A 51,227-nucleotide genomic window follows, 5' to 3' on the forward strand; every position below is an offset into this window, starting at 1 on the left:
ACCCCACCCGATGATCACCACACCCGGCCGCTACCACCACCGACACACCGAGCGAAACACCAGGTTCCACAACACCCTCTCAGGGTTCCCCTCACTCCCCGCTACCCAAGGCACCCGCTCCCCGATACGAAGCCAAAACACGCACGGAGAGGCTGGTCAAGGCATCTTCCCAGCCTTGACCAGCCTCTCCGCGCGTAGTCACGCTCAGGCTTCGGGGTGCCCGACCGCAACCTTCTCTTCCGGCCGAAGGCCGATCAACGAATATCATCCCGAGAAACAGACCGATACTTAACCAGCCATTTCCCGTCGACCCGAACCAACTGATCCTCACACAACGTACTGCAGTGAATCCGAGGCTCCCCACCCTTGCGAGTGGCAATAATCAACGCATAACACCGAGTCGACAACTCATCCTCAGAAGCCCCAGGGGAGACAGTCAACATCCCCAGCCAATGCCGCCGCAACTCGTGCACCTCAGCCAACTGCCGATGCGTAGCCGCCGAAGCCGCGGCGATCGCCGCCCGCCCCTTCACCGGCTCCGGCGCGGCATTAGCCGCAAAAACCCCATCCTCAGTAAAGGTCTCCGCCCACTCATCAGTAAGAGCCTGGTCAAGCAACTGCATCTGCCACGCGTAATACTGCTGGATCTCCTGATACAACTCGCCCGACACAGTCATGCCAGCTCCTCCGATCGAGAACCCTGAATATCGTCATGAGTCACCACACGACTCAAGACCTGCCACCCATCAACCCCACGCACCAACGTGTCCCGGCAAAAGGTGCTGCGCCACAACCGAGCCTCACCGCCAGCCGGAATCTCGGCGACCATCGCGTACAACTGAGTCCGTACCCGATCGGCCCCGTCCTCGCTGACCACCAGCATTCCGGTCCAATGCCGATGCTGAACGCCGCGTGAATCGACGTCAGCGGCCAGCTTCCGGGCCACCTTCAAAATCAGCTCCCGCCCCGAAGCCGGAGCCGGATTGGCGTTGTTCGCGATAGTGGCGTCCGAAGTGAACGTCCGCGCCCACGGTTCCACGTCGCCGTCGTCCATCAGCTGCATCTGCTTGGCGTAGAAAGCCTGCACCTCTTGGTACAGCTGCACTCCCACGGTTGTCGCCACCGTGTCCTCCTCGTCGGCCGCGTGTTGTCCGACAGTCGCGCGTCCGGCTCAAAGTCCCCTCGTGGACCACTCGCGCGGGACGGCCGACTGCCCGTCGAGCCGTTTTGGACCGGCCCGCTAGAGGCTGTGGCGAAGCAGTGCCGCAGGGAAGGGCGGGAATCGAGTGCGCGAGATCGAAGCGGACGTATGCGTGTCCGGTGGCGGGCCGGCGGGCCTGGTGCTGGCGCTGCTGCTCGCCCGGTCCGGAGTGGACGTCGTCGTCGCGGAGCGCAGCGCGTCGCTGGATCGCGAGTACCGCGGCGAGATCATTCAGCCCGGTGCGTTGCGCGCGCTCGACCAGCTCGGTGTCCTTGACGGCATCGGCGGCTACCCGATGCGTCATTTCCAGCTGATGCAAGGGGATCGCACGCTGCTGGACATCGACTACGCGACGCTTCCCGCGCCCTACGACCATTTGCTCAGCCTGCCGCAGCGGCTCCTGCTGGAGCGTCTGCTCGACGAATGCAAGGCGACGCCCGGCTTCCGTCTCCTCAGCGGCTGCTCGACCCGGGCGTTGCTGGAGGAGAACGGCGCGGTGACCGGGATCCGCTGCGGCTCCGGCGACGGCGAGACGCAGGTGCGCGCTCGCTGGGTGGTGGCCGCGGACGGCCGGTATTCGAAAACCCGTTCGCTGGCCGGGATCGGTTACGACAAGTTCGAGAAGTTCGAGCACGACGTCGTGTGGTTCAAGCTGATCGCCCCGGACCGGCGCACTGGCGCGGTTCGCATCCATCGCACCGCCACCGATCCGGTACTGGTGCACGATTCCTATCCGGACCGCGTCCAGATCGGCTGGACGCTGGCGAAGGGCAGCTACAAAACGGTGGCCGCCAAGGGAATCGAGTACGTCCGGGAGCAGCTGATCGCCGCTGTCCCGCAGCACGCGGACCTGATCCGCGACCAGGTGACCGCGCTGTCCGAACTGTCGCCGCTGGACGTGTTTTCCGGCCGCGCACAGGAATGGGTCCGGCCGGGGCTCGTGCTCATCGGCGACGCCGCGCACACGCACAGCCCGATCGGCGCGCAGGGCATCAACCTGGCCATCGCGGACGCCGTCGCGCTGCACCCGGAACTCGTCGCCGCCATCACCGCGGGCGACAACCAGCCGACCGCGCTCGCCGGCTTCGAGGCCGAGCGACGGGCGGCGGTGGACACCGTGTTCACGCTCCAGTCGAGGCAGAACAAGGGAATGCTGTCCTCCGGCCGGATCGTGGACGCCGTTCGGCCGGTGGTCGCGAAGCTGCTGCCGCGCACCCCGATCTTCCGCAAGATCCTCAATCTCGTCGCGTTCGGAGCTCGCCCGCGCGACGTGCGCGCGGACCTGTTCCGTGCGCCGAGCAACCCAGGAGGGACACGATGACCGAACAGAGCCGGGGCGTAGCGCTGGTCACCGGCGGCACCAGCGGGATCGGGCTCGCGGTGACCCGCTCGCTGGCGCGGCAGGGCTACCAGGTGTATTTCTGCGCCCGCACCCAGGGATCCGTCGACGAGACGGTGCGGGACCTGCGTGCCGAGGGACTGGACGTGGACGGCAGCACCTGCGACGTCCGGGAGAAGGACGACATCCAGACCCTCGTCGCGGCCGCGGTGGACCGTTACGGCCCGATCGACGTCCTGGTCAACAACGCCGGCCGCAGCGGCGGCGGGCAGACCGCGGAAATCCCGGACGAGCTGTGGTTCGACGTGATCAACACGAACCTCAACAGCGTGTTCCTGATGACCCGCGAGGTGCTGACCAAGGGCGGGATGCTGGCCAAGGACAAGGGCCGCGTCATCAACATCGCCTCCACCGCGGGCAAACAGGGTGTGGTGCTCGGCGCGCCGTACTCGGCTTCGAAGCACGGCGTCGTCGGGTTCACCAAGGCGCTCGGGTTCGAGCTGGGCAAAACCGGCGTCACGGTCAACGCGGTGTGTCCCGGTTACGTGGAAACCCCGATGGCGCAAGCGATCCGCGGCCGTTACGCGGAGGCTTGGGGAACCACCGAGGAAGCCGTGCTGGAGAAGTTCACCGCGAAGATCCCGCTCGGCCGGTACTCCACTCCGGAGGAGGTGGCGGGCCTCGTCGGCTACCTCGTCACCGACACCGCGGCGTCCATGACCGGGCAGGCGATCAACGTCTGCGGCGGGCTTGGCAACTACTGAGAGGACCGAGCACGTGGCTGCACCACTGCGGATCTACGAGACCGAACACAAGATCGACGTCGCCGCGCCCGCCTCGGCCGTTTACGCGCTGCTCGCCGACGTGACCCGCTGGCCGGTCTACTTCGGACCGACGGTCTGCGCGCGCCAGCTCGAACGCGACGGCACCAGCGAGCGAATCCGGTTGTGGGCCACCGCGAACGACGAGCCCAAGACCTGGACCTCGCGCCGCGACTTCGACGAGGACGGCCTGCGCATCGACTTCCGCCAGGAGGTTTCGCAGCATCCGGTCGCGTCGATGACCGGGGCGTGGAACATCCAGCCCGGCGGCCCGGACTCGTGCACCGTCATCCTGGAACACGCGTTCACCGCGGTGCGCGACCTGCCGGAGAACGTCGAGTGGGTGAGCAAGGCGGTCGACCGCAACAGCGAGCACGAGCTGGAGAACCTTCGCGGCATCGCGGAAGGCCTTGCCGAGACTGAAGAACTCACCACCGTTTTCGCCGACAGCGTCGAGATCAACGCGGACGCGGCGGCGGTGTATGAGTTTCTCTACCGGTCGGACCTCTGGCCGGAGCGGCTGCCGCAAGTCCAGCGGCTCGACCTCACCGAGGAGACCCCTGGGTTGCAGGTGATGGAGATGGACACCAAGACCGCGACCGGAGCCGTGCACACCACGAAATCGGTTCGCGTGTGCTTCGACGACGAGCACGCCATCGCGTACAAGCAGCAGGTGCTGCCCGCGCTGATGACCGTCCACAACGGACTCTGGACGATCGTGCCTCAGCCTGGCGGTGGCCTGCGTGCGACGTCTGAGCACACCGTGGTGATCAAGCGCGACGCGGTGGAGCAGATTCTCGGCGAGGGCAAGACTGTCGAGGACGCGAAGGCGTTCGTGCGCAATGCGTTGGGCACCAACAGCACCGCGACGCTGAACCTCGCCAAGGCCTGGGCGGAGGCACGCACCGATGGCTGACGGTGTCCTCCCGGTCGCTTCGCTGAATGACACCCCGCTCCTGCCGGACGCGCTGCGCATCCTCGCGGAGAACAGCCCGAACCAGGTCGCGGTACGGCTTGGCGAGACGGCCCTGACGTTCGTCCAACTCGACCGCGCCGCGTCCGGATTCGCTGCCGCACTGGCGGATCGGATCGGTACCGCCGGTTCGGTCGTCGCGATGTCCTCGGTGCTGCACCCGGAATTCGCGATCGCTTACTACGGCACCTTGCGCAGCGGAAACGTCGTGCTGCCGTTGAGCCCGCTGCTGCGGGAAGGCGATCTCGGCCGAGTGCTGACCGAGTCTGCGGCCGCGGCCGCAGTGCTGAACGACTCGATGACCGCCGCGGTCGCTCGTGCTTCAGCGACTCCGGAACACCTGCTGTGCTTCGGAAATCCGGAGCGCGCCAACTCGGTCGCCGCGCTGGCAGCTGGCCCGGTCGGCGCGGCGGTGGCACTGGAGCCGGACGCCGTCGCGTGCATCCACTTCACCAGCGGCACCACCGGACAGTCGAAGGGCGTGCGGCTCACCCACCGCAACATCGCGGTCAACGCGGTGCAGGTCGCCGAGGCGCATGGGGTGACCGGGACGTCGGTGACGTTCAACCACCTGCCGAGCTACCACCCGATGCACCTGAACTCCGCGCTGATCGCCGGAGCCACCCAGGTGCTCTGCCTGGTGCCGGACCCGGTCGCCACGATCGCTCTCGCGGCCGGGGTGACGCACTACTACTCGATGCCGTTCCGCCTGGCCCGGCTCGCCACCGACGCGCGGCTGGCGGGCCTGAAGCTGCCCGGTTGCGAGGTCATCCTGTCCGGCGGTTCGGCGCTGTCCCCAGTGCACGCGGAGACTCTCCGTGCGCAGTTCGGCATCCCGGTCGTGCAGGGTTACGGCCTCGCCGAAACCGCGCCGCTGGTGCTGTCCGACGGCCCGGCGGCACCACGTCCGGGTTCAGTCGGCCAGGTCGTGCGCGACACCGAGGTGCGCGTTGTCGATCTGACGACTCGGCAGCCACTCCCGGCCGGCGAACGCGGCGAGGTCGAGGTGCGCGGTCCGCAGGTGATGCGCGGCTACCTCGGCCGCCCGGACGGCGACGGCATCGGCGCGGACGGCTGGCTGCCGACCGGCGACGTCGGCTGCCTCGACGAGGACGGGTACCTGTTCCTGGTCGATCGCCTCAAGGACGTCTTCAAACGCGACAACTGGCTGATCTCGCCCACCGAAATCGAGGCCGAGCTGCTGCGGCACCCCGGCGTGGCCGACTGCGCGGTGGTCGACCAGCCTGACGAGTTCGCCGGCGCGGTGGCGGCCGCGCTGATCGTCCCGGCGGGCGACGAGTGGGTGCCGCGCGCGGGCGAGATCGCCGCGGAGATCAACGCCGCCCAGCCGTATTACAAACACGTCGAACACGTCGAGCTGACCAGGGCGATCCCGCGTTCGCCCAACGGCAAGCTCGTCCGCCGCGAGCTGCGCGAGGCGCTGTCCTCCGTGCGCGGCGCCCAGAATCCCGGAACCGCACTGCTAGGAGCCGATACCGTGGTCACGTTCATCAGCAAGTTCACCGTCAAGGGCGAGCCGGAAGAGTTCGAGAAGGTCTTCACCGAGCACGCGCAGTACATGGCCGAGCAGCCCGGGTTCGTCGCCTACCAGATGGTGCGGTCGCTGCGCGATCCCAAGGTGTATCTGAACATCGGCCAGTGGGTCGACGCGAACGCGCACAAGGCCGTCGTGACCAGCCCGGAGTTCCAGGCGCACGTGAAGAAGTTCGTCGAACTGGTGGACGTCGAAGCGGACCTGTACTCGACGGTCTCCGAGGCCTCGGCGTGAGCGATCTCGGTCTGGCCGGCCGCAGCGTCCTGGTGGTCGGTGCCACCAAGGGGCTGGGGCTGGCCATCGCCCGCAAGTTCTGCGCGAGCGGCGCGCACGTGCTGCTCGACTACGCCCACGACGACGAAGCCGCCAAAGCCGCGCTCGCGAGCCTCGAGGGCCTGCCCGGTTCGGCTTCCCTGATCCGCGCCGATCCGTCCACTGAGGACGGTGCGGCCCAGCTGGTCGCTGCCGTTTCGGCGGCCGGTCGTGGCTTGGACATCTTGGTGCACAACGCCGCGTCGTGGCATCCGATGCCTGCTGCCGGTGCTTCGGTCGCCGACCTGCACACCGATGTGGCCGCCGCGCTGGATCCGTTGCTGCGCTTGGTTCCCGCGCTTCTCGAACACCTTGCGCCGGGGAGTCGAGTGCTCGCCGTTTCCAGCTCTGGCGCGCAGCGGGTCATCCCGCGTTACGTCGCGCTGGGCGTCGCGAAGGCCGCGCTCGAATCCTTGGTGCGCTACCTGGCGGTCGAGCTGGCTCCGCGTGGCATCACAGTCAACGCCGTCACGACCGCGAAGCTGGACAAGGGCGAAGAGACCACACAGCCGGAAATGATGCAGGTGCTGGCGGCACGCACCCCGGCCGGTCGGCTGAGCACGCCCGCCGACGTCGCCGATGTGGTCGCGCTGCTGGGCGCGCCGGAAGCGAGCTGGATCCACGGACAGGTGATCACCGCCGACGGCGGGCTCGGCCTGCGGTCTTGAGTTAAGGAGAACTCCGTTGCAGCTGATTGACTTGTCCTCCCCGATCGACCCGGAGGGATGGGAGCCCGAGCCGCTGTCGCTGGTCACCATGTCCGCCCAGGACGGGGCCAAGCACCTGGTGTCGGAAATGCGCGAGCACTTCGGCATGGAGCTCGACCCGGAGGTGTTGCGCGACGCCGAATTCCTCACCAACGACACGGTGTCGCTGACCACGCACACCGGCACGCACATCGACGCGCCCGCCCACTACGGCGACGCCACGTCGTACGGCTCGGCTCCGCGCACGATCGACCAGATGCCGGTGGACTGGTTCCACCGCCCCGCCGTGGTCCTGGACTTCACCGGCCGCGCGCCGGGGGTCATCACGGCCGACGACGTGCGCGCCGAACTGTCCAGAGTGGACTATCAGCCGAAGGAGCTGGACATCGTCCTGCTCCACACCGGGGCCGACCAGCACGCCGGAACGCCGAAGTACTTCACCGAGTTCGTCGGCTTGGACCAGTCCGGGCTGGATCTGTTGCTGGACTTCGGGGTCCGGGTGATCGGCACGGACGCGTTCAGCCTCGACGCGCCGTTCACGCACATCATCGAGACCTACCAGCGGACCGGTGACAAGTCGGTGCTGTGGCCGGCGCACATGCGCGGACGCGACCGGGAGTACTGCCAGATCGAACGGCTGGCGAATCTCGCCGAACTGCCGCGGGCGCACGGTTTCACGCTTTCGTGCTTCCCGGTGAAGCTGGCTGGCGCCGGGGCCGGATGGGCTCGCGCGGTCGCTATCGTCGAGTAGCTTTTGGTCCGTGAAGGGCTCCTTGAGGGAATCAGATTCTCTCAAGGAGCCCTTCACTGCCTTCTAGCCAGCCCAGTCTGGTGTCTCCAGCAGCTCGATTACCGCACTGCTCCACGAGAATCCCGCGCCCACGCCCATCAGCAGACAGGTCTGTCCCGGCTTCAGTCCGCCGGTCGCCACCAGATGCTCCAGGCTGACGATGTGGTCGCCCGCCCCGAGATGGCCGATCTTGCTGTCGAAGTCCCATGTCGTGCGCTCCAGCGGAACGTCCATGTGCCGCAGGTAGTTCGACACCAGCCGCCGCCTCCCGAAGTGCGGCAGCACCAGGCGGTCCACATCGGACAGTTCCAGCTCGGCGTCGCTCAGCGCGCGCTTCAATGCCTCCCGCTGGCCGTCGAGAATGGCGGCGAGCGTCTGTGACATTCCGGCTTCGGCGACGTATGATCGTTTGTGGGCGTCCAGATCGACCAGCTGCCGAGTACACATCTCGACCTCACCGAACGCTGCCCCCGCGCGGTGCATGCCCTCCAGCTCCGGCCCGCCGACCACCGCCAGGCTGCGCAACCGCGCGAACCCGCCCGTGGTGGACAGCACCATCGCGGTCCCGCCGTCGGCATACGCCGTCCCCGGATCGCTGTGCCAGCGGTCGAAATCGGGTCCGTCAAAGCGATCCGCCGCGGTGATCAGCGCCGCCTGCCGCGCCGGGTCCGCTAGGAGGTAGCTGGCCGCGAGGTCGAGCGCCGCCATCCCGCCGTTGGAAACCTGCCGCACCTCGATCGCCGGACAGGTCCCGCCGACCGCCGCTCGCTGCACGTACGCGGCCGGCGACCACAGGTCGTACCCTTGATGGAACAACGTCGCGTGCAGCAACACCGCGATGTCGCCGCGCGCCACCCCCGACCGCGCGAGGGCGACCCGCGCGGCGCGTGCTGCCATCTCCGGCGGCGCGATCCCTTCGGGGGCGACGAGGACGGATTCCATCTCGCTTTTGCGCGCCGTCTCGGCCGAGCATTGCCCGCTCCGCACCGCTTCGGCGGTCGTCGTCGCCGATGGCAGCCAGCTCCCGAGCCCGGCGAGGTACAGCCCGTCGAATCTCATGGTCGCCACCCTTCCGGCGGACTCTCGACGGCCTGTGGGAACGGACTCGACCTGGAAGTCCAGCAGGGGTCGAGCAGCCGTCGACCGCCGTGCCCGACGATCCGGTTCCGGACGAAAGGGGTTCGTTTGATGACCGAGGTCGCATTGCTGTTCCCAGGCCAGGGCTCGCAGCACGTCCGCATGGCGGCTGGCCTCTACGGTCACGACGAGGTCTTTACTTTCGCGGTAGACGAGGTTTTCGCCGCTCTTGGCCCCGACGGATCCGCCATCCGCGCCGACTGGCTGACCGATTCGCCCGCTGTTCCGCTGGACCACGTCACCCGCTCGCAAATCCTGCTGTTCACCGTCGGCCATGCCTTGGGCCGGATGGTGCTTTCCTGGGGCGTGCAGCCAGCTGCCCTGCTAGGCCACAGCGTCGGCGAGGTCGCCGCGGCGACCCTGGCCGGTGTCTTCGAAGTCCCGGCCGCCGCGGAGCTGATGTGGCATCGGGTGCAGGAACTGGCTTCTGCGCCCGCGGGCGGAATGCTGGCCGTCGCTGCGACGATCGACGACGTCGCCGGAGTCCTGACCGACGAGGTAGTCATCGGTGCCATCAACGCTCCCCGGCAGCTGATCCTCTCCGCTCCGGAGGCGCCGTTGGCGGAGGCCGCGGCGAAGTTGCGTGCTGACGGACGCACCTGCCTCCGCGTCCCCGCGACTTCTGCCTTCCACAGTCCTGCTCTGGCTGAGGCGGCCGCGCGATGCCTCCCGTCGGTGGCTGCTGCGCAACCGTCGCCGCCGAAGATCCCGATGGTGTCGGGCTACACCGGCCGCCGCCTGACCGACACCGAGGCGACGGATCCTTCTTACTGGGCGTCCCACCCTGTCGAACCGGTGCGGTTCTGGCCCGCTTTGGGCACGTTGCTCGGGCCGGACTCGCCACTGCCGGTCGCCGATCGGCGGGTTTTGGTGGAGACGGGGCCCTCGCAACTGCTGGCGAAGGCCGCCCGCATCCACCCGAGAGTGCGGGCGGGGGAGGCTTCGGTGTTGGCGATGCTGCCTGCCCGGGCTGGTGGCCCGGATGCGGATCGCGCTGCGGTGGAGGCTTGCCAGGAGGCGTTGGGCGCGGCTGGGTGAGTGGTGCTGCGGGCGTCGTTTCGGGTTCGGCCTGGGTGCGGATCGTGCTGCGGTGATGACTTGCCGGGAGGCTCTGGTCGCGGTGGGGTGAGTGGTGCTGTGGGCGTCGTTTCGGGTTCGGCCTTGGGGCGGATCGTGCTGCGGTGGAGGTTTGCCGGGAGGCGTTGGGCGGGTGCTGCAGAGGTCGCTTCGGGCTCGGCCTTGGGAGCGGATCTCGCTGCGGTGATGACTTGCCAGGAGGCTCTGGTCGCGGCTGGGTGAGTCGTGTGGCGCTGCGCGTGTTCGCGGTGGTCGAGCTTGGCGGGCGGACCCGGATCGCGTTGTGGTGATGGCCTGTTGGCTGGCGTTGGCCGCGATTGGGTGAGCAGCCCGGTGCCGCAGGCGTCGGTTCCGGCCTGGGCGCGGATCTTCCTGCGGTGGCGGCTTGCCAGGTGGGGTTGGGCACCGCGGGTGTTGGCGGTTGTCGAGCTTGGCGGACGGCCGCCAATCACGCGGTGATGCCTTGCCAGGAAGCATGGCCGCGGCTGACTCGAGCGGCACCCTATGCCGTGGTGATCCGAGGCAGAAAGCACCGGCCGCCGTACCGGTGCCATGGCAGTCGATATCCCGGCGGCACCCTCTCGGCAAGTGAGCCCACCATCCGCGCATCTTCGAGGCGACCGGCGTGATCCACCCGGCCCCTCGCGACAGCCGTGTCACTCACCTGGGTGGTGCGGAGCGGGGTCGTCCGCGCCTGTTCTGGCTGAGTTGGGATCGACGTAGCGGGTCGTTCACTGTGCGGTGTTGTGCTGTCGAAAGGCTGCGGCCTCCTTCGGGCGCAGCGGTTTCCGACGCACGAGGCGGTGGTGACGCGAATGTGGCTGGTCGAATGTCCGTCGTTCTGGGACCAGGGATTGATCCGCCCGCTCGTCACCGAGCACGGCAAAGTCGTGCTGATGTGCGATTCCTGCACCGCGGTCTGGCGAACCCCGTCCGGCATTGAGGATTTCGACCACGTCGAGCCGGAAGCGCCCGAGTGGTCCATTGGCTCGGACACGCACGTTCGTCCCGGGACGACTCGCTGGGCCGAACTCGCCGACGTCACCTCCGCTGGCTGGGGCGACCTTCGGTGGCGCGAACTTCCCTGAACCGCCCGCTGTAGCAGGGCGACTGGTTGAAGCGGCGGCTCGAAACCAATTGCGGACTCCGCGCTGTCTCGCTGCGCCTTGATGTCCGGCTCGAGCCAGTCGCGTAGCCCGGTCCGTGCGCTTCTCAACTGCCCCTCGCCGTCGTCGGTAGTCAGTGTTACTATCTACCGGTACTCAGCATCACTGACTAGCTGAAGGGCGTTCGATGGGCAAGCAGGCGACGGAGATGCTCAAGGGGACCTTGGAGGGCATCGTCCTCGCGATTCTTGCCGGGCGGCCCGCCTACGGGTACGAGATCACCTCCTGGCTGCGCGAGCGGGGGTTCACCGATCTCGCCGAGGGCACCGTTTACGCGTTGCTCGTGCGGATCGAGCAGCGCGGGCTCGTCGACGTCGAGAAAGTGCCGTCCGAGAAAGGGCCGCCGCGGAAGGTTTATTCGTTGAACGCCCCGGGGAGGGCGAGTCTCGACGAGTTCTGGCGGAACTGGCGGTTTCTCTCGGACCGGCTCGAACAGCTGCGCAAGGAGGGAATCGATCATGGGGAATGAATCAAAAAGCAGGTATCTGCATTATCTGGAAGTGGTCACCGGACCGCTGGAGGACAAGAAGCGGTACCGGCGGTACAAGGCGCGCGTCGAGGAACTGCCGCCGGATTACCGGGCGGCGATCAAGGCGTTGCACCGGTATCTGCAGTACTTCGGGCCGGGGACGGCGGAGAGTCACCTGCGGATGCTGGACGATCTCATCGACCTGTTCGAGCAGAGTGCGGCGAACGGGACGAGCGTCCGAGGGATTGTCGGTGACGAGCCGGTCGAATTCGCGGAGGAGTTTCTCCGGAGTTATCCCGAGGGGAACTGGATTTCCCGGGAGCGGACGAAGCTGACCGAATCGATCGATCGCGCGGTCGGGGGTGCGCTGTGATGGCGCCGGCGATTCGGGTGCGGGGGCTGCAAAAGTCGTACGGGAAGCTGGAGGTGCTGCGGGGGGTCGATTTCGACGTGGAGCGGGGCAGTATTTTCGCGCTTCTCGGGTCGAACGGAGCGGGCAAGACCACGGTCGTGCGGATTTTGTCCACGCTGCTCAAGGCCGACGCGGGGGAAGCGGAGGTCAACGGGTTCGCGGTCGCCACGCAGGGGGCGGACGTGCGCGAGTCGATCAGCCTCACCGGGCAGTTCGCGGCGGTCGACGAAATCCTTACCGGGCGCGAGAATCTGGTGCTGGTCGCCAAGTTGCGGCATCTCAAGAACCCGGGCGAGATCGCGGACGGGCTGCTGGAGCGGTTCGCGTTGACTGAGGCCGGTGCGCGGAAGGTGTCGACGTATTCTGGGGGTATGCGTCGCCGTCTCGACATCGCGATGAGCCTGATCGGCGACCCGCAGGTCATTTTCCTCGACGAGCCGACGACCGGGCTCGATCCGCAGGCGCGCAACGACGTCTGGAAGGCGGTGGAGGAACTCGCCGAACAGGGGGCGACGGTGCTGCTCACCACCCAGTATCTGGACGAGGCCGAACATCTCGCCGACCGGATCGCGATCCTGCACGAGGGGCGGGTGCTCGTGAACGGCACGCTCGCCGAGCTCAAGCAGCTTCTTCCGCCGGCCAAGGTCGAGTACGTCGAGAAGCAGCCGACGCTGGAAGACGTCTTCTTTTCCCTCGTCGGCACCGGAAACAAAGGGGAAGGGCGATGAGCAACCACTTCGTCAGCGACAGTTCGGTCCTGTTAGGACGGTCGCTGCGGCACATCACCCGCAGCCTCGACACGATCATCACCACGACGGTCACGCCGATCATCATGCTGCTGCTCTTCACCTACGTCTTCGGCGGCGCGATCAACTCCGGCTCCGAGTCGTACGTGACCTACCTGCTGCCCGGGATCCTCCTGATCACCATCGCGTCCGGGATCGCCTACACCGCGTTCCGGCTCTTCCTGGACCTGAAGGGCGGCATCTTCGAGCGCTTCCAGTCGATGCCGATCGCACGCTCGGCGGTGCTGTGGGCACACGTGCTCACGTCGGTGATCGCGAACCTGATCTCGGTCGCCGTCGTGGTGCTCGTCGCGTTCGCGATGGGTTTCCGCACCAGCGCGGGACCGCTGGCGTGGCTCGCGGTGCTCGGCATCGTTGTTCTGTTCACCCTGGCGCTGACCTGGATCGCGGTGATCCCCGGCCTCACCGCGAAATCCGCGGACGGCGCGAGCGCGTTCTCCTACCCGCTCATCTTCCTGCCGTTCGTCAGCTCGGCCTTCGTGCCCACCAGCACGATGCCCGGCCCGGTGCGCGCGTTTGCCGAACACCAGCCGGTGACGTCGATCGTCAACACCATCCGGGACCTGTTCGCGGAGCGTCCGGTCGGAAGCGGTATCTGGACCGCGCTCGCGTGGTGCGTCGGGATTCTGGTGGTGGCGTACTTCTTCGCGAATGTGATTTACCGGCGCAAGATTTCCTGATTCACCCCAGCGGTCGCGGTCGCGGCTAGTTCGGTGGGGGCGTTGGTCGGCCACGCGGTGGTGCGGCGGATCGTGAGGGCAGGCTTGTTCGTTGACTTGATCTGTTGCCGCGAGTTTCTTGGCTCATCGCGATTGCCCGCAGTCGTGGGTGGTGCCTGATCGCCGGGCTGGTTTGATGTGCGGTGTTGCGGTTGGTCGGGCACGGCGCAGGTGGCCGGTTGGTAGCGGCGCTCAGGTGGCGGGGCGGCGCTGTGGTGACGGCGTACTTGCTCGCCGACGTTCAGTTATCGGTGGAAGGTCTCCTGATTCACCCCAGCCTCGCGGTGACGGTCTGCTGCGACCGGTTCGGTGTGCGTGTTCAGCGATGTTGTTGTGGTCGAGCACCACGCGAGCGTCCAGTAGGTAGCGGCGCTCGCGTGGTGTGCCAGAACCCTGGCGGCGGCCGGTTATCCCAGCGCCCACAGCCGTGCGTAGTGGCCCTCCGCCGCGACCAGTTCCGTGTGCGTGCCCTGTTCGACGATGCGGCCGTGGTCGAGCACCACGATCCGGTCCGCCTTCGCGGCGGTTGCCAGGCGGTGGGCGACCACGAAGGTGGTGCGACGGCGGGCGAGGTGTTCGGTGGCGCGCAGCACGGTGGCTTCGGTGGCTGGGTCCAGGGCCGCGGTGGCTTCGTCCAGCAGGAGAACGTCCGGGTCGACCAACTCGGCTCGGGCCAGCGCGACGAGTTGCCGCTGCCCAGCGGACAGCGAACGGCCGCGTTCGCCCACTGGTTGCCGGAAGCCGGCGGGCAGCGCGGCCACGCCGTCCAAAGCGCCGACCGAGCGTACGGCGGCTTCGACCTCCGCGTCGGTGGCTTCGGGGCGGCCGTATCGCACGTTGTCCGCGACGGTGCCGGAGAACAGATGCGCCTCCTGCGGCACCACGCCCATCCGGGCGCGCAGCGCGGGCAGGTCGTACTCGCGTACGTCGACCCCGTCGATCAACACCGCGCCGCCGGTCGCGTCGTAGTAGCGCGCGACGAGCTTCACCGCGGTGGACTTGCCCGCACCGGTCGCGCCGACCAGCGCGACGGTTTCGCCTGCCGCGACGTCGAGCGTCAGGTTCTCCAACGCGGGCTTTTCCGTGCCGGTGTAAGCGAAATCGACGTCCTTGAACCGCACCTCGCCGGCCAGGTGCGCGGGCAGTTCGACCGGCTTCTCGGCAGCGGGCACCGACGTCGGCGTGCGCAGCAGATCGCCGATGCGGCTCAGCCCGACGCGCGCCTGCTGGTAGCCGTCGAAGACCGACGACAGTTGCTGGATCGGCGAGAAGAACTGCTGCAGGTACAACAGGAATCCCAGCAGCACACCGGCTTCGAGCGTGCCGCCCGCGACGCGGTGTGCGCCGACGACCAGCACCGTGGTGGTCGCCAGATCCGACAGCAGCGAGACAAGCGGGAAGTACGTCGCGATGTACCGCTGCGCGCGCAGCCGCGACCGCCGGTAATCGTCACTGCGAGACGCGAACACGGCCGCCGAACGCTCTTCGCGCGTGTACGCCTGAGCAACGCGCAGACCGCTAACGTTCTCCTGCATGTCCGCGTTGACGACGCTCACCTTCTCGCGCGCCTCGGTGTACGCACGCGAAGCGACCCGACGGAACACGAACGTCGCTACGAGCAGGATCGGCAGCATGGCCAGCGCGTATACGGCCAGCGCGGCATCGGTGACCAGCAGCGCGACCGTGATGCCCACCAACGTCAGCGCGCTGACGACCGCGGTGGCCAGGCCGGTCTGCAGGAACGTGGACAACGCGTCGACGTCTGTGGTCATCCGGGTCATGATCTTCCCGGACAGTTCGCGCTCGTAATAGTCCAGCCCGAGCCGTTGCAGGTGTGCGTAACTGCGCACACGCAGCGAGTACAGCACCGTCTCGCCGACGCGCGCGGTGAGCCGCGTCTGCCAGCGCACCACGAACCAGTCGGCTGCCACGACGAGCACGCCGATCCCGGCCAGCAGCCACACCACGCTCGCCACGCCCGGCAACACGCCGTGGTCGACCCCGCGCTGATACAGCGCGGGCAGCGCGAGCGAGGCCAGCGCGTCGGCCGCGACCAGGCCGACCACCCCGGCGAGCGGCCACCGCACCGGACGCAGGATCCGGGACAGCCGGAAGCCGGGGTCCGGGGCTGTGACGTCCACATCGGACAGTCGCGGCCGGTCGGTCGCCGGCGGCAACCGGCGGACGCCTTCCAGCAGTTCCGGGGTCGGCGGCACGTCCGCGCCGCCGCTGCCGGCGAACCCGCTTCCGCCGCCTGGCGTCCCGCCGCGGGACTGCGCGGCCTCGGCGAGAGCGTCGACCTCGTCGCGTTCGTCGTGCGGCCACAGCACCGCGGTGGTGCCGTCCGCACCGGGCTCGAGGTTGTCGCAGCGGTGCGGTTTCTCGACGTCGTCGCCCGGCCCCGCGACCAGTTCGCGGAACAGGGCGCACCGCGCCAGCAGCTCCTCTTCGGTGCCGACGTCGACCACTCGGCCCTGATCCAGCACCGCGATCCGGTCAGCCAGTTGCAGGGTGGAGCGCCGGTGCGCGATCAGCAGCGTGGTGCGCTCGGCGGTGACCGCGCGCAGCGTGTCGTGGATCGCGGCTTCGGTGACGGTGTCGATCGCCGAGGTGGCGTCGTCCAGGATCAGCACGCGCGGGTCGGTGAGCAGCGCACGGGCGAGCCCGAGGCGTTGCCGCTGCCCGCCGGACAGCGTGAGCCCGCGCTCGCCGACCTCTGTGGCGTACCCCTCCGGCAGCGCGCGGATGAACTCGTCCGCCTCCGCCGCGCGGGCGGCCGCGAAGACCTCCTCGTCGCTCGCGTCCGGGCGGCCGTAAGCGATGTTGTCGCGCACCGACGTGGAGAACAGGAACGCTTCCTCGAAGACCACGCCGATCGCCTGCCGCAGGTCTTTCAGCGGCACGTCGCGCACGTCCAGCCCGCCGACCCGCACCGAACCCGAGTGCACGTCGTAAAACCGGGGCAGCAGCATGGAAATCGTGGACTTGCCCGACCCCGCCGTGCCCACCAGCGCGAGCGTTTCGCCGGGGCGCGCTTCCAGCGTGAGCCCGTCGAGCACCGGATCGCTGCGGGTGTAGCCGAACTTCACGTCGTCCAGTTCCACGCCCAGCGTGCCGGGCGGCAACGGCCGCGCGTCGGGGCTGTCGGCGACCTCCGGCTGCGCGTCGATCAGCTCGTACACCCGCTCCGCGCCAGCGCGCGTGAGCTGCGCCTGCACGACCAGGCCGGACAGGAACCGCGCCGGGCCGATCAACGCCGCGAGGTAGGTGGCGAACGCCAAGAACGTGCCCAGGCTGATCTGCCCGTTCAACGCCAGCATGCCGCCGATCGCCAGCACCGCGACCTGACCCGCGGCAGGCAGTGCCGACGTGGTCGCTGTCGGCAACGCGGACAGCTTCGCCGCGCGCAACCGTTCCGCGAAAAGCTTTCGCGCCGTGCGCTCCAGCCGGGCGACCTCGCGCGCCTCCTGCCCGAAACCCTTCACCACGCGCACGCCGGTGACGGTTTCCTCGACGTGCTGCGCGACATCCGCCGCGCGCTGCTGCGCCGACCAGGTCGCCGGGAACAACCGCCGCCTGCTCAGCGCCACGACGATCCCGACCGCGGGCGCGACCACCAGCGCGATGAGCGTCAACAGCGGCGACATCCACAGCATCGCGCCCAGCGCCAGCACCGCGAAAATCACCGACCCCGCCGACAACGGAACCTGCATCAGCAATCCGGTGACCAGCTGCAAATCCGAAATCGCGCGCGAGACGACCTGCCCGGTGCGCAACGCGTCCTGCTTCCCGCCGTCCAGCCGCGACACCGCGCCGAACACCCGGTTCCGCAGATCGTGCTGCACGTCCAGCGCCAGCCGCCCGCCGACATACCGGCGCAGGAACGCCGAGCCGAACGCGACGACCTGCAACGCCACCAGCCCCACCGCGAGCCCGGTCAGCTGCGACGTGTGCCCGGCCACCGCGTCGTCCACCGCCGACCGCACCAGCAACGGACTCGCCGCCTGCACGCCGACGCTCAAGACCGCCGCCGTCATCGCGAGCACGACGACGCCGCGATGCTCCCAGCAGGCAGCGGACAACCGGCGCACCCAGCCGATCGGTCGGGGCGCCGTCTCAGCGATCGGACGGTCTTGACGCGCGGGCGTCGCAGTGGTGGTCACATCACAAGGTTAGGGAGCGGCACCGACAATTTATTCCCCAGCGAGCCTCCGCCCCGGACCAAACGGGCAGAAACGGCGCGGTCGCGAGCCGCGTCAGGGCAGAGGTGACGAACGGCACGCCAGCGGGTTCCCGAGGACCCTGGCAGCCGCGTGGAGCAGGGAAACCCTGGTCCCGCAGCCAAAGGTGAACGGTTGAACGTTCACCTGGTCACGGGTCGCCGCCCCGGCGAAATCCACCCCCGGACGCGCGCTCCCGCCCAATGTTCTTTAAGCTAGTACTCGGCGACCCGCTCCCAGTGACCCCCAGGCTGGTTGAGCGGGTCGCCCCTTCTTCCCTTCCTGTGCTCGCGCGTGGCCGCGCTTCGCCCGGGAAGGGGCGTCGTATTGCCCGGGGGCCGAGCCCCCGGACCCCCACGGTGCCTCCGGCGGCGGTTGGGTGGTGGGTCTTGTTGGTACAAAAAAGAGTTGGGGCGTAAGAAAAGCGGCGAGGCTGGTGGCCTCGCCGCTTTTTGTGGTTGGGGGGTTACGCCAGGGCGGTTTCTACTGGGGTGTGGGGGAGGTCGTGGGCGGTGGCTACTGGGGCGTTGGTCAGAGCGCCGGAGTGGGTGTTCAGGCCCAGGGCCAGGGACGGGTCGGCGGAGAGGGCGGCTTTCCAGCCCTTGTCCGCCAGCTGTACCGCGTAGGGGAGGGTCACGTTGGTGAGGCCGTAGGTGCTCGTGCGCGGGACTGCGCCGGGCATGTTGGCTACGCAGTAGAAGACCGAGTTGTGGACCGTGTAGGTCGGGTCGTCGTGGGTGGTCGGGCGCGAGTCGGCGAAGCAGCCGCCCTGGTCGATGGCGATGTCCACGAGGACGCTGCCCGGCTTCATGCGGGAGACCAGGTCGTTGGAGACCAGCTTCGGGGCCTTCGCGCCGGGGACCAGGACCGCGCCGATGACCATGTCTGCCTCAAGGACCGACTGCTCCACGGAGAGGCGGTTCGAGGTGACGGTGCGGATGCGGCCGCCGAAGTCGTTGTCGATCTGGCGGAGGCGGTCCACGTTCGTGTCCAGGATCTCGACGTCGGAGCCCAGACCCAGCGCGACGCGAGCGGCGTTGAGGCCGGCCACGCCGCCGCCGATGACGACCACGCGGGCCGGGTGCACGCCGGGGATGCCGCCGGGCAGGACTCCGCGGCCGCCGCTCGGCTTCATCAGGGCGTAGGCGCCGACCTGCGGGGCCAGCCGACCCGCGACCTCGGACATCGGGGCCAGCAGCGGCAGCGCGCCGTTCGGCTTCTGCACCGTCTCGTAGGCGATCGCGGTGGTGCCCGCGGCCAGCAGCGCGTCGGTCAGCGGACGGTCCGCGGCGATGTGCAGGTAGGTGAACAGCACCAGGTCCTTGCGCAGGCGCGGGTACTCCTCGGCGATCGGCTCCTTCACCTTCAGCACGAGTTCGCCCTCGGACCACGTCTCTTCCGCCGTGGCGAGCACCTTCGCGCCCGCGGCGACGTACTCCTCGTCCGTGATGGACGACCCGGTCCCGGCACCCGTCTCGACGAAGACGTCGTGCCCGCGACCGACCAGCTCGTGCACGCCGGCCGGGGTCAACGCGACCCGGTACTCGTGCTTCTTGATCTCACGGGGAACGGCGATGCGCACTGTCTTGCCTCCTGGCGGCGGGTTCTGGCGAAGGTGTTGCCACTCACGGTGATCTACCCGGACAGCGGTGTCATCATCCCGTCGCCACAGTCTTGCGCGGGGTGAGTAGTGCTGTCAGGACAACGCACTTGACCTCGACCGCACTTGAGGTAGTTGGCTGGCGCATGGCGGAGACTCGAGGAAGGGCGTACATGCGAGCGGTGTGGCTGCGGGAGTTCGGCGGTCCGGCGGTGCTGGAGGCGGGGGACGCCCCCGATCCGGCCCCCGGACCGGGGCAGGTGCTGATCGAGGTGGCGTTCGCCAACGTCACCTTCGTGGAAACGCAGTTCCGGGCGACCGGCACCGGGCCGTTCGCGGGCGCGCTGCCGATGGTGCCCGGCAACGGCGTCGGGGGTGTGATCAGCCGCGCCGGGGAGGGCGTGGACCCGGCGCTGGTCGGGAAACGCGTGGTGACGTCGACCGGCGGCAGCGGCGGTTACGCCCAGCGCGTGGTCGTGGACGCGGCGTTGGTGTTCCCGGTCCCGCACGCGCTGAGTCTTGATGCGGCTGTCGCGTTGCTGGCCGACGGCCGTACGGCGACCGGGCTGGTGCACGCGACGGCGGTGGCACCAGGGGAACGGGTGCTGGTCGAGGCTGCCGCGGGAGGGGTCGGCAGCCTCTTGGTACAGCTGGCGAAGGCCGCGGGCGCGGAGGTCGTGGCGGCTGCGGGCGGAGCGGAAAAGCTTGCCCGGGCGCGGGAATTGGGCGCGGATCTGGCGGTCGATTACACGGATCCGCAGTGGACCGCGGAGGTCGGGGAGGTGGACGTGGTGTTCGACGGCGTGGGAGGTGCGGTCGGTACGGCGGCGTTCTCTTTGGTGCGGCCAGGCGGGCGGATGGCGATTTACGGTCTGTCAAGCGGTTCGTGGGCGGAAGTGTCCGAAGAGGACGCTGCCGCGCGCGGTGTGAAGCTGGTGCGGTCGATCGGCGACGTGGCGGCGATGCGCGGTTATACCGAATCGGCGTTGGCGGCGGCTGCGGCCGGACAGCTCACTCCGGTGATCGGGCAGCGGTTTCCGCTGGAACGCGCGGCTGACGCGCACGCGGCGATTGAGTCTCGGGGGACGATTGGGAAGACGTTGTTGATCGCGTGAAAGACTTCGACGTCGACAGTTTCCTCACGCAGCCGCTGACCGCACGGGTCGCCACTGCGGGTCCGACCGTCCGGCCCACCTGGTATCTCTGGGAGGACGGGGCGTTCTGGATCCTCAGCGGCCCCTGGTCGCGGCTGCCCGACCGGGTGCGCGCGGAGCCGCGGATCGCGGTGACAGTGGACGTCTGCGATCTCGCGACGGGCTTGGTGCGTCAGGTGATCGCGCGCGGACCGGCCGAGATCGAGCCGTTCGACGTGCCCCGGGGGCGGCGGAAACTGGTGCGGTATCTGGGCCCGGACGAGTCCGCGTGGGATCCGCGGTTTCGCGCGTATCTGCTGGACGATCCGGCCGAGCGCGGCACGGTGTGGATCCGGATGCGGCCAAAATCGTTGCGGGACAACGATCTCAGCTACGCGGTCAGCTCCAGCGGAGTGCGATCAGCTGGGTGAGCAGGGCGAGCCGGACGTCGGGGTCGTCCAGGTTCAGCGGGACCAGTTCCAGCAGCCGTTTCATTCGGTACCGCAACGTGTTCGGGTGAATTCGCAGTCGTTCCGCGGCGGCGCGGGGGTCGCCGGGGTGTCGTAGCCATTCGTAGAGAGTGTCGACGTACCCGGCGTTGCTCGTCTCGTCGTGCGCGCGCAGCACGCCGAGCGGGCCGAGTTCCGATACCTGCGCCGCCGCTGCTCCGGCGGCGGCGCGGTGCAGGACCAGCGCGGTCCACGCTTCGTCGTACGCCACGACGCGGCCCTCGACCAGTCCTGCCCGCAGCAGGCCCAGCGCTTCGTCCGCTTGGGCGCGCGACGCCGCCAGCGCAGTCGGATCGCCGGGGGCACCCGCTGCCGCGCGTGGCAGTCCGCCTCGGCGGGAGGCGGGTTGGGCGAGCAGCGCGTCCCGCAGTTCCGGCCAGCCGCCCTCGCCGGTGCGGTCCGGCACCACGACGTACAGCAACCCGCCCAGTTCGGCCGCGACCGGGCGGCGTCCGAAACCCTGCGAGATCCGTTCCAGCAAAGCCAGCAACAGCCCTTCGGCGTCCCGGCTGTCGCCGCCGCTGACGTCCACGACGACGACTCGGTGCGGCTCGTCGGACAGATCCAGTTCGGCGACCACCCGGCGCGGCGGGACCTGCCCTTCCAAGACCGCGCGCAGCAATTCGGCGGAAGCGCGGCGCTGGGCGTCGGTGTGCGCGCGCCGTCGCAGCAGATGCAGCGCGACCACCGGGGCCGCGTCCGCGAAAGCCGCCGCGCGTTCTTCGGAAACCGGGCCGGGGACGACGGCCCACATCGAACCCAGCAGTTCGCCGCCCATCCGGATGGGCACGATCAGCCGCGGCAGGGTGCCGTCGCGCTGGGCTGGGACGAAGATCGTCTGCCTGCCCCGGGAAAGCTCGCGGAACACGCCTCGCGAGCGGAACCGGGCCAGCACGTCGTCCGGGATGCGGCGGCCCATGATCGTCGCGACGCGCGCCGGGTCGGTGAGGTCCTGGCGCGCGGAGTAGGCGAGGACGCGCGAGTTGGTGTCCTCGATCGTCACCGACGCGTCGACCACCGCGGCCACGGCGTCGGCGAGCCGGAAGAGATCGCCGGAACCCGGGTCGCCGCCTTCTTCGAGCGCTTCGGATTCGTCGGCGAGCGCGTCCAGAACTGTGCGCAACAGCCAGACCAGCTGAGCCCAGGACGTCGCCGCGTGGACCTGGATCAACGCGATCCCAGCCGACTTCGCCGCGCGCCGCACCGACTGTTTCGCGGCCAACGGCGGTTTGAGCAGCACCGCCGCCGCACCCCGGCCGGCGCTCACCCGGACGAGCGCCGCGGCATCGGCTGACTCGATGGTGGCGACGCCGAGCACCAGGTCACCCGCGGCGATGGCGGACTCCGCGCCCGGCTCGGCGATCACCACGTCGCCGACCGCGGGACAGCCTTCGGGCACGAGAAGCGCGTGGAGCAGCGTGGGACCGACCCGGTCCACGACGCTGCGCACCGAAACCACAGCTACCTCCAGCGCTTCTGACGTTCTTGCTGGAACGGTAGAAGACTGCACCGGTTTCGCCACCCGCGGCACCAGATTAGGGAGATAGGGACAGCGCGGAGGACCGGATGGGCATCCAAGGCGCGCCCAAAATCCTCGTCGCGGTGACCGACCTGCCGCGCACCTACCGCGAATTGCCCGCCAAAGGAGTGGATTCCCCGGAGAAGCAGCCGCGGGGCTGGTGGGCGATGTTCACCGACTCGGAAGGGAACCGGTTCGCCCCGCAGGAACGCGAGTGAACACTTTCGGCCACGGCTTGAAGTAAGACACCAGCGTCGCCCCCAACAACAGCGTCAGCCCGACGCTCATCGCCCCGGTTCCCGCCACCGCGCTCGCCCCGACGGTCTCGCCCCGAGACGCCTGCTCGCCGTGTGCGACGAAAGACGGGACTACCAGCAGGTTTCCGCCGCCGAACAGGATCAGCGTCGCCAGCAGTTTCCACAGCACCCAGTGGTAGCGCACCAGCTTCCACTTCGTGCCGAGCCCGAGCACGACACCGGTCGCCAGCGCGAGCAGGCTGGCCGGGAAATAGAGCGCGCCGGCGAGAATCCCGGCGATGACGTTCGCGCTGCGCGTGGTCACCGGATCGAAGCCGGCGATCGCGAGGACGCTGCAGATCAGCACCGCGAGTTCGGCCCCGATCCAGCCGACCGACGTGACGACGTGGCCGAACAGGAACCACTTCCGGGTCGTCGGGCGCATTCTCCAGTCCATGCGCTTGAGGGTGCGTTGTACGACACCGTCGCGTCGTCCGTCAGCGCTCGGCACTTGTTCCTACGTCCGGGTGCGTAGGACTCTCATCTCGTGAGAGCGGTTGGGCGTTTCGTCCGGCCTGGTTAGCGTCGGCGCCCAGCCGACCCGTCCCACGACCGCTAGGAGCGAGCAGATGCCGGAAGACACCACGAGCTGGTCCTTCGAGACCAAGCAGATCCACGCGGGGGCGGCGCCCGACCCGGCCACCGGCGCTCGTGCCACGCCGATCTACCAGACCACCTCGTACGTCTTCCGCGACACTCAGCACGGGGCCGATCTCTTCAGCCTCGCCGAGCCCGGCCACATCTACACGCGGATCAACAACCCGACCCAGGACGTGCTGGAGCAGCGCGTCGCCACCCTCGAAGGCGGCGTCGCCGGTCTCGCGTTCGCCTCCGGGTCGGCGGCGGTCACCGCGGCGATCCTGAACCTGGCCAACGCGGGCGACCATTTCGTCACCAGCCCGTCGTTGTACGGCGGCACCTACAACCTCTTCCACTACACGCTGCCGAAGCTCGGCATCGAGGTCACCTTCATCGAGGACCAGGACGACGCGGAGCAGTGGCGGGCCGCGGTCCGGCCGAATACCAAGCTGTTCTTCGCCGAGACGCTGGCCAACCCGAGCAGCGCCGTGCTCGACATCCGCAAAGTCGCCGACGTCGCCCACGAAGTCGGTGTCCCGCTGGTCGTGGACAACACGGTGCCGACGCCGTACCTGGTCCGCCCGATCGAGCACGGTGCGGACATCGTCGTGCACTCGGCGACGAAGTACCTCGGCGGCCACGGCACGACGGTCGCCGGCGTGCTGGTCGACGGCGGCACGTTCGACTTCGGCAAGGACCCGGGCCGTTTCCCGGGCTTCAACGAGCCCGACCCGAGCTACCACGGTCTCAAGTACTGGGAGGCGCTCGGCCCGGGTGCGTTCGCGGCCAAGGCGCGCGTGCAGATCCTGCGCGACACCGGCGCGGCGATCGCCCCGCTGAACAGCTTCCTCATCCTGCAGGGCATCGAGACGCTGTCGCTGCGCGTGGAGCGGCACTCGACCAACGCGCAGGCTCTCGCGGAATGGCTCGAAGAACGCGACGAGGTCGAGAAGGTGTACTACGCCGGACTGCCGTCGAGCCCGTACCACGCGGCGGCGCAGAAGTACCTGCCGCGCGGCGTCGGCGCGGTGCTGTCGTTCGAGCTGCGCGGCGGCGTCGAGGCGGGCCGGAAGTTCGTAAACGGCACTGAATTGCACAGTCAGCTGGTGAACCTCGGCGACGTGCGCAGCCTGATCGTGCACCCGGCGTCGACCACGCACAGCCAGCTCGGCCCCGAGGAGCAGGTCGCCGCCGGCGTCACGCCGGGCCTCGTGCGGCTCGCTGTCGGACTGGAAGGAATCGAAGACCTGAAGGCCGACCTCGAGGCAGGCTTCCGAGCCGCCAAGGCGGCGCTGTGACCGATCCCGGCGCGAGTCTTCCGCCCGTCACCGGCGCGTGGCGGGCGGGGGACCCACCCGGCAGACGGCAATGGTTCACCGGTCCCGGCGCACTCGCGCTGGAGGCCGGTGCGACCCTGCCCAGCTACACCCTCGCGTACGAAACGTGGGGAACGCTCAACTCCGAGAGGTCCAACGCCGTCCTCGTCGAGCACGCTCTCACCGGCGACAGCCACGCCGCCGGACCCGCCGAACCCGGACATCCGAGTCCCGGATGGTGGGACGGACTGATCGGCCCTGGCAAGGCTTTCGACACCGGCGAGCTGTTTGTCGTGGCCCCTAACGTCCTCGGCGGCTGTCAGGGGTCGACCGGTCCGTCTTCTCTTGCCCCGGACGGCGAGGCGTGGGGCAGCCGGTTCCCGGCGCTGACCGTCCGAGACCAGGTCAACGCCGAAGCGGCGCTCGCGGACGCACTCGGTATCGAACGCTGGGCCGCCGTCGCGGGCGGTTCGATGGGCGGGATGCGGGCTCTCGAATGGGCCGTAAGTCAACCCGATCGTGTCGCCTCGGCGCTGGTCCTCGCTTCGACCGCCCGCGCGTCCGCCGAGCAAATCGCCTGGGCCGCACCACAACTGCACGCGATCCGCAGCGACCAGGCTTGGCACGGCGGTGACTACTACACCGCCGCCGAAGGCCCCTACCGCGGATTGGGTGTGGCCCGGCGGATCGCGCACGTCACCTACCGCTGCGAACCCGAACTGGAGACGCGTTTCGGGAATCGCCCGCAGCCGGACGAGGATCCGGTGGCCGGTGGACGGTTCGCGGTTGAGTCCTATCTGGACCATCACGCGGACAAGCTCGTCCACCGCTTCGACGCGGGTTCCTACGTGGTGCTCACCGAATCCATGAACACCCACGACGTCGGCCGTGACCGAGGCGGGGTCGCCGCCGCGCTAGGCCGGGTCACCGCACAGGTGGTGGTCGCCGCGGTGGACAGCGACCGGCTCTACCCGCCGTACCAATCGCACGAGATCGCGACGGCGGTCGGCGGCGAGGCCACGGTGCTGACGTCGCCGTACGGCCACGACTCGTTCCTCATCGAGACCGAGCAGATCGCCGCACTGGTCAAGACTCTGCTGGGCTGACCTCGCTCGCCGAACGTCCGTGAAGGGAACCCTGAGGGAATCAGATTCCCCCAGGGTTCCCCTCACGACCCGCTAGCTCGGCAAACTCAGCCGATCGCCGAGGTCAGCGGCGAGTAGTAGCCGCCCCGCTGCCCAGCGGCAGTCGGGTGGTACGACTCGTCCACCGGCCAGGTCAAACTGTGCAGGTAGTCGCTCGCCGACGAGCAGATGTTGTGCCCGACGAACGCCGACCGGACGTCCACGAACTTCCCGCCAGCCGCGGAAACCCGGGACGACAGCACCGACGCGAGCGTGTCCGCGCCGGAGTTGATCGCCGACCGCTTCGTGTCGCTCAATCCGACGTTGCACGATCCGGGCACGGTGTAGAACCGCGGATAGGACAGCACGACCAGCTGAGCCCCGGGAGCCTTGCTCTTGGCCGCCGAGTACACCTTGTCCAGCAACCCGGGCAGGGTGTTCTGCACGTACGTCTTGGCGGTGTTGACCCGGTCCACGCAGGTCTGGTCGCTTCCCAGCGTGCACGTCTTGATCACGTCGGTGAACCCGGCGTCGTTGCCGCCCACGGTGAGCGTGATCAAGGTGGCGTTGGACGGCATCGAGCTGATCTGGTTCAGCACGTCGCCGGTTTTCGCGCCCGAGCAGGCGAGGAAGGTGAAATTGGTGCCGGAGTGGGCGTTGGCCCACAACTGGCCGTACGAGTTGGCACTGCGTTTGCAGCCGCCGGAATCGCCGTAGCTCCCGGCGCCCACTCCGGAGGAGTAGGAGTCGCCGAGCGCGACGTAGTTTTGCGATGCAGCACTCGCGGCGGACGCGAACCCGAGCGAGGTGGCGAGAGCGACCCCCAGGGCCGCGCACATCCGAAGGATGCGTCGTGATGGTTGACGGGTGTTTGCAGCCATAGGTCACTCCTGTCGTGACAGCTTGACGCGGTAAAGCTTTACCAGGTGCAATCCCCACGAGACACCCCTGAAATCCGGGTGCCTCCACTTGGCCCAGGCAGGAAGTAGGACCGGAGGTTAGCGTTCGCTAACCGCGGGACCTACTATGTGCGGATGTCGGCGAATTCCCTCCCACTGGTGAACGGCGCGAAGCCGAACAGGCGGGAACAAATCCTCACCGCCGCCGCCGAGCTGTTCGCCCACCACGGTTTCCACGGCGTCGGCATCGACGACATCGGCGCGGCCGTCGGCATCTCCGGTCCCGCGCTGTACCGGCATTTCCGCAGCAAGGACGCGATTCTCGGGGAAATGCTGAACTCGATCAGCCACTACCTGCTCGAGGGCGGCACCGCGCGCGCCGAGGCGGGCGGCACCCCGGACGAGCTGCTGGCCGCGCTCGTGCGGTTCCACGTCGACTTCGCGCTCGACCATCCGGCGCTGATCACCGTGCAGGAGCGCAATCTCGCGAATCTCACCGACGGTGATCGCAAACAGGTGCGCGCGCTTCAGCGGCAGTACGTCGAGGTGTGGGTGCGGGCGATTCGCGAAGCTGTGCCCGGCCTCGGCGAACGCCAGGCGCGGTCGGCGGCACACGCCGTGTTCGGCTTGATCAACTCGACGCCCTACAACCGCCATCTCGGTGACAGCGCACTCGCCGATCTGCTGTGCCGGCTCGCGCTGGGTGCGCTTTCCGCGGCGGGCTGAGGCCGCGATCCGGGGTATCCCGCCGACCGCCGGTCTGGTGTTTGATAGGCACGTGACCGCGGACCGGAGCGAGGGCGAGCAGCGGCTCGTCGAGAAGGCGCAGCGCGCGCTCGTCGCCATCAGTCTTGGCGAGGACACGGAGGCGCTGGAAGAGGTCACGCCCTCGTCCCAGGAGCCGGGCGAACGCGACGAGGAGACCAAAGAGCTGATGCTGCTGCTCTTCGGCGAGTGCAGCGCGATGGTGTCCACGCTCGGTGACGGCGGCACCGCCCCGGTCAAGGTGCAGGTTTTCGACGAGGCGGGCGAAGAGGTTTCGATCGACCAGGCCGATCCGCCGGTCCGCACCGCTGTTCGCACGCTGCTCGCCGAGGTGCACGGCAATACCGCCGCCGCCCGCGAGCAGGTCGAGATCGCGTTGGCGAGCGCCGCCCCCAACGAGGTGGACAGCCTCCTGCTGCAGGCGCTGCGCTGGACGATCCGGCTGTCGGTCGAATGCCTCGAACGGGATCTGCCGGTGGCCGGCTGGATCTCCGACGCCGTCGCGGGCTGAGTGTTTCTCCCGCTGTTGCGGTGCTTTCCGCGCGGGGATGGTTAGGCGAGTGTGGTCGATCCGCTGATCGAGCGCCGGGCGTCGGCGTAGCGGTCGCGGAAGGGGGCGCTGGCGGCGGGCCCGGCGGTGAAGACGAAGCCGTCGCCGTCCACTTGCCGTCCGGTCGCCTGGTCGACGAGGACGGGTTCCACCTCTTCGCCGGTCGCCGCGTCGACCAGGATCATGCTGCGCTCGGCCGGGTCGAGCCGGGAATTCCCCCACGCGGCGAGCGCGACGAGCACCGGCCGCAGCGACCGGCCCAGTTCGGTGAGCAGGTACTCGTACCGGACCGGGTTGTTCTGGTACGGCTTCTTCTCCAGGAGCCCGTTCTCCACCAGGGATTTGAGCCTGCTGGTGAGCATGCTGGTGGAGATCTTCAGGTTGGCCTGGAACTGGTCGAAGCGGCGGTAGCCGTCGAAGCAGTCGTGCAGGAGCAGCAGCGTCCACCATTCGCCGACGTAGCTCAGCGCCGTCGACAGCGGGCATTCGCGGTCTTCCGGTTTGATCTTGGGCGCCACGGGGTTGCCTGCCCTTCTAGTCACTGCTAATGTCGAAGTCACTGGGTTCTATTTTAGCAGTCAGGAGGGCGATCGTGGCCGATGGGTCTTTGCTCGGCAGGCGTGCCCTGGTCACGGGCGGAACGAAGGGAACGGGCGCGGCGGTCGCGCAACGTCTCCGCGACGCTGGGGCCACGGTGATCGTCACTGCGCGAGCCAAGCCCGAGCACTACCCGGAAGGGGAGCCCTTCGTCGCCGCGGACACGTCGACTGTCGAGGGTGCCGAAGCGGTGGTGGACGCGGTGACGCGCGAGGGAGGCGTGGACATCCTCGTGCACGTCGTCGGTGGTTCGCGCTCTCCGTCGGGTGGCTTCGCGGCGCTGTCCGACGAAAACTGGGCGGAGGAACTGAACCTCAACCTGCTCGGCGCGGTGCGGCTCGACCGCGGCCTGATCCCGGCGATGGTCGACCGGGGCAAGGGCGCCGTCGTGCAAGTGACCTCGATCCAGCGCGCGATGCCGCTCCACAACGCCACTTTGGGCTACGCCGCGGCGAAGGCCGCTCTGGCGACGTACAGCAAGGGACTGTCGAACGAAGTCGCGCCCAAGGGCGTCCGGGTGAACACCGTGTCGCCGGGATTCATCAGGACCGGCGCGGCCGAAGCCTTGATCGACCGGATCGCCGAGGGGCAGGGCATCGGCGCCGACGCCGCGCTGGCATCGGCGCCGACGCCGCGCTGGCCTCGCTGATGGATTCCCTCGGCGGCATCCCGCTGGGCCGCCCGGCCGAGCCGGAAGAGGTCGCCGAACTGGTGGCCTTCCTCGTGTCGGACCGGGCCTCGGCCATCACCGGCGCCGAGCACGTCATCGACGGCGGCACCGTCCCCACTGTGTGAGTTACCCGGCCTGAACAGGAGAATCATCATGACTGCCGCCGTACCCCGGATTGTCCGGCGCTACTTCTCGCTCGCTCCCGCGGAGGATGCCGAGGCGTACTTCGCGCTGTTCGCCGACGACGCCCTCGTGGAGGACGAAGGCAAGGAGTACGCGGGAATCGACGCGATCCGCGCCTGGCGCACCGAGGTCCCCCGGGTCGAGTACGAGATCACCGGCGTCGAACCGGCCGTCGAGGGGCTGGTGGTGACCTGCACGATCACCGGGGATTTCCCGGGCAGCCCCTTCGCCGGCCTGAAATTCCGGTTCGAGCAGTTCGACGACGACCAGGTGAAAGTCCTGCGCATCCGGCCCTGAGCCCGCCGCGGCGGGCTGGACTGGACACGGCGGTTAACGAGCACTAACATCTCCGGCGGAGTTAACGACCGCTAACGTCTCGACGGAGAGTCATGGACACGCCGGTACTGCGCAGTTCCGCGGATCCGAACAGCGACACGTTCACCCGTAGCGTCACCTCGCACGGCGAATTGGTCGAGGATCTGCACAAGCGGCTCGCCGCCGCCCGCCTCGGCGGGCCGGAGAAGTCGCGCGCCCGCCATGTGGAACGCGGCAAGCTGCTGCCCCGCGACCGGGTGGACACGCTGCTGGACCCGGGTTCGCCGTTCCTCGAGCTTTCGCCACTCGCTGCGACTGGGTTGTACGACGACGAGGCCCCGTCCGCGGGCATCATCACCGGGATCGGGCGGGTGTCCGGCCGCGAATGCGTGATCGTCGCCAACGACGCCACGGTCAAGGGCGGCACGTACTACCCGATGACGGTGAAGAAGCACCTGCGGGCGCAGGAAGTCGCGCTGCACAACAACCTGCCGTGCATTTACCTGGTCGACTCCGGCGGCGCGTTCCTGCCGCGGCAGGACGAGGTCTTCCCGGACCGCGAACACTTCGGCCGGATCTTCTACAACCAGGCCACCATGTCCGCGCGCGGGATCCCGCAGATCGCCGCTGTGCTCGGCTCGTGCACCGCTGGCGGCGCGTACGTCCCGGCGATGAGCGACGAAGCGGTCATCGTGCGCAATCAGGGCACCATTTTCCTTGGCGGTCCGCCGTTGGTGAAGGCGGCGACCGGCGAGGTCGTCACCGCTGAGGAACTGGGCGGCGGCGACGTGCACGCCCGCCAGTCCGGCGTCACCGACCACCTCGCGGACGACGACACGCACGCCTTGCGCATTGTCCGTGACATCGTTTCGACGCTCGGCCCGCGCACACCGCGGCCGTGGGACGTCAAGGAGATCGAGCCGCCCGCGGCGGACGAACGCGAGCTGTACGGCGTGGTGCCGACGGATTCGCGCACCCCGTACGACGTGCGCGAGGTCATCGCCCGCGTCGTCGACGGCAGCCGGTTCGCGGAGTTCAAAAAGGAATACGGCTCGACGCTCGTCACCGGTTTCGCGCACATCCACGGCCACCCGGTCGGCATCATCGCGAACAACGGCGTGCTGTTCGCCGAGTCCGCGATGAAGGGCGCGCACTTCATCGAACTGTGCGACCGGCGCTCGATTCCGTTGGTGTTCCTGCAGAACATCACCGGGTTCATGGTCGGCCGCGCGTACGAGGCGGGCGGCATCGCCAAGCACGGCGCGAAAATGGTCACCGCGGTGGCCTGTGCGCGGGTGCCGAAGTTCACCGTGATCATCGGCGGATCCTTCGGCGCGGGCAACTACTCCATGTGCGGCCGGGCGTATTCGCCGCGGTTCCTGTGGATGTGGCCGAACGCGCGGATTTCCGTGATGGGCGGCGAGCAAGCGGCGTCGGTGCTGTCGACGGTCCGCCGCGACGCGATCGAGGGCCGCGGCGGCGAATGGTCCACAGAGGACGAAGAGACCTTCAAGGACCCGATCCGCGAGCAGTACGAGGAACAGGGCAGCCCGTACTACTCCACCGCGCGGCTGTGGGACGACGGTGTGATCGACCCGGCGGACACCCGCACGGTGCTCGGCCTCGCGCTGTCGGCCGCGGCTAACGCGCCCTTGCCCGAGGTCAACTACGGCGTCTTCCGGATGTGAATGGGACATGGTCGAGGGTTCTTTGTTCAACACTGTTCTGGTTGCCAACCGCGGGGAGATCGCGGTTCGCGTAATCCGGTCGCTGCGTGCGCTCGGGATCCGTTCCGTCGCGGTGTACAGCGACGCGGACGCCGACGCCCGGCACGTGCGCGAGGCAGACACCGCGGTGCGCCTCGGCCCGGCCGAAGCGGCGAAGAGCTACCTGTCGATTCCGACGATTGTCGCGGCGGCAAAGGAAACCGGCGCACAAGCGGTGCATCCCGGGTACGGCTTCCTCGCCGAGAACACCGCGTTCGCGCGGGCTTGCGCGGAGGCCGGGCTGGTGTTCATCGGCCCGCCGCCGGAAGCCATCGACAAGATGGGCGACAAGATCCGGGCGAAGGCCACGGTGTCCGCGGCCGGTGTCCCGGTTGTGCCCGGTGCGTCCGATGTGGACATCCCGGAGGGCGGGTTCGCCGAAGCGGCGGCGAAAGTCGGCTATCCGCTGCTGCTGAAGCCGTCCGCCGGTGGTGGCGGCAAGGGCATGCGCCTGGTGCACGAAGAGTCCGAATTGGACGCTGCGATCGAGTCCGCGCGCCGGGAAGCGAAGAGTTCGTTCGGCGATGACACGCTGCTGATGGAGCGGTTCGTCACCACGCCGCGGCACATCGAGATCCAGGTGCTGGCCGACACCCACGGCACCGTTCTGCATCTCGGCGAACGCGAGTGCAGCCTGCAGCGGCGGCACCAGAAGATCATCGAGGAAGCGCCGTCGGTGCTGCTGGACGAGGCGACGCGGGCGAAAATGGGCGCGGCGGCCGCGGAAGCCGCGCGGTCGGTCGGCTACGTCGGCGCGGGCACGGTCGAATTCATCATGTCCGCGCACAATCCGGACGAGTTCTTCTTCATGGAGATGAACACCCGGCTGCAGGTCGAGCACCCGGTCACGGAAATGGTGACCGGCCTCGACCTGGTGTCCTGGCAGGTGCGGGTGGCAGCAGGGGAGCCACTCGGATTGACCCAGGACGACGTGCGCCTAGACGGGCACGCGGTCGAAGCCCGGGTCTACGCCGAGGATCCGGCGCGCGGCTTCATCCCGACTGGCGGCACTGTGCTCGCCGTGCACGAGCCCTCCGGCGACGGCGTGCGGGTGGACTCGTGGATGTCGGTCGGTGCGGTGGTCGGTTCGAACTACGACCCGATGCTGGCGAAGATCATCGCGCACGGCCCGGACCGGGCGTCGGCGCTGCAGAAACTCGACCGCGCGCTGGCCGACACCGCGTTGCTCGGCCTCGGCACGAACATCGCGTTCCTGCGCGGTCTGCTCGCTGACGAGGACGTTCGCGCCGGACGGCTGGACACCGAACTGGTGGACCGTCGACTGTCCGATTTGGTCTCCTCGGAAGTCCCGGCCGGGTTTTTCGTCGCCGCGGCAATGGATCGGCTGCTTTCGCTGCAGCCGACGGGCTCGGTCGTGGACCCGTGGGACATCCCGAGCGGATGGCGGCTCAGCGGTCCCGGCGGGGTCACTTTTCGCTTGCGCACCGGGGAAAGCCAGGCCGTGGTGCGGGTCGAGGGCACGCCGTCGGACGCTTCGGTGCGAGTGGACGACGCTGAGCCAGTTCGCGTTTCCGCCCGCCGCGAAGGCGATCTGCTTGAGGTACGCCGGGCTAACGGAGTGGAGCGGTACCGCTGCGCCGACGGTCCACAACGGACAGTGTGGCTGGCCCGCGAAGGCCGGTCGTTCGCGTTCGCCGACCAGGAATTCACGCTGTCCTCGCGCGGCGAGGCGGCGGGCGCTGGTCCGGTGAAGAGCCCGATGCCGGGAACGGTGCTGGTGGTGAAGGCCGCCGAAGGCGACGTGGTGAGCGCGGGGACGCCGCTGCTCGTTGTCGAGGCGATGAAGATGGAGCACACCGTGACCGCGCCCATCGACGGTGTGGTGACTGAGCTTTCGGTTCGGGTCGGCCAGCAGGTCGCGCTCGACGAGACGCTTGCCGTCGTGAGCGCAGCAGAGGAGAAGCAGTGATCGACTTCCGGCTGGACGAGGAATACGAAGCGCTCCGCAAGACGGTCGAGGACTTCGCGCAGGCGGAGGTCGCGCCGGTGATCGGCCCGCTGTACGAGAAGGAAGAATTCCCGTACGAGCTGGTCGCCAAGATGGGCGAGATGGGCCTGTTCGGCCTGCCGTTCCCGGAGGAGTTCGGCGGCATGGGCGGGGATTACTTCGCGCTGTGCCTCGCGCTGGAGGAACTCGCCCGGGTCGACTCGTCGGTCGCGATCACGCTGGAGGCGGGGGTCTCGCTCGGCGCGATGCCCATCTACCGCTTCGGCACCCAGGAGCAGAAGGAAACCTGGCTGCCGAAGCTGACCACGGCCGAGGCGCTCGGCGGGTTCGGCCTCACCGAACCCGGCGGCGGCTCCGACGCGGGGGCCACCCGCACGCGCGCCCGGCTCGACGGCGACGAGTGGATCATCAACGGCAGCAAGGCGTTCATCACCAACTCCGGCACCGATATCACGAGGCTGGTCACCGTCACCGCCGTCACCGACGTGATGGAGAACGGCCGCAAGGAGATCTCGGCGATCATCGTCCCGTCCGGCACGCCGGGCTTCGCGGTGGCCCCGAAGTACTCGAAGGTCGGCTGGAACTGCTCGGACACCCACGAACTGTCCTTTTCGGACGTCCGGGTGCCCGCCGAGAACCTGGTGGGCAAGCGGGGCCGCGGCTACGCCCAGTTCCTGTCCATTTTGGACGAGGGCCGGGTGGCGATCGCCGCGCTGAGCGTCGGTCTCGCGCAGGGCTGCGTGGACGAATGCCTGAAGTACGCGAAGGACCGCGTCGCGTTCGGCCACCGGATCGGCGAGTACCAGGCGATCCAGTTCAAGATCGCGGACATGGAAGTGCGCGCGCACACCGCCCGGCTGGCGTATTACCAGGCGGCGTCGAAGATGCTGCGCGGCGAGCCGTTCAAAAAGGAAGCGTCGATCGCGAAGCTGGTGGCGTCGAACGCGGCGATGGACAACGCCCGCGACGCGACGCAGGTCTTCGGCGGATACGGCTTCATGAACGAATTCCCGGTCAGCCGCTTCTACCGCGACGCGAAGATCCTGGAAATCGGCGAGGGCACCAGCGAGGTCCAGCGGATGCTCATCGCGCGCCACCTCGGGGTCGGCGCCTGAGACCCAGCGCCGCCGGGGCGTCCGGGCGGAGTCCCGGCGGCGCTGCTTCACCTGTCCCTATTGTGGGGAGATGGAGTTCACCATCCGGCCTGGGGTTGCCGGAGACGCAGACGTCTTGCTGGGGTTTTTCGACGACGCCGTCGAATGGCTGGTCGCGCGGGGGAGCGCGGGCCAAATGGGGCACCGAGCCGTGGAGCAAGATCCCGAGGCGGGTCGAGCGGGTGCGCGAGTACGCGGCCGATCCCGAACTCCGGATCGCGGAGATCGACGGAAAACCCGCGGGCGCGCTGGTCCTCGGGCAGGCCATGCCGTACGCCCCGCTGGTCGACGAGCCCGAGTTGTACGTGCGGCTGCTGATCACTTCGCGCCGATTCACCGGGCACCGGGTCGGCTCGCGGCTGCTGCGGCATGCGATGGACGAGGCGAAACGACGCGGGGTCGACCTCGTGCGCGTCGACTGCTGGGCGGGCGGCGACGGCGATCTGCCGCGCTACTACGAGAGCCAGGGCTTCACGCCGACCGAGCAGTTCACCGTCGACGGCTGGCTCGGCCAGGTCCTTGAGCAACGGGTTGGGGGATAGCGGCGCGGCCTGGGCCGGAGGACGATATTGGCTAAGTGTCAATAGAGGAGAGGAGTCCGATGGCCAGGCAGTCGCTCTCCGGAAAGGTCGTCGTCGTCACGGGCGGCGCGCAGGGCATCGGGGCGGCCACCGCCGCCGCGCTGCACCGGCGGGGCTCCCGGCTCGTGCTCGGCGACCTCGACCGGGTCCGCGCCGAGAAAACCGCTGGCGAGCTGGGTCCGGACGTGGTCGCGGCACCGCTGGACGTCACCGATACGGCTGCCTTCACCGCGTTCCTGGACGACGTCGAAAGCACTATCGGGCCGATCGACGTGCTGATCAACAACGCCGGCATCATGCCGCTCTCGCCGCTGGACGAGGAGGACGACGCGGCCACGCGGCGGCTGCTGGAGATCAACGTGCACGCGGTCGTGCACGGCACTCGCGAGGCCGTCAAACGGATGAAGCCGCGCGGCCGCGGGCACATCGTGAATGTGGCGTCGATGGCCGGAAAGTCCGGATTCGCCGGTGCGGCCACGTACTGCGCGACGAAACACGCGGTGGTCGGGCTGTCCGAGGCGGTGCGGTTGGAGCTGCGCGGCACCGGGGTCGAGGTGTCGTGCGTGATGCCCGCGGTGGTGCGCACGGAACTCGCGTCGGGCCTGGGCGAGGCGCGGTTCATCAAGTCGGTCGGTCCGGAGGACGTCGCGGCGGCGATCGTCGGCGCGCTGGAGCGGCCGAAGTTCGACGTATTCGTGCCGAAATCGCTCGATCTGACCGGCCGGATCACCCGGCTGTTCCCGCGCGCGTTCGGCGAATGGCTGGTGCGCGCGCTCGGCGGCGACCAGCTGCTGGCGTCCGCCGCGCATTCGCCCGAGCGCGCCGAGTACGAGGGCCGGGCCGCCCGGAGCGCGCCGTCTGCCGTCCCGCCTGGTGGGAGCGTCTGAGGCGGACGTGCGCTTGCCGGGGTGCTTGCGGGAGTGGCGTGTTGATGCCGCGCCCGCGCGCACGGCAAGATGCCCGGCAGACGACGAGTTCCAGGAGGCGCTAGATGGTTTCCCCACCGGCCCGGTTGGCCGCCGCGGCGGCCAACGTCGTGGGCAAGGTGTTCCAGGGTGGGGTCGCCGATCTGCGGCCGATGCCGAGGGTGCTGATCGACCAGGGGCCGAACCGGTCGGTGTACCGGATGACGCACGGCTCGTCCGCGACGTCGGGCCCGCCGGTGCTGCTGGTGCCGCCGCTGGCCGCGCCGGCGCTGTGCTTCGACCTGCGCCGCGGCTGCAGCCTCATCGAGCACCTGGTGGAGAGCGGACGCCCGACCTACCTGGTGGACTACGGCATGGTCGCGTTCTCCGACCGCCGCCTCGGCATCGAGCACTGGATCGACGAGGTGCTGCCGAGGGCGATCCGGAAGGTCAGCGAGGACGCCGGCGGACAGGGCGTGCACCTGGTGTCGTGGTCGCTCGGCGGGATTTTCTCCATGCTGGTCAGCGCGGACCAGCCGGACCTGCCGATCGAATCGATCACCGCGGTCGGCTCGCCGGTCGATTTCACCGCGATCCCGATCGTCGCGCCGTTCCGCCCGCTCGTGGACCTCACCGGAGGGCATCTGCTCACCCCGGTGTACCGGGTGTTCGGCGGCGCACCGTCCTATTTGGTCACCCGGGTGTTCCGGGCCACCGGGATCTCCAAGGAGATCACGAAACCGCTGGCGATCCTGAAGAATCTCGACGACCGCGACTACCTCGCGCAGATCGAGGCGGTGGACCACTTCATGAGCAACATGTACGCCTACCCCGGGCGGACGTTCGGCCAGCTGTACCACCGCTTGTTCCGCACGAACGACCTCGCCGAGGGCACCGTCGACCTGAACGGGCGCAAGATCAGCCTGTCCGACGTGAAGGTGCCGATGCTGGTGGTGGCGGGCGAAAACGACACCATCGCGCCGCGCGCGTCGGTGGAACGCGTGGTGCAGCTGCTGGAAAACGCGCCGGAGGTCCGGTTCCGCACCGCGCCCGGCGGGCACCTCGGCGTGCTGACCGGGCGTCGTGCCCGGGGCACGACCTGGCGATACCTCGACGAGTTCCTGGACGACCGGGTCAGCTGACTGAGGGCTGCTGCGGGAAGAACCAGGTGCGGACGTCGCGGGTGCGCAGCGTGACCAGGTTCCGCGCGAAGCCGGTAAAAAAACCGGCGGTACCGTGGGCCGGTGATCGCTGCGTATGTGACGTCGCTCGGCAGCAGTTCCGAGATCGAGGTCGGCAGGCTTCCGGACCCCGAGCCGGGCCCGCGCGAGGTGCTGGTGAAGGTCTCCGCGGTGGCGGTGAACCACGTCGACACCTTCGTCCGTTCCGGCGCGTATCCCACCGAGGTTTCCTTCCCGTTCGTGATCGGCCGGGACCTGGTGGGCACCGTCGTCTCGTCGCCGGTAGACCGCTTCGCTCCCGGCGACCGCGTGTGGTGCAACAGTCTCGGCCACAACGGACGGCAGGGTTCCTTCGCCGAGTACTGCGCGGTACCCGCGGACCGGCTGTATCGCTTGCCGGACGGGGTTTCCGACGACGCCGTCGCCGTCCTGCACACCGCGGCCACCGCGTATCTGGGCCTTTTCGAGCACGCCGACGCCGGCTACGGCGAGACGATCGCGGTGCTCGGCGCGGGCGGCGGCGTCGGCAGCGCGGTCGTCCAACTTGCTTCCACCGCCGGCCTGCGCGTCCTCGCGACCGCCCGCGCCGATGACGCGGAATGGTGCCGGGAATGCGGTGCCGACGAGGTTTTCGACTACGCCGATCCCGACCTCTACCGCAAACTCCCCGCCGTGGATCTGTTGTGGGACAACGCGGGTCAGCACGACCTGGTCTCGGCAGTGCCGCTGTTGTCCCGCGGCGGCCGCATCATCGCGATGGCCGGAATGCAGTCGACCCCGACGTTGCCGATCGGCGAGCTGTACACGCGCGACGCCAGCATCCGCGGTTTCGCCATCAGCAACGCCGGTGTCGCCGCGCTGGGTTCCGCTGCCCGGGTCGTCAACCGGGCCTTGTCCACCGGAATCCTTCGCCCCCGGATCGGCACTCGCCTGCCCCTGTCGTCGGCCGCCGAAGCACACCGATTGCTGGAATCAGGCGAGGCGCGAGGCCGGATTGTGCTGGAGGTCTAGGTCAGGCGCAAAACGACCTTGCCCTGGAGATGACCGCTGTCAAGCAGCCGATGCGCGTCGGCGATGCGCTCGAACGGGAACGTCTCCTGCACGTGGACCCGAAGCTTGCCCTGTTCGACGAGGGCGACCAGCCCGCGCAGACCGACCGGATCCGGGTCGACCGCGATTCCGCTGAACCGCTTTCCGGCCGTCTCGAACTTCGCGATCAGCTCCGTGTCCTCCTCCGCGACCGCCGTCACCAGATGCCCTCCATCGCGGAGAACTCCGAGCGACCGTTCGACGGTGTCGCCGCCGAGAGTGTCGAGCACAACGTCGATATCGTGGGCCACTTCAGCGAAATCGACCTTCGTGTAGTCAATAATTTCGTCGGTGCCGAGCCTCTCGAGGAACTCGCGCTTGCTCTCGCCGGCAGTCGCGATCACGTGCGCACCAAGGGCTTTCGCAATCTGGATCGCGACGTGCCCGACTCCGCCGCCACCGCCGTGAATCAGCACCCGGTCGCCCGCTTTCACGCCGCCGAGGTCGACCAGCCCCTGCCACGCCGTCAGCCCGACCACCGGCAACGCCGCAGCCTCGACGTGCGAGAGCGCCTCCGGTTTGCGCACCAAATGCAATGCCGGTGCCGCCACGAGTTCGGCGTACGCGTTGGCCGCGCGGGGAAACAACGGCATTCCGAACACTTCGTCGCCGGGCCGGAACCGCCAGGTCAACGCCTCTTCGACCACGCCGCTGACGTCCCACCCGAGGACGAACGGCGGGTGGCCGAGCAACGGGAATTCGCCAGCGCGCAGCCGGGCTTCCAGCGGATTCAGCCCGATCGCCTCGACGCGGACAAGGACCTCGGTCGGCAGTGCTCGGGGCTCGGGCGCGTCCGCGATCGTGAGCACCTCGGGACCGCCGAGCTTCTGCTGGGTGATGACTCGCATGACTCTCCTGGTTTCTGGAGGGGAACGGAAACCAGGCTAGGATTCCGATAGGTACCAGCGGGTACCTTGGGATCATGAGCGATTACGGTCCCGGCGGGCTCTTTCTCGCCGACTGTCCGGCGCGTCTCGCGGTGGAGCTGATCGCCGACAAGTGGACGGTGGTCGTGCTCGCGGGTCTGAGCGCGGGCCCGGTGCGGCACGGCGACCTGGTCGGGTTGATCGGCGGAATCTCCCGGAAAGTGCTCACTCAGACGCTGCGACGGCTGGAAGCGCATGGGCTGGTTCGTCGTCAGGCGTACGCGGAGGCACCACCGCGCGTCGAGTACGAACTGACGCCGTTGGGGGCGACGCTGATCGAGCCGATCCACACCTTGACGGAGTGGGCCCGGGCGAACGGGGACGCGGTTCTTGAAGCGCTGGATTCAGCCGACCAGAATGGCTGAAAGAAGGTCTCACGGCTGCGCTTTCTTTTGCATGGAGCTGCTTTTACTGATATTTTCGTAATTGCTGTGACTGCTGTCGTGGTCACGATTCGGGTTCAGAACGGCGTCGGCTGACGACAGGCTGCAACAAGAGAGTCCTCGCGAACGATCCGCAGGTCACTGCAGTCGGCAGAGGGAGGCCGATCGTGATCCAGGGGGCGAGTATACCGCCGCTGACGGCGCGCCCTCGGTTCAGAAATTACGCACTCCATCAAACGGAAAATACCATGAGCGTTCCAGAAGATCGCGGCGTAGTCGAGTTCGAAGAAACCGACCACCAGCACAGCCGGTTGAGACGGCGGATGGAGCTGGAGTTCGTCAAAGACGGACTGGACCTCTCCTCGCTCGAGGCGCAGTCCGTCGAGGAACTTCGCTCGTCGTTGGAGCTGCTCGACGCGGTAACCGCTCGGCAGCGGAAGAAGCTCACTCAGAACAAGAAAGCGCTGGCGGCGGAGAGCGTGACGAACGGGCATTCAGACGTCGCTCGCAAAGTGAATTCAAGTCGCAGCGCCCTGAAGTTTTGCCTGGAGCGGCGCGAGCAGATCCTCGAGCTGATCAACGGATTGACCGTCGGGCAGGAGATCGACAAGCTCCGGAACGCGGTGTCGGTGGTCGACGACGCCGGAACCAAGGAGAAATTCCACCAGTTGCTCGGCGAGTTCGAGAGCAAGACCGGAGAGATCGACGGCGAGCTGAAGGAAACCAGCCGGAAGATCGCCGAAGTCGAGGCCGCGGCGATGGCCGCGGAAATCGACAAGTACGAGCGGAAAGCCAAGGTGTGGCAGAACTTCCTCGCCAAGGAATCCGTCGCGACCTACGTCGGGGCGGCGATCCTGCTGGTGATGTGCCTCTCCGTGGTGGCCGCGATGTTCGCCCACGTGGAGATAAACCAGGTGCTGTCCAGTGCGTTTCTGCTGGTGCTGGGGTACTTCTTCGGGCAATCCACCGGGAAGAAGCAAATGGAATAGCGAGACCGCTCGGCCCGCCTTTGCGAAGCGGGCCGAGCGGCTGGATTAGTTCAGCTGCGCGCTGGTCTTCCCCGGCGCCCGACGAGCCAGGTCCGCCCATGGCCGGTGCGTCACCCGTCGGCGAGGCGTTGGATGGTGGTGCTCAGCCAAGCTTCGAGAGCGGCGGGATCGCCGAGTTCGGAACGCAGGACGCGGAGGCGGGTCGAGACGCCGAGCACGAAGGCGTCGATCGCTGCGGCTCGGCTGCGGGCGTCCGTGTCGTCCAGGCCGCTGTCGCGCAGATAGCGGTGCAGCGGCTCCAGCGAGTTCGTGTCGAGGAAGGCGGCCAGCGCCTCGGCCGCTTCGGGGCGTTCGCCGGACGCGCGTTGCAGCACGAGCAGCGGATCCTCGCCGGGCGCGCCGAACCATCGCTGGACGATGCTCGCCGCGAGACGCGAACCCAGCGCTGAACGGTCGCCGTCGAAAGAGTCCAGGACCGGGATCTCCACCCGGGTCGCCGCCAGGAAAAGGCCGTCCTTGCCGCCGAAGTAACGCGTGATGAGGTTGGGCGACACACCAGCCGCGTCGGCCACGCCCTTGACCGTGCTCGCCGCGTACCCGAGCCGGGCGAACTGGCGTTGTGCGTGCTCCAGGATCCGCTGCCGGGTGGCGGCGGCGTTGCGCGAGGTCATGTGTACGAGCATACACATTTTGTGTACGCTGATACACATGGACGGCGAAATGCGGGAACGACTCCAGCGGACGCGGCGGGTCACGAGCCCGTGGAGCGCCGACGGGACGCGCGGCATCAGCGGCGCCCGCCTTGACGAACTGCTCGGACGCTGGGCGAACGGGTACGACTGGGGCGTGCACGAGCGCCGCATCGGCGAGCTTCCCTGGGAAACGGTGCGGGCAGGCGATACCGAGCTGCGGGTGATCCACCAGCGGTCCGCGGCTCCCGATGCACCGGTGGTCGTGCTGCTGCACGGCTGGCCCGATTCGGTGCTGCGGTTCGAGCGCGTCCTGCCGTTGCTCGCGGACGCGCACGTGGTGGTGCCCGCGCTGCCGGGCTTCCCGTTCGCGGCTCCGCTCACCGGGCCCGGCATGTCGGTCAACCGGATCGCCGGGATCGTCGCGGACGCTCTCGAGGAGCTCGGCTACCCGCGGTACACGGTGTCCGGCGGCGACGTCGGCGGCACCGTCGCGGAACTCCTCGCGGCCGAACATCCGGACCGGGTGGCCGCCCTGCATCTCACGAACATCGCCCCGCAGCACGCGTTCACGGCGGACCCGGCGAAGCTGGCGCCCGACGCGAAGGACTACCTCGCCCGGGCCGCGCAGTGGTTCCGGACCGAGGGCGGGTACATCGCGATGCAGTCGACACGGCCGAACACGCTCGCGGTCGCCCTCGGCGACTCGCCCGCCGGCCTCGCGGCATGGCTCGTCGAGAAGCTGGAGACCTGGTCCGACGGGCCGGCCTTCACCACGGACGAGCTTCTCACCTGGGTCACCGCCTACTGGGCCACCGGCACGATCGGCACCTCTTTCGCCACCTACACCGAACCGGCCACCCTCCCCGCCCGGATCGACACGCCGACCGTGCTCTCCGTGTTCCCGCACGACACCAAACCGGAGCCGCGAAGCTACGCCGAGGCGTTCGTGGACCTCCGCGAGTACGTGGAACACCCCGCCGGCGGCCACTTCGCCGCCTGGGAACAGCCCGTGGCATACGCCGACGACGTACGCCGCGCGATCAAACTGGGCGGCTGAAACGGAAACCGCCCGCCCGCTGTCTCCCGGCGAGGAGCCATCGGGCGGGCGGGTTTGCCTTACCGCGTAATTACTTCAGCTGCGCACTGGTCTTCCCCAGCACCCGCCGAGCCACGATCAACTGCTGAATCTGCTGCGTACCCTCGAAAATGTCCAGGATCTTCGCGTCCCGGGACCACTTCTCCAGCAGCGATTCCTCCGTATACCCATACGCCCCAGCAAGCTCGACGCACTTCAGCGTCACGTCGACCACCGTGCGCCCAGCCTTGGCCTTCGCCATGGAAGCCTGCAGCGAGTTCGGCTGACGGTTGTCCGCCATCCACGCCGACTCCAGCGTCAGCAGGTACGCCGCCTCGTAATCCGCTTCCAGTTGCAGGAAAGCCGCGGCCGCGGCGTGCTGGGTCAAAGCCGGGCGGTCGTAGTCGATGGTCACGCCGGCTTCGGTCAGGACACGGCGGGTTTCGTCCAGCGCCGCGCGGGCGACGCCGATCGCCATCGCGGCCACCAGCGGGCGGGTGTTGTCGAAGGTCTGCATGACCCCGGCGAAACCCTTGGCCGTGTCGATTTCCGGGGTGCCCAAGAGGTTCTCGCGCGGAACGCGGCAGTTCTCGAAGCGCAGCACGGCGGTGTCGGACGCGCGGATGCCCAGTTTGTGCTCCACGCGCACGACCTCGAAGCCCGGTGTGCCCTTCTCCACCACGAACGATTTGATCGCGGCGCGGCCCTTCGTGCGGTCCAGCGTCGCCCAGACCACGACGGCGTCGGCGCGCTGGCCGGACGTCACGAAGATCTTTTCGCCGTTCAGGATGTAGTCGTCGCCGTCCTCGGTGGCCGTGGTGGTGATGGCGGCCGAGTCCGAACCGCAGCCGGGTTCGGTGATCGCCATCGCGGCCCACAAGCCCTTGAACCGCTCAAGCTGCTCGTCGGTCGCCACGGAGCCGATCGCGGCGTTGCCGAGGCCCTGGCGCGGCATGGACAGCAGCAGCCCGACGTCGCCCCAGCACATCTCGATCGTGCCGAGCACCACGTTCAGGTTGGCGCCGTTGCGGTTTCCCTTCGGGCCGTTGTCCTTTTCGGACCGGCGCACGCCAGCCGCGCCTGCCCCGCCCTCGCCGGAGGAGTTCAGGCCGTCCAGCAGCGCGGCGAACATGTCCAATTCGGACGGATAGGTGTGCTCGGCGCGGTCGTACTTGCGCGAGATCGGCCGGAACACCTCGGCCGCGGCCTGGTACGCCTGGTTGATCAGCGCGCCGGCCTTCTTCGGAGCTTCCAGGTTGATCATCAGTCGCCTTTCGGAGCAAGAAAAAGGATCAGAGGAGGACGGCGCCTTCCATCACGCCGATCGCCCGCAGGTCGCGGTACCAGCGCTCCACCGGGTGCTCCTTCACGAACCCGTGCCCGCCCAGCAACTGCACGCCGGCGTTGCCGATCTGCATGCCCTTGTCCGTCGCGAGCTTCCGGGCGAGCGCCGCTTCCCGCGCGTATTCCTTGCCCTGCTCGGCTCGTGCGGCCGCGCGCAGCGTGACCAGGCGCAGGCCTTCCAGTTCGATCGCGATGTCCGCCACCGAGAACGCGACCGCCTGCCGGTGGCTGATCGGCTCGCCGAACGCGGTGCGCTCGTTCACGTAAGGCACGACGTAGTCCAGCACGGCCTTGCCGACGCCAGCGGCGAGCGCTGCCCAGCCGAGCCGGGAAAGCCTTACCACCTCAGTGAAAACGTCCGCCTTGCCGCCGCCGAGCAGCGCGCCCGCGGGCAGCGAAACCTTCTCCAGGTGCAGCTTTCCGGTGGCCGCGCCGCGCAGGCCCATCGCGGGTTCGGCCTCGATCGTCACGCCCGCGTTCGACGATTCCACCAGGAACAGCGCCGGGCCGCGGCCTTCCAGATCGGCCGAGACGAGGAACAGTTCGGCCTCCGCCGCGCGCGGGACGAGCGACTTCACGCCGTCGAGCTGGTAGCCCTTCGGGGTGCGCTTCGCCTTGGTGGCGGGCTTGAACGGGTCGAACAGCGGCGTCCGCTCCAGCAGTGCGAGCGCCGCGGCGGGCACCTGCTCGCCGGTGAACGCGGGCACGTAGTCGGCCTGCTGCTGCTCGTCGCCCCACGCGACCAGCGCGGTGCTCACCGCCGACGGGGCGAGCACGGCCACCGCGAGCCCGAGGTCGCCGTGCGCGAGCGCCTCCGCGACCAGCGCGTTCGTGACGACCGAACGCTCCGTGCCCGCGCCGCCCAGCTCCTCCGGGATGCCGACGAGGCTGATGCCCAGCTCGGCCGCGCGGCTCAGCAGACCCTCCGGCGCGGCGAGCTTCTCGTCGGCGTCCGCGGCTGCCGGGCGCAGCTGCTCGGCGGCGAACTCGCTGACCGTTTCGACGATGAGCTTCTGGTCCTCGTCCGGCGTGAGGTCGAACAGCCCGCGGTCGTCCGGTTTCGCCAGCCGCGCCGGCTTGCCCAGCCGCTGGACCGAGGTGAACGACCTGGTCGCCGCCCCCGCCGCGCGGAAACCGCTCCGGGTCCCCGTCTTGACCAGGTTCTGCACCGGTCCGCGCAGCCCGACCCGGTCGATCGCCTTGCTCCCGGCCAACCGGGTGAGCGCGGCCAGGCCGAGTCCCATCGCGTCTCGTTTCCTTGGCGCAGCCATGCAGCATCTCCCTCGCGTTACCTACTCGCGAGTAGGTTAACGCGGCGACGCGGAATCCGCCAGTGCGGCCCGGCTCACTCGGCTACCGGCCGCCTGGCCAGCGACGTCCGTTCGAACGCGATGAGCAGCAGAACGGTGACCGTGACGATCAGCAGCAACAAGGCCGCGGGCACGTGTCCGAGGAGCGGGGTGAGCGCGAGCAGTACCGCCGCGAGCACGAGCCGCTGCCGATTCCAGGTGCCGACGTTGCGCCGCCGCAGCGAGCTGAGCGCGACCAGATACAGCGCGAGCCCTCCGGTCAGCGCCCACAGCGCGACGCCGTGGAGCGCGTCCGCCGGGCTGTGGTGCACGCCGTCGGACAGCGTCAGGAACGTCTTCTTCAGCCCGAGTGCGACGAGGACGATCCCGGCGATGAGCGGCAGGTGCAGATAGGTGTAGGAATCGGTGGCGATTTTGGCGCGCGCGATGCCTTCGGCGCGGGCCAGCTCGCGTTCGGCGACGTGCGCGACCAGATCGAAGTACGTCCACCACATCCCAGCGGCGAGCGCGATCCCGCAGATCGCCGACCCGGCGACGAGCCACGTGATCGGCACGTGCCCGATCCCGATGCCGATCGCCACGACCGATTCGCCCAGCGCGATGATCACGATCAGTCCGAACCGTTCGGCGAAGTGCGCGGGCGAGTGCACCCGCCAGCCGGTGGGGCCGGAGAAGTAGACGTTCAGGTAGTCGACCAGCAGCGCGACCGCCCACAGCGCCAGCTGCCACGGGCCGCCCACGAGGTCGGCGACGGCCAGCAGGGCAAGGCTCGGGAGGAGTCCGCGCAGCATCCTCACCAGCACCCGGCGCAGTTCGGCGTCGTGCTGGGCGGCGCCGAAGTAGGCGACGATGTGCAGCAGCCGCACGACGCCGTAACAGGCGACGAACAGCAACGGCCCGTCGAGCCCGCCCGGCTCGTTGGTGAGCGCCTGCGGCACCGCGAGCGCGACGAGGAACATCACCGCCATCGCCCCGAACATCGCCAGCCGCGCGATGCCGTGGTCGACATGGACGGTCGTGCCGAGCCACGCGTAGCTGCACCAGCACCACCACAGCACCATCAGCACCAGCAACCCCTCGCCGACGCCGAGCAGGCTCAGGTGCCCGGACATCAGCTCGGTCGTCTGCGTGATGGCGTAGACGAAGACCAGGTCGAAGAAAAGCTCGATGGTCGTGACGCGGTGGCCTTCGTCCGCGCGAACCAGATGCAACCGTCTCGTGGGCACGGCAGATGCTTACACGTCCGGGGGAACTGGAGGGGCGGTTTCGCCTAGAGCGTGCGGTCGAGTCCGAGAACCGCGTGCAGCACCGCCGTCAGTTCGGTCTGCAGATGCGGCCTGCTCTTGATCCGCCCGGTCCGGCTCAGGTCGTTCGCGATCGTCAGCGCGGCGTGCACCCGGATCTTCGCCTCGCGCGCCGGAAGCTCCGGAAACACCGCGCACAGCAAGGAAACCCACTGGTCGACGTAGTCGCGCTGAACGCGGCGAAGATCGGCTTTGTCCCGCTCCGGCATGGTGACGCGGTCGGCCGTGAAGGACACCAGCAGTTCCGGCGTGCGCAGCAGGATGTGCACATACGAGGCGGCGAGCCTGCCCAGCGCGGACCGCTCGTCGGGGGCTTGCAGCGCCTGCTCGGCGGCGAGCGCGAGCCGGTCGGCGGCGCGGTGTCCAATCGCGACCATCAGCGCGCCCTTGCTGGGGAAGTGCCGGTACACGCTGGGCCCGGCGATGCCCGCCGCCGCGCCGATGTCCTCCATGCTCACCGTGTGGAAGCCGCGTTCGGCGAACAGCCCGGTCGCGGCGGACAGCACTTGCTCGCGACGGGAGGGGGTGCCGAGGCTGCTCACGACCGGCGGCGCGGGCTCGGCCGGGACCGGCAGTGAGACGTTGAGCACCGCCAGCGCCAGCTCGACCAGCAGCGGCACGAACCGTTTGCGCGCCACCGAAGTGTGGTGCACCGCGACGCTCCCGAACACCGACAGCGCGGCCCAGCACAGCAGCTCAGCCTCGTCCGCGGACAGCTCCGGACGCAGCGTGAGCAGGGCTTTCGTCCACGCGTCGAGCACCGCGCCGGACCGGCGGCGGATCTCGCGGCGCTGCTCGCGCGGCAGGTGCGGACCTTCCCAGCGCCACAGCGCGGCGATCTCCCGGCGCTCGACCGCCTGCGTCGCGAGGCCGGTGAGCAGGGCGTCCAGCTGGGAAAGCGGCGGCGCGGAGTCGGCGAGCGCGGCCGCGGTGGCCGACTCCATGTCGTCGATCCCGGTGAGCACGACGTAGGCGAGGATCGCCTGCTTGTCGGCGAAATGCCGGTACAGCGCGGGCCCGGTCACCCCCGCCGAAGCGGCGATGTCGTTGATCCCGACGCCGTGGAACCCCCGCGCGCGAAACAGCTCGGCCGCTACGGCAGCGAGCTGGGCCTTGCGGTCGCGAGGCCGCGTGCCGCGTGCGGGAAACGTACTCATGGTGAACTGACCATAGCGCGTATCGAAACTAGGGCAACCCATTGACACCATGGGGTTCATCGGGCTTATGTTAATGGCCATTAGCACCTACTGGCCGGTATAGTCGGCGGCGAGATACACCGCAGTGTCCAACCATGCCGCTTCGCGGAGGAGTGTTCAGTGAGTAGCGAGGCCTACATCTACGAGGCGTTGCGCACGCCCCGGGGCAAGAACAAGGGCGGTGCCCTGCACGGCACCAAGCCGGTCGACCTGGTGGTCGGCCTCATCCAGGAGCTGAAGGTCCGCCACCCGAACCTCGATCCGCAGGCGATCGACGACATCGTGCTCGGCGTCGTGTCCCCGGTGGGCGAGCAGGGCGCGGACATCGCGCGCACCGCGGCGCTCGTCGCGGGCCTGCCGCAGACGGTCGCGGGCGTGCAGCTCAACCGGTTCTGCGCGTCCGGGCTCGAGGCCACGAACGTCGCGGCGCAGAAGGTCCGCTCCGGCTGGGACCAGCTGATCATCGCGGGCGGCGTCGAGTCGATGTCGCGGGTGCCGATGGGTTCGGACGGCGGCGCGCTGTTCATGGACCCGGCCACCGCGTACGACCAGTACATCGCCCCGCAGGGCATCGGCGCGGACCTGATCGCGACGATGGAGGGCTTCTCCCGCGAGGACGTCGACGCCTTCGCGGTCCGCTCGCAGGAGAAGGCCGAGGCGGCCTGGTCCGGCGGCTACTTCGCGAAGTCCGTGGTGCCGGTGAAGGACATGAACGGCGTCACGATCCTCGACCACGACGAGCACCGCCGTCCGGGGTCCACTGTGGAGGGTCTGGCGAAGCTCAAGCCGGCCTTCACCACGATCGGCGAGATGGGCGGGTTCGACGCCGTCGCGCTCCAGAAGTACCACCAGGTCGAGAAGATCGACCACGTGCACACCGGCGGCAACTCGTCCGGCATCGTCGACGGGTCGGCCATCGTCCTGGTCGGGTCCGAGCAGGCGGGCAAGACCTTCGGCCTCACGCCGCGGGCGCGCATCGTCGCCACCGCCTCGATCGGCTCCGAGCCCACGATCATGCTGACCGGTCCGACGCCGGCCACCGAGAAGGTCCTGAAGACCGCGGGCCTGACCCCGGACGACATCGACCTGTGGGAGCTCAACGAGGCGTTCGCGTCTGTCGTGCTCAAGTGGCAGAAGGACTTCGACCTGCCGGACGAGAAGATCAACGTCAACGGCGGGGCGATCGCCATGGGCCACCCGCTCGGCGCCACCGGCGCGATGCTGGTCGGCACCGTGGTCGACGAGCTGGAACGCCGCGAGGCGCGCCGGGCCCTGGTGACCCTGTGCATCGGCGGCGGCATGGGCGTCGCGACCATCATCGAGCGGGTGTGAGGACCGAGATGACCGAGAGCAAGACCATCCGCTGGGACAAGGATTCCGACGGCATCGTCACGCTGACCCTGGACGACCCGGACCAGTCGGCCAACACGATGAACCAGGCCTTCCGCGAGTCGCTCGCCGCGACCGTGGACCGGCTCGAAGCGGAGAAGGACGACATCACCGGTGTCGTGCTCACCTCCGCGAAGAAGACCTTCTTCGCCGGCGGCGACCTTCGCGACCTGATCCAGGCGCAGCCGGAGCACGCGGCCGAGATCACCGCGTCCAGCACCGCGATGAAGGGCCAGATGCGCCGGCTCGAGCAGCTCGGCAAGCCGGTCGTCGCGGCCATCAACGGCGCGGCGCTCGGCGGCGGCCTCGAAATCGCGCTGGCGACGCACCACCGCATCGCGGCCGACGTCAAGGGCAGCCAGATCGGCCTGCCCGAGGTCACCCTGGGCCTGCTGCCCGGCGGTGGCGGCGTGGTCCGCACCGTGCGGCTGCTCGGCATCCAGAGCGCGCTGCTGAACGTGCTGCTGCAGGGCCAGCGGATGAAGCCGCGCAAGGCGCTGGAGCTGGGCCTGGTGCACGAGGTCGTGGACACCGTCGACGAGCTGGTGCCCGCCGCGAAGGCGTGGATCAAGGCCAACCCCGAGGGCGGCGTGCAGCCGTGGGACGTCAAGGGCTACAAGATCCCGGGCGGCACCCCGTCGAACCCGAGCTTCGCGGCGAACCTGCCCGCGTTCCCGGCGAACCTGCGCAAGCAGCTCAAGGGCGCGCCGATGCCCGCGCCGCGCGCGATCCTCGCCGCCGCGATCGAGGGTTCGCAGGTCGACTTCGACACCGCGATCCAGGTCGAGACGCGCTACTTCGTGAGCCTGGCCATCGGGCAGGTTTCGAAGAACATGACCAAGGCGTTCTTCTTCGACCTGCAGGCGATCAACTCCGGCGGTTCGCGTCCGGACGGGTTCGAGAAGTACACCGCCAAGAAGGTCGGCGTGCTCGGCGCCGGGATGATGGGCGCCGCGATCGCTTACGTGTCCGCGAAGGCGGGCATCGACGTGGTCCTCAAGGACGTCTCGCAGGAGGCGGCTGACAAGGGCAAGGGCTACGCGGTCAAGCTCGAGGAGAAGGCGCTCTCGCGAGGCAAGACCACGCAGGAGAAGTCGGACGCGCTGCTGGCGCGGATCAAGCCGACCGCCGACCCGGCCGACTTCGCGGGCGTCGACTTCGTGATCGAGGCCGTGTTCGAGAGCGTCGAGCTGAAGCACAAGGTGTTCGGCGAGATCGAGAGCATCGTCAACGCCGACGCGGTGCTGGGCTCCAACACCTCGACCCTGCCGATCACCGCGCTGGCCGAGGGCGTGCAGCGGACCGAGGACTTCATCGGGATCCACTTCTTCTCGCCGGTGGACAAGATGCCGCTGGTCGAGATCATCTGCGGGGAGAAGACGTCGCCCGCCACGCTGGCGAAGGTCTTCGACTACACCTTGCAGATCCGCAAGACCCCGATCGTCGTCAACGACAGCCGCGGCTTCTTCACCTCGCGGGTCATCGGCACCTTCATCAACGAGGCCGTGGCCGCGCTGGGCGAGGGCGTCGAGCCGGCGTCGATCGAGCAGGCGGGTGCGCAGGCCGGTTACCCGGCGCCGCCGCTGCAGCTGATGGACGAGCTGACCCTGACGCTGCCGCGCAAGATCCGGGCGGAAACCCGCGCCGCGATCGAGGCCGAGGGCGGCACCTGGACGCCGCACGCGTCCGAGGCCGTCATCGACACGATGCTCGACAAGTACGACCGCAAGGGCCGTTCCACCGGAGCGGGCTTCTACGAGTACGACGAGAACGGCAAGCGCACCGGTCTGTGGCCGGGCCTGCGCGAGGCGTTCAACTCGGGTTCGGCGGACGTGCCGTTCGAGGACCTCAAGGAGCGCATGCTCTTCGCCGAAGCGCTGGAAACGGTGAAGTGCTTCGACGAGGGCGTCCTGACCACGGTCGCGGACGCCAACATCGGTTCGATCTTCGGCATCGGCTTCCCGGCGTGGACCGGTGGCGTGATCCAGTACATCAACCAGTACGAAGGCGGGCTGCAGGGCTTCGTGGACCGGGCCCGCGAACTGGCGGCGCGGTACGGCAGCCACTTCGAGCCGCCGCAGTCGCTGGTGGAGAAGGCCGCCAAGGGCGAGATTTACGAATAAGAGCATGTCTCATTTGGTGAGTTTCTTGTAGCAGGTGATGGCGGCGCCGAGGGCGAGGAAGGCGAGGTAGTGGCTGGGTTTGCGTTCGTAGC

General features: G+C 68.7%; 48 protein-coding genes and 1 pseudogene. 34 read left to right on the plus strand and 15 right to left on the minus strand.

All coding sequences use genetic code 11. The features are described from left to right. Positions 1 to 254: 254 nt before the first annotated feature. On the minus strand, positions 255 to 677 hold the full coding sequence (locus ACZ7SW_RS44470; RefSeq protein WP_470236409.1) for a nuclear transport factor 2 family protein: 423 nt from the start codon (positions 675 to 677) through the stop codon (positions 255 to 257). After that, a complete protein-coding gene (locus tag ACZ7SW_RS44475) occupies positions 674 to 1,111 on the minus strand; it encodes a nuclear transport factor 2 family protein (protein WP_470236410.1) in 438 nt (145 codons plus the stop codon). Before ACZ7SW_RS44475 ends, ACZ7SW_RS44470 begins: the two co-directional genes overlap by 4 nt. 175 nt (positions 1,112 to 1,286) lie before the next feature. Between ACZ7SW_RS44475 and ACZ7SW_RS44480 the strand changes: the two genes are divergently transcribed. From ACZ7SW_RS44480 to ACZ7SW_RS44505, 6 genes are read left to right on the plus strand one after another with little or no spacing between them, the layout of a single operon-like run. After that, positions 1,287 to 2,522: an FAD-dependent monooxygenase gene (locus tag ACZ7SW_RS44480; RefSeq protein ID WP_470236411.1), complete on the plus strand. Its 1,236-nt coding sequence runs from the start codon at positions 1,287 to 1,289 to the stop codon at positions 2,520 to 2,522. Beyond that, positions 2,519 to 3,304 carry a 3-oxoacyl-ACP reductase FabG gene (gene fabG / locus ACZ7SW_RS44485; protein ID WP_470236412.1) on the plus strand — a complete coding sequence of 262 codons (786 nt, stop codon included), beginning with the start codon at positions 2,519 to 2,521 and terminating at the stop codon, positions 3,302 to 3,304. The genes ACZ7SW_RS44480 and fabG overlap by 4 nt, the downstream gene beginning before the upstream one ends. A gap of 13 nt (positions 3,305 to 3,317) precedes the next feature. Continuing rightward, positions 3,318 to 4,277 carry an aromatase/cyclase gene (locus tag ACZ7SW_RS44490; RefSeq protein WP_470236413.1) on the plus strand — a complete coding sequence of 320 codons (960 nt, stop codon included), beginning with the start codon at positions 3,318 to 3,320 and terminating at the stop codon, positions 4,275 to 4,277. Beyond that, the gene (locus tag ACZ7SW_RS44495) at positions 4,270 to 6,123 is read left to right on the plus strand and encodes an AMP-binding protein (RefSeq protein WP_470236414.1); all 1,854 of its coding nucleotides are present in this window, start codon (positions 4,270 to 4,272) and stop codon (positions 6,121 to 6,123) included. The genes ACZ7SW_RS44490 and ACZ7SW_RS44495 overlap by 8 nt, the downstream gene beginning before the upstream one ends. After that, entirely contained in the window at positions 6,120 to 6,869 is a 750-nt protein-coding gene (locus ACZ7SW_RS44500; protein ID WP_470236415.1) for an SDR family oxidoreductase, read from the plus strand. Before ACZ7SW_RS44495 ends, ACZ7SW_RS44500 begins: the two co-directional genes overlap by 4 nt. A gap of 16 nt (positions 6,870 to 6,885) precedes the next feature. After that, positions 6,886 to 7,659, plus strand: a complete 774-nt coding sequence (locus tag ACZ7SW_RS44505; protein ID WP_470236416.1) for a cyclase family protein — start codon at positions 6,886 to 6,888, stop codon at positions 7,657 to 7,659. 63 nt (positions 7,660 to 7,722) lie between these two features. On the opposite strand, the gene ACZ7SW_RS44510 is transcribed toward ACZ7SW_RS44505, so the two are convergent. Then, positions 7,723 to 8,757 carry a ketoacyl-ACP synthase III family protein gene (locus ACZ7SW_RS44510; RefSeq protein WP_470236417.1) on the minus strand — a complete coding sequence of 345 codons (1,035 nt, stop codon included), beginning with the start codon at positions 8,755 to 8,757 and terminating at the stop codon, positions 7,723 to 7,725. 129 nt (positions 8,758 to 8,886) lie between these two features. Here ACZ7SW_RS44510 and ACZ7SW_RS44515 point away from each other — a divergent pair, with 129 nt between their 5' ends. The 6 genes from ACZ7SW_RS44515 (at position 8,887) to ACZ7SW_RS44540 (ending at position 13,445) form a co-directional block, all read left to right on the plus strand. Next, positions 8,887 to 9,873 (plus strand): acyltransferase domain-containing protein, encoded by a 987-nt coding sequence (locus tag ACZ7SW_RS44515; RefSeq protein WP_470236418.1) that lies wholly within the window; start codon positions 8,887 to 8,889, stop codon positions 9,871 to 9,873. A gap of 854 nt (positions 9,874 to 10,727) precedes the next feature. Continuing rightward, entirely contained in the window at positions 10,728 to 11,000 is a 273-nt protein-coding gene (locus ACZ7SW_RS44520; RefSeq protein WP_470236450.1) for a hypothetical protein, read from the plus strand. Positions 11,001 to 11,205: 205 nt separating this feature from the next. Next, a complete protein-coding gene (locus ACZ7SW_RS44525; RefSeq protein WP_354747336.1) occupies positions 11,206 to 11,547 on the plus strand; it encodes a PadR family transcriptional regulator in 342 nt (113 codons plus the stop codon). Further along, positions 11,537 to 11,920: a DUF1048 domain-containing protein gene (locus ACZ7SW_RS44530; RefSeq protein WP_470236419.1), complete on the plus strand. Its 384-nt coding sequence runs from the start codon at positions 11,537 to 11,539 to the stop codon at positions 11,918 to 11,920. Before ACZ7SW_RS44525 ends, ACZ7SW_RS44530 begins: the two co-directional genes overlap by 11 nt. Further along, on the plus strand, positions 11,920 to 12,687 hold the full coding sequence (locus ACZ7SW_RS44535; protein WP_470236420.1) for an ABC transporter ATP-binding protein: 768 nt from the start codon (positions 11,920 to 11,922) through the stop codon (positions 12,685 to 12,687). Before ACZ7SW_RS44530 ends, ACZ7SW_RS44535 begins: the two co-directional genes overlap by 1 nt. Further along, positions 12,684 to 13,445 carry an ABC transporter permease gene (locus ACZ7SW_RS44540; protein ID WP_470236421.1) on the plus strand — a complete coding sequence of 254 codons (762 nt, stop codon included), beginning with the start codon at positions 12,684 to 12,686 and terminating at the stop codon, positions 13,443 to 13,445. Before ACZ7SW_RS44535 ends, ACZ7SW_RS44540 begins: the two co-directional genes overlap by 4 nt. A 446-nt stretch (positions 13,446 to 13,891) precedes the next feature. On the opposite strand, the gene ACZ7SW_RS44545 is transcribed toward ACZ7SW_RS44540, so the two are convergent. Together ACZ7SW_RS44545 and ald are read right to left on the minus strand one after the other, a co-directional pair. After that, positions 13,892 to 17,608: an ABC transporter ATP-binding protein gene (locus ACZ7SW_RS44545; RefSeq protein ID WP_470236451.1), complete on the minus strand. Its 3,717-nt coding sequence runs from the start codon at positions 17,606 to 17,608 to the stop codon at positions 13,892 to 13,894. Between the two features lie 562 nt (positions 17,609 to 18,170). Beyond that, entirely contained in the window at positions 18,171 to 19,286 is a 1,116-nt protein-coding gene (ald, locus tag ACZ7SW_RS44550) for an alanine dehydrogenase (RefSeq protein WP_470236422.1), read from the minus strand. 191 nt (positions 19,287 to 19,477) lie between these two features. On the opposite strand from ald, the gene ACZ7SW_RS44555 reads away from it, so the two are divergent. Together ACZ7SW_RS44555 and ACZ7SW_RS44560 are read left to right on the plus strand one after the other, a co-directional pair. After that, complete coding sequence (locus ACZ7SW_RS44555; protein WP_470236423.1) at positions 19,478 to 20,419, plus strand: zinc-binding dehydrogenase; 942 nt, start codon at positions 19,478 to 19,480, stop codon at positions 20,417 to 20,419. Further along, positions 20,416 to 20,868 carry a pyridoxamine 5'-phosphate oxidase family protein gene (locus tag ACZ7SW_RS44560; protein ID WP_470236424.1) on the plus strand — a complete coding sequence of 151 codons (453 nt, stop codon included), beginning with the start codon at positions 20,416 to 20,418 and terminating at the stop codon, positions 20,866 to 20,868. Before ACZ7SW_RS44555 ends, ACZ7SW_RS44560 begins: the two co-directional genes overlap by 4 nt. Here the strand turns inward: ACZ7SW_RS44560 and ACZ7SW_RS44565 are convergent. Then, positions 20,837 to 22,405 (minus strand): PucR family transcriptional regulator, encoded by a 1,569-nt coding sequence (locus ACZ7SW_RS44565; RefSeq protein WP_470236425.1) that lies wholly within the window; start codon positions 22,403 to 22,405, stop codon positions 20,837 to 20,839. The two genes, ACZ7SW_RS44560 and ACZ7SW_RS44565, sit on opposite strands and share 32 nt — an antisense overlap. A 107-nt stretch (positions 22,406 to 22,512) precedes the next feature. Here ACZ7SW_RS44565 and ACZ7SW_RS44570 point away from each other — a divergent pair, with 107 nt between their 5' ends. Continuing rightward, complete coding sequence (locus ACZ7SW_RS44570; protein ID WP_470236426.1) at positions 22,513 to 22,683, plus strand: VOC family protein; 171 nt, start codon at positions 22,513 to 22,515, stop codon at positions 22,681 to 22,683. Here ACZ7SW_RS44570 and ACZ7SW_RS44575 read toward each other — a convergent pair. Beyond that, entirely contained in the window at positions 22,637 to 23,158 is a 522-nt protein-coding gene (locus ACZ7SW_RS44575) for a hypothetical protein (RefSeq protein WP_470236427.1), read from the minus strand. The two genes, ACZ7SW_RS44570 and ACZ7SW_RS44575, sit on opposite strands and share 47 nt — an antisense overlap. 172 nt (positions 23,159 to 23,330) lie before the next feature. Between ACZ7SW_RS44575 and ACZ7SW_RS44580 the strand changes: the two genes are divergently transcribed. Then, a complete protein-coding gene (locus tag ACZ7SW_RS44580) occupies positions 23,331 to 24,638 on the plus strand; it encodes a bifunctional o-acetylhomoserine/o-acetylserine sulfhydrylase (protein ID WP_470236428.1) in 1,308 nt (435 codons plus the stop codon). Beyond that, positions 24,635 to 25,762: a homoserine O-acetyltransferase MetX gene (metX, locus tag ACZ7SW_RS44585; RefSeq protein WP_470236429.1), complete on the plus strand. Its 1,128-nt coding sequence runs from the start codon at positions 24,635 to 24,637 to the stop codon at positions 25,760 to 25,762. Before ACZ7SW_RS44580 ends, metX begins: the two co-directional genes overlap by 4 nt. 86 nt (positions 25,763 to 25,848) lie before the next feature. Here the strand turns inward: metX and ACZ7SW_RS44590 are convergent, their stop codons facing one another. Continuing rightward, positions 25,849 to 26,619 (minus strand): SGNH/GDSL hydrolase family protein, encoded by a 771-nt coding sequence (locus ACZ7SW_RS44590; RefSeq protein ID WP_470236430.1) that lies wholly within the window; start codon positions 26,617 to 26,619, stop codon positions 25,849 to 25,851. Positions 26,620 to 26,814: 195 nt separating this feature from the next. On the opposite strand from ACZ7SW_RS44590, the gene ACZ7SW_RS44595 reads away from it, so the two are divergent. Then, positions 26,815 to 27,405 carry an SACE_7040 family transcriptional regulator gene (locus tag ACZ7SW_RS44595; RefSeq protein WP_470236431.1) on the plus strand — a complete coding sequence of 197 codons (591 nt, stop codon included), beginning with the start codon at positions 26,815 to 26,817 and terminating at the stop codon, positions 27,403 to 27,405. A gap of 52 nt (positions 27,406 to 27,457) precedes the next feature. Then, entirely contained in the window at positions 27,458 to 27,955 is a 498-nt protein-coding gene (locus ACZ7SW_RS44600; RefSeq protein ID WP_086024916.1) for a hypothetical protein, read from the plus strand. Between the two features lie 41 nt (positions 27,956 to 27,996). Here the strand turns inward: ACZ7SW_RS44600 and ACZ7SW_RS44605 are convergent, their stop codons facing one another. Beyond that, positions 27,997 to 28,512, minus strand: a complete 516-nt coding sequence (locus tag ACZ7SW_RS44605) for a winged helix-turn-helix transcriptional regulator (RefSeq protein WP_470236432.1) — start codon at positions 28,510 to 28,512, stop codon at positions 27,997 to 27,999. Between the two features lie 74 nt (positions 28,513 to 28,586). On the opposite strand from ACZ7SW_RS44605, the gene ACZ7SW_RS44610 reads away from it, so the two are divergent. From ACZ7SW_RS44610 to ACZ7SW_RS44655, 10 genes and pseudogenes are all read left to right on the plus strand, one after another. Next, positions 28,587 to 29,240, plus strand: coding sequence for an oxidoreductase (locus ACZ7SW_RS44610; protein ID WP_470236433.1), 654 nt, complete (start codon positions 28,587 to 28,589; stop codon positions 29,238 to 29,240). Further along, a complete protein-coding gene (locus tag ACZ7SW_RS44615) occupies positions 29,240 to 29,386 on the plus strand; it encodes an SDR family oxidoreductase (RefSeq protein WP_470236434.1) in 147 nt (48 codons plus the stop codon). Before ACZ7SW_RS44610 ends, ACZ7SW_RS44615 begins: the two co-directional genes overlap by 1 nt. A 28-nt stretch (positions 29,387 to 29,414) precedes the next feature. After that, a complete protein-coding gene (locus ACZ7SW_RS44620; protein ID WP_470236435.1) occupies positions 29,415 to 29,741 on the plus strand; it encodes a nuclear transport factor 2 family protein in 327 nt (108 codons plus the stop codon). A gap of 92 nt (positions 29,742 to 29,833) precedes the next feature. After that, a complete protein-coding gene (locus ACZ7SW_RS44625) occupies positions 29,834 to 31,447 on the plus strand; it encodes a carboxyl transferase domain-containing protein (RefSeq protein ID WP_470236436.1) in 1,614 nt (537 codons plus the stop codon). 22 nt (positions 31,448 to 31,469) lie between these two features. After that, positions 31,470 to 33,455, plus strand: a complete 1,986-nt coding sequence (locus ACZ7SW_RS44630; RefSeq protein WP_470236452.1) for an acetyl/propionyl/methylcrotonyl-CoA carboxylase subunit alpha — start codon at positions 31,470 to 31,472, stop codon at positions 33,453 to 33,455. After that, on the plus strand, positions 33,452 to 34,609 hold the full coding sequence (locus ACZ7SW_RS44635) for an acyl-CoA dehydrogenase family protein (RefSeq protein WP_470236437.1): 1,158 nt from the start codon (positions 33,452 to 33,454) through the stop codon (positions 34,607 to 34,609). The genes ACZ7SW_RS44630 and ACZ7SW_RS44635 overlap by 4 nt, the downstream gene beginning before the upstream one ends. A gap of 70 nt (positions 34,610 to 34,679) precedes the next feature. Further along, positions 34,680 to 35,190: pseudogene (locus tag ACZ7SW_RS44640) on the plus strand (GNAT family N-acetyltransferase). A 59-nt stretch (positions 35,191 to 35,249) separates the two neighbouring features. Beyond that, a complete protein-coding gene (locus ACZ7SW_RS44645) occupies positions 35,250 to 36,116 on the plus strand; it encodes an SDR family oxidoreductase (RefSeq protein WP_470236438.1) in 867 nt (288 codons plus the stop codon). 104 nt (positions 36,117 to 36,220) lie between these two features. Next, positions 36,221 to 37,276, plus strand: coding sequence for an alpha/beta fold hydrolase (locus ACZ7SW_RS44650; RefSeq protein ID WP_470236439.1), 1,056 nt, complete (start codon positions 36,221 to 36,223; stop codon positions 37,274 to 37,276). A 102-nt stretch (positions 37,277 to 37,378) separates the two neighbouring features. Continuing rightward, positions 37,379 to 38,326 (plus strand): NADPH:quinone reductase, encoded by a 948-nt coding sequence (locus tag ACZ7SW_RS44655; RefSeq protein ID WP_470236440.1) that lies wholly within the window; start codon positions 37,379 to 37,381, stop codon positions 38,324 to 38,326. Here ACZ7SW_RS44655 and ACZ7SW_RS44660 read toward each other — a convergent pair. Further along, complete coding sequence (locus ACZ7SW_RS44660) at positions 38,323 to 39,252, minus strand: NADP-dependent oxidoreductase (protein ID WP_470236441.1); 930 nt, start codon at positions 39,250 to 39,252, stop codon at positions 38,323 to 38,325. The two genes, ACZ7SW_RS44655 and ACZ7SW_RS44660, sit on opposite strands and share 4 nt — an antisense overlap. A 74-nt stretch (positions 39,253 to 39,326) precedes the next feature. Between ACZ7SW_RS44660 and ACZ7SW_RS44665 the strand changes: the two genes are divergently transcribed. Together ACZ7SW_RS44665 and ACZ7SW_RS44670 are read left to right on the plus strand one after the other, a co-directional pair. After that, positions 39,327 to 39,695 (plus strand): winged helix-turn-helix transcriptional regulator, encoded by a 369-nt coding sequence (locus tag ACZ7SW_RS44665; protein ID WP_470236442.1) that lies wholly within the window; start codon positions 39,327 to 39,329, stop codon positions 39,693 to 39,695. 266 nt (positions 39,696 to 39,961) lie between these two features. Next, complete coding sequence (locus tag ACZ7SW_RS44670) at positions 39,962 to 40,702, plus strand: hypothetical protein (RefSeq protein WP_470236443.1); 741 nt, start codon at positions 39,962 to 39,964, stop codon at positions 40,700 to 40,702. Between the two features lie 110 nt (positions 40,703 to 40,812). Here ACZ7SW_RS44670 and ACZ7SW_RS44675 read toward each other — a convergent pair whose 3' ends face one another. Beyond that, a complete protein-coding gene (locus tag ACZ7SW_RS44675; protein ID WP_470236444.1) occupies positions 40,813 to 41,373 on the minus strand; it encodes a TetR/AcrR family transcriptional regulator in 561 nt (186 codons plus the stop codon). Positions 41,374 to 41,410: 37 nt separating this feature from the next. On the opposite strand from ACZ7SW_RS44675, the gene ACZ7SW_RS44680 reads away from it, so the two are divergent. Beyond that, positions 41,411 to 42,451 (plus strand): epoxide hydrolase family protein, encoded by a 1,041-nt coding sequence (locus ACZ7SW_RS44680; RefSeq protein WP_470236445.1) that lies wholly within the window; start codon positions 41,411 to 41,413, stop codon positions 42,449 to 42,451. 70 nt (positions 42,452 to 42,521) lie between these two features. Here ACZ7SW_RS44680 and ACZ7SW_RS44685 read toward each other — a convergent pair whose 3' ends face one another. The 4 genes from ACZ7SW_RS44685 to ACZ7SW_RS44700 form a co-directional block, all read right to left on the minus strand. Beyond that, positions 42,522 to 43,733: an acyl-CoA dehydrogenase family protein gene (locus ACZ7SW_RS44685; RefSeq protein ID WP_470236446.1), complete on the minus strand. Its 1,212-nt coding sequence runs from the start codon at positions 43,731 to 43,733 to the stop codon at positions 42,522 to 42,524. A gap of 28 nt (positions 43,734 to 43,761) precedes the next feature. Then, on the minus strand, positions 43,762 to 45,057 hold the full coding sequence (locus ACZ7SW_RS44690) for an acyl-CoA dehydrogenase family protein (RefSeq protein WP_470236453.1): 1,296 nt from the start codon (positions 45,055 to 45,057) through the stop codon (positions 43,762 to 43,764). Between the two features lie 101 nt (positions 45,058 to 45,158). After that, entirely contained in the window at positions 45,159 to 46,349 is a 1,191-nt protein-coding gene (locus ACZ7SW_RS44695; RefSeq protein ID WP_470236447.1) for a low temperature requirement protein A, read from the minus strand. Positions 46,350 to 46,393: 44 nt separating this feature from the next. Then, positions 46,394 to 47,584 (minus strand): TetR/AcrR family transcriptional regulator, encoded by a 1,191-nt coding sequence (locus tag ACZ7SW_RS44700; RefSeq protein WP_470236448.1) that lies wholly within the window; start codon positions 47,582 to 47,584, stop codon positions 46,394 to 46,396. A 159-nt stretch (positions 47,585 to 47,743) separates the two neighbouring features. On the opposite strand from ACZ7SW_RS44700, the gene ACZ7SW_RS44705 reads away from it, so the two are divergent. Further along, complete coding sequence (locus tag ACZ7SW_RS44705) at positions 47,744 to 48,955, plus strand: acetyl-CoA C-acetyltransferase (protein WP_116203333.1); 1,212 nt, start codon at positions 47,744 to 47,746, stop codon at positions 48,953 to 48,955. Between the two features lie 8 nt (positions 48,956 to 48,963). Then, complete coding sequence (locus ACZ7SW_RS44710) at positions 48,964 to 51,135, plus strand: 3-hydroxyacyl-CoA dehydrogenase NAD-binding domain-containing protein (RefSeq protein ID WP_470236449.1); 2,172 nt, start codon at positions 48,964 to 48,966, stop codon at positions 51,133 to 51,135. The last annotated feature ends 92 nt before the right edge of the window (positions 51,136 to 51,227 follow it).

The sequence above is a fragment of the Amycolatopsis sp. NPDC114484 genome, assembly GCF_055633755.1.

Bases quoted from the DNA above. Each gene is read 5' to 3' on its own strand.
- ACZ7SW_RS44470 (WP_470236409.1), bottom strand. From the start codon at position 677: ATGACTGTGTCGGGCGAGTTGTATCAGGAGATCCAGCAGTATTACGCG.
- fabG (WP_470236412.1), top strand. From the start codon at position 2,519: ATGACCGAACAGAGCCGGGGCGTAGCGCTGGTCACCGGCGGCACCAGC.
- ACZ7SW_RS44495 (WP_470236414.1), top strand. From the start codon at position 4,270: ATGGCTGACGGTGTCCTCCCGGTCGCTTCGCTGAATGACACCCCGCTC.
- ACZ7SW_RS44510 (WP_470236417.1), bottom strand. From the start codon at position 8,757: ATGAGATTCGACGGGCTGTACCTCGCCGGGCTCGGGAGCTGGCTGCCA.
- ACZ7SW_RS44515 (WP_470236418.1), top strand. From the start codon at position 8,887: ATGACCGAGGTCGCATTGCTGTTCCCAGGCCAGGGCTCGCAGCACGTC.
- ACZ7SW_RS44520 (WP_470236450.1), top strand. From the start codon at position 10,728: ATGTGGCTGGTCGAATGTCCGTCGTTCTGGGACCAGGGATTGATCCGC.
- ACZ7SW_RS44525 (WP_354747336.1), top strand. From the start codon at position 11,206: ATGGGCAAGCAGGCGACGGAGATGCTCAAGGGGACCTTGGAGGGCATC.
- ACZ7SW_RS44530 (WP_470236419.1), top strand. From the start codon at position 11,537: ATGGGGAATGAATCAAAAAGCAGGTATCTGCATTATCTGGAAGTGGTC.
- ACZ7SW_RS44535 (WP_470236420.1), top strand. From the start codon at position 11,920: ATGGCGCCGGCGATTCGGGTGCGGGGGCTGCAAAAGTCGTACGGGAAG.
- ACZ7SW_RS44540 (WP_470236421.1), top strand. From the start codon at position 12,684: ATGAGCAACCACTTCGTCAGCGACAGTTCGGTCCTGTTAGGACGGTCG.
- ACZ7SW_RS44555 (WP_470236423.1), top strand. From the start codon at position 19,478: ATGCGAGCGGTGTGGCTGCGGGAGTTCGGCGGTCCGGCGGTGCTGGAG.
- ACZ7SW_RS44570 (WP_470236426.1), top strand. From the start codon at position 22,513: ATGGGCATCCAAGGCGCGCCCAAAATCCTCGTCGCGGTGACCGACCTG.
- ACZ7SW_RS44575 (WP_470236427.1), bottom strand. From the start codon at position 23,158: ATGGACTGGAGAATGCGCCCGACGACCCGGAAGTGGTTCCTGTTCGGC.
- ACZ7SW_RS44580 (WP_470236428.1), top strand. From the start codon at position 23,331: ATGCCGGAAGACACCACGAGCTGGTCCTTCGAGACCAAGCAGATCCAC.
- ACZ7SW_RS44590 (WP_470236430.1), bottom strand. From the start codon at position 26,619: ATGTGCGCGGCCCTGGGGGTCGCTCTCGCCACCTCGCTCGGGTTCGCG.
- ACZ7SW_RS44595 (WP_470236431.1), top strand. From the start codon at position 26,815: ATGTCGGCGAATTCCCTCCCACTGGTGAACGGCGCGAAGCCGAACAGG.
- ACZ7SW_RS44615 (WP_470236434.1), top strand. From the start codon at position 29,240: ATGGATTCCCTCGGCGGCATCCCGCTGGGCCGCCCGGCCGAGCCGGAA.
- ACZ7SW_RS44620 (WP_470236435.1), top strand. From the start codon at position 29,415: ATGACTGCCGCCGTACCCCGGATTGTCCGGCGCTACTTCTCGCTCGCT.
- ACZ7SW_RS44625 (WP_470236436.1), top strand. From the start codon at position 29,834: ATGGACACGCCGGTACTGCGCAGTTCCGCGGATCCGAACAGCGACACG.
- ACZ7SW_RS44645 (WP_470236438.1), top strand. From the start codon at position 35,250: ATGGCCAGGCAGTCGCTCTCCGGAAAGGTCGTCGTCGTCACGGGCGGC.
- ACZ7SW_RS44650 (WP_470236439.1), top strand. From the start codon at position 36,221: ATGGTTTCCCCACCGGCCCGGTTGGCCGCCGCGGCGGCCAACGTCGTG.
- ACZ7SW_RS44660 (WP_470236441.1), bottom strand. From the start codon at position 39,252: ATGCGAGTCATCACCCAGCAGAAGCTCGGCGGTCCCGAGGTGCTCACG.
- ACZ7SW_RS44665 (WP_470236442.1), top strand. From the start codon at position 39,327: ATGAGCGATTACGGTCCCGGCGGGCTCTTTCTCGCCGACTGTCCGGCG.
- ACZ7SW_RS44670 (WP_470236443.1), top strand. From the start codon at position 39,962: ATGAGCGTTCCAGAAGATCGCGGCGTAGTCGAGTTCGAAGAAACCGAC.
- ACZ7SW_RS44675 (WP_470236444.1), bottom strand. From the start codon at position 41,373: ATGACCTCGCGCAACGCCGCCGCCACCCGGCAGCGGATCCTGGAGCAC.
- ACZ7SW_RS44680 (WP_470236445.1), top strand. From the start codon at position 41,411: ATGGACGGCGAAATGCGGGAACGACTCCAGCGGACGCGGCGGGTCACG.
- ACZ7SW_RS44685 (WP_470236446.1), bottom strand. From the start codon at position 43,733: ATGATCAACCTGGAAGCTCCGAAGAAGGCCGGCGCGCTGATCAACCAG.
- ACZ7SW_RS44690 (WP_470236453.1), bottom strand. From the start codon at position 45,057: ATGGGACTCGGCCTGGCCGCGCTCACCCGGTTGGCCGGGAGCAAGGCG.
- ACZ7SW_RS44700 (WP_470236448.1), bottom strand. From the start codon at position 47,584: ATGAGTACGTTTCCCGCACGCGGCACGCGGCCTCGCGACCGCAAGGCC.
- ACZ7SW_RS44710 (WP_470236449.1), top strand. From the start codon at position 48,964: ATGACCGAGAGCAAGACCATCCGCTGGGACAAGGATTCCGACGGCATC.